This window comes from Streptomyces sp. CB02056 (genome assembly GCF_001905545.1).
In the GTDB taxonomy this organism is placed as follows: domain Bacteria; phylum Actinomycetota; class Actinomycetes; order Streptomycetales; family Streptomycetaceae; genus Kitasatospora.
The window spans coordinates 229,177-286,847 of the sequence record NZ_LIPD01000007.1; the positions used below are offsets into that span (position 1 = coordinate 229,177).

A 57,671-nucleotide genomic window follows, 5' to 3' on the forward strand; every position below is an offset into this window, starting at 1 on the left:
TCGTCCGGTGCTTCGCGGGCTTGGGTACGATGGTCGGCCTTTCGGTTCAGGGGTGCGCCGGGCCGGTGGGCCGCGCGGCGGTCGGCGGCCCCACCGTGGTGTCCGGGCCGGATGGGGCGTCCGGGCCGGGCGGGGCCTCGAAGCGCACCGTGGGCTCGAAGTTGGCGCGGCGCGCCGCGCGGCGGAAGACGGTGAGGACGGCCGGCCCGACGACGAGCACGGCGGTGAAGGTGGTGACGGCGCGGCCGGTGTCCCAGCCGAGCGAGGTGGCCAGGTCGAACAGCAGGTAGCGGTGCCACTGCTCGGTGAAGGGCAGGCCCGGCAGGTAGGCGATCGAGCTGTTCGGGTCGGTGGAGAACGGCCAGAAGGAGAGGTTCAGCAGGAAGCCGAAGAGGTAGCCGGAGAACGCCCCGTACCCGGCCAGCAGCGGCACCTCCCAGCGCCGCCCGGCCCCCGGCAGCAGTCCGGCGAGCATGCCGACGAAGGCGCAGCCGAACATCTGGTACGGCATCCAGGGGCCGACGCCGCCGGTGAGCAGCGCGGAGGCGAACAGCGAGGTGCAGCCGAGGGTGAAGCCGAAGCCGGGGCCGAAGACCCGGCCGGCCAGCACCAGGATGAAGAAGACCGTCTCCACTCCGGCGGTCCCGGCGCCGAGCGGGCGGAGTCCGGCGTTGACGGCGGACAGGACGCCGAGCATGGCGAGGGCCTTGGCGTCGATGCCGCCCGCGGAGATCTCCGCGATGACGACGGCGAGCACCAGGACCAGCAGGGCGCCGAAGATCAGCGGCGGCGCGTAGTTGGAGCCGAACCGCCCTGGCGCGACGACGAACGGCCAGGTGAAGGCCACCAGCCCGATGAGGGCGGCCAGGGCGACGACGACACGGGCCCGGCCGGGGATCCGGACGGCGGTCACCGGGCGGCCTCCACCGCTTCCACGGCCGCCGCGACCTGTTGCACCGTCAGATAGCCGAGCGGGGCGAGGATCTTGGCGGTCTGCGGGGCGAAGGTGGGCGAGGCGACGATGACCTCGGCGGTGGGCCCGTCGGCGACGATCTCGCCCTCGGCCATCACCACGACGCGGTCGGCGGCGGAGGCGACGAACTCGACGTCGTGGGTGGAGACGACGACCGTACGGCCTTCGGCGGCGAGGGCGTCGACGATGCCGGTGAGCGCCTCCTTCGCCTGGTAGTCGAGCCCCCGGGTGGGTTCGTCCAGCAGCACGACCCTTGGTGCGGCGGCGAGTTGGATCGCCAGGACGAGGGCCAGCTTCTGTCCCTCGGAGAGGTCCCGGGGGTGGGTGCCGTCCGGGATCCCGGGGGCCAGGCGGTCGAGGACCTGCCGTGCGGTCGGCCCGCCGGCGCCGTCGGCTTCGAGGTCGCTCTGGGCGAGTTCCTGGGCGACCGTCTCCAGGTACAGCAGGTCGGTGGGGGTCTGCGGGACGAGCCCGACCAGCTGCCGGGCCCGGGCCGCGGGCAGCCGCTTGGGGTCCGCGGCCGGGCCGCCCCCGGCGCCGGTGACCTTCACGCTGCCGCCCTGGCGGGGCCCGGAGCCCTGGAGGGCCCACAGGAGCGAGGACTTGCCGGACCCGTTGCGGCCCATCAGCGCCGTGACCTCGCCCGCCCGCAGCTCCAGCCGGACGTCCCGGACGGCGGCCACCGGCCCGTACCGGACGACCACCCCAGTCGCCTCCAGCACCGGTTCCCCCGCCACCGCTGCCCGGCGCGGCGGGGGAACCGGCAGGTCCGTGAGCCTCTCCCGCAGCGGCGCGGCGGCCCGGCGGGCGTCCCGGACGGACAGCGGCAGCGGCCGCCAGCCGGCCAGTCGGCCGAGGTCGACGACGGGCGGCGCGATCGCGGTGTCCCGGAAGACCTCGGCCGGGGGGCCGTGCACGACCGTCCCGTCGCCGGGCAGGTAGGCGACCCGGTCGGCGTACTGGACGACCCGCTCCAGGCGGTGCTCGGCCAGCAGGACGGTCACGCCGAGGTCGTGGACCAGCCGGGTGATCGCGGCCAGCACCTCCTCGGCGGCGGTCGGGTCGAGCGCGGAGGTCGGCTCGTCCAGCACCAGGACGCGCGGGTGCGCGGTGAGCACCGAGCCGATGGCGACGCGCTGCTGCTGGCCGCCGGAGAGCTCGTACAGGGCCCGGTGGCGCAGGTCGGCCAGGCCGAGCAGGTCCAGGGTCTCCTCGACGCGCTTGCGCATGGTCTCCGACGGGATCGCCAACTGCTCCATGACGTACGCCAGTTCCTCCTCCACCGTGTCGGTGGTGAAGCCGGCCAGCGGGTCCTGCCCGACCACGCCGACCACGTCGGCGAGTTCGCGCGGCGGGTGGTGGGCGGTGTCGCGGCCGTCCACGGTGACCCGGCCGCGCAGGGTGCCGCCGGTGAAGTGCGGCACCAGGCCGTTGACGGCGCCGAGCAGGGTCGACTTGCCGACGCCGGTGCGGCCGACCACCAGGCAGAGCTCGCCCTCCGGGATGTGCAGGTCGACGTCGCGCAGGACGGGCGTGCTCTCGCCGTCGTACACCACGCCGACCCGGTCGAATCGGATCACGTGCTCACCTCGGAGGTCGTGCGGTCGGTGCGGTCGGTGGGGGCGGCGTCGGGACGTGCGGCCGGGCGCGGCCCCGGCCCGGCGGCGGGTCCGGGTGTCCGGCCGGGCGGCGGCGAGACGATACCGGCCGCCCCCGCCAGCAGCAGGGCGAGCACCGGGACGAGCGGCAGAGTCGGCCAAGTCAGCGGGTACAGCGAGGGGTTGAGGTCGGTGGCGTCGTAGCCGACGGTGGCGAACAGCAGCACGGCGGCGGTCACCCCGCAGCCGGCCACGCCCCACTCGGCGGCCCGCCAGCGGTCCGGCCGGTAGGTGGTGCGCCGCACCCGCCGCCCGCCGAGCAGCAGGCCCGCCACGCAGAGCACGGCGCCCGCGAGGAAGGCGGGCAGGCCGAGCGCGGCCGGGGCCGTCCCGTCCAGCAGCCCGTACACCCCGGCGCACAGGCCGCACATGCCGAGCAGCATCAGCGCGCCGGTCAGCCGGCGGGAGCGGCGCGAGGCGGTGCCGGAACGCCCGTAGCCGCGCGAGTCCATCGCGGCCGCGAGGCTGAGCGAACGCTCCAGCGCGTCCTCCAGGACCGGCACCACGATGCTGCGCAGGGCGCGGACGCCCTTGCGCCGCCCGGCACGCAACCGCCGTGCCCGGGCGACGCGTTGGACGCTCTGCACCAGCTGGGGCGCGACGCTGAGCGACACCGTCACGGCGACGCCAAGCTCGTACAGGGCCCCCGGCAGCACCCGCAGCGCCCGCTTGGGGTTCGCCAGGGTGTTCGCGGCGCCGATGCAGCAGATCAGACAGGCCAGCCGCAGCCCGTCGAAGGCCGCCGAGAGCGTGGCCTCCAGCGAGACCGGGCCGCCGATCTCGATGCCCGCGTACCAGGCGGGGGTGGGGATGTGCGGCAGGGAGAAGAGCAGGTGGTCGTGCGGGGTGACACCGGTGGCGAAGACGCACCGGAAGACCACCCGGATCGCCACCACCGTCAGGGCCAGCCACAGGTAGTAGGTGAACCCGCGCGCCCACGGCGCCTCGCTGCGGCGGGCGGTGACCACGAAGCCGAGCACGGCGAGGACGAGCAGGAGCAGCAGCGGGTTGGTGGTACGGCTGGCCGCCGTCGCCAGGGCGAGCGCCCAGGCCCACCAGGCCAGCGGGTGGAGGTTGCGCGGGACGCGCCGGCCCCCCGCGGCCCGCCCGGGGGCGCGCTGCGGGGAGCCGGGTTCGCGTGTGTCGAGCGTGCCCACCGGATCACTCGGCCCGTCGGCGGCGGCGCCGGGCGGCCACCACCGTGGCCACGCCCAGCGCCACGACGAGGACCGAGCCGAGCACGGCGGGGACCATCGACCCGGAGTCGTGCGGGGCGTCGGCCACCGGGTTGGCGTCCACCACCCCGCCGGGCACGGCTGCCGCGGACGTGGGCCCGGCCTCGGCCGCGGCCGTCTGCGGTGTCGACTGGTCGCTCGGGGCATCGGTCGGCGGGGCGGTGGACGGCTCGGCCGGCACCGGCGTGGGGTCGGGCGCGCCCGGCGGGGTGCTGCCGTCCTCGGGGGTGGCGGCGGGGTCCGTCCCCGGGGTCGCGGCGGACGCGGGCGGACGGGCTCCGCCGGGCTGAGGCGCGGCGGGGGCCGGGGCCCGGCCGCCGGTTGAACCAGTGCCGCCGGTTGAGCCGGAGCCGCCGGTCGCACCGGAGCCGCTGCCGCCCGTCGTACCGGATCCGCCCGTCCCGCCGGAACCGCCCGCCGCTCCGCCGGAGCCGCCCGTCGTGCCCTGGCCGGGGTCGGCCGGCTGCCCGCCCGGGCTGGAGTTGTGGGCCCGGACGCTGTCCGGCGAGATCGTCGGACGGCCTTCGGTGCCCTCGACGTTGGTGCCGCCGAAGATCCACAGGTCGACGCTGCCGGGCTTCGGCTGGTAGAGCATCGCGCCGAGCTGGCTGTAGGACCACTCGTTCTGGCCCGGATCGGCGTGCCAGTACGACCAGTACGCGGTGGCCGGGGGCGTCAGGACGCACTTCTCCTGGTCCGGCGTCGGGTACTGCTTGCCGCCCTGGAAGCCGCTGTAGCCGATCCGGCAGATGAAGGCCGGACCGTCGTGGCCGGTGCCGGTGGTCTTCCAGCCGCCCTGGTTGAGCAGGGTGAACCCGGTGGTGGGCGTGGTGCCGCAGGAGCGCAGCAGCGGGCCGCCCCACTTGCCGAAGTCCACGGCGAGTACGGCACCGGAGGTGGTGGTGCACTGCTCGATCGGCAACGGGGTCGCGGCGGCCGGGGTCGTGCCCGCGGCGACGCCGCCGAAGGCGAGGGCGAAGGTCAGCGACGCCGCCCCGGACAGCCGGGCGAGGCGCGTGCCGAGTCCCCGGCTCACCGGTGACGCCCCGGGGCGGCCGCGGTGCGGCGACGGGCGACGAGGACGGCCCCGGCGCCGAGCGCGGTCAGCGCGCCGGCTCCCGCCGTCAGTGCCAGTGCCTGGCTTCCGGTACTGGCCAGGCCGCCTGAACCGGTCCGCACCGGTACGCCCCCTGCCCCGGCGGCACTGTCACCCTTCGGGGTGTCGATGCCGCCGGACGACGGGGTGTCGGTGGCCGGGATCGGCACGGTCGTCGTGGGCGAGCCCGCCGGGGTGCCGGTCGGCGTCCCGGTGGGACTGACCGTCGGGGTGGGCGTTCCCGTCGGGGTACCTGTCGGCGTCCCGGTGGGAGTAGGCGTCGGCGTGCCCGCGAGGTCGCGGGACAGCGTCCCGAAGGAGATGCCGGTGGCACCGCCCAGCACCTGCGTGGACGCGCGGACGTCCGACCCCCGCTGCCCGGCCGCCGCGACGTTGAACCCGCCGTCGCCGTTCTGCTGCCCGGCGAGGAAGTCGAGCGCCTTGGCGATCTGTCCACCGTAGGCGGCCTGGCGCAGCGTCAGGCCCTGGACGGCCAGCGCGGCCGAGTTGGTGGAGTCGCCGGACGCGCCGGGGAAGCCGCCGTCGGGCAGCTGCCGCGCGGCGAGCCAGCCGAGCCCCTGGTCGACCGCCTGGGCGGCCTCGTCCCCGGGGACGAGGGCGAGGGCCATGACGGCCATCGCCGTGCTGTCCACGTCGGAGTCGCCGGTGGCGGGGATCAGGCTCGGCCAGGAGCCGTCCGGGTGCTGGAGGCCCTTCAGGTAGGCGATCGCGGGGGCGACGCTGGTGGACTCCCCGGCCCGGAGCTGGGCCATGACGGCGAGCGCCTGGGAGAAGACGGAGGTGGCGTAGGCGTAGTTGCCCGGGGCGGCGCAGCCGGTGGTCGCGTCGGCCTTGGCACACACCAGTGCGGCGAGGGCGGCGATCAGGTCGTGGCCGCCGAAGTCCCGCGGGTTGCGGCCGACGGCCTCGGCGAGCAGCGCCTCCTTGCCGATGGACCCGCCGCCGGCGTACTCGGTGCCGATCGCGGTCCAGTCGTTGACGGTGCGCTCGCTCGCGTCCTTGCCCTGCTGGTCGAGGAAGTCGACGATCCGGCGCAGCGCGGCGTCGTCGGTGCCGGTCGCGGCGAGGGCGTAGGCCCCGTCGATGGTCAGGCCGAAGTCGGCGAAGGCCGGGAAGCCCTCGTAGTAGTGGCCGTCGATCAGCCGGGACGGGTCGGTGAGGTAGGCGCTCCCCCTGGCCGCGTCGGGCTTCCTCCCCGCGGGCGGGGTCGGCGTGGTGGTGGGGCCGTCCGGGTTGTGCCGGACGGTGGTGAGGTCGGTGCCGGTGAGGGCCAGGAGGGCCTGCTCGGTGGCGACGGCGTCCGGGTCGGTGGTCGACTCGTCGGGGCCGAGGCCGCCGTCCTTGCCCTGGCGGGCGGCGAGCCAGGCGGTGGCGGCGGCCCGGTGGGCGTCCTGGCCGGTGGCCCGGAAGACCTGGGCGGCGATCGCGGTGCTGGTGGTGTCGCCGGGGGCGCCGGGGTACGGGAGGAGGGAGCCGTCGGGCTGCTGGCTCGCCGCGAGCTGGTCGGCGGCCTTCCTGGCGGCCGCTTCGTAGCCGGGGGCGGTCCGCAGGGCGAGGGCGGCGATCGCGGTGGCGGACGGGTCGGACTCGCAGTGGTCACCCGCGACGATCATCGAACCGGCCATGCCGCCGTCGGCGCACTGGAAGGCCGCGAACCGGGCGAGGGCCGGGGCGGGCGGCGTCACGCCGGCGCGCTGCAGGGCGATGACGCCGAGGGACTGGACCCAGGGCGAGGACGCGCCGAGGAAGTCCCCGGCGGCGGTGCACCTGCCGTTCTCCCCCGCCCCCGTGCAGACGTGGTCGGTGAGTACGGCGACCAGGTCGTGGCCGCCGAAGGCGCGCGGGTCGCGGCCGGTGCTCTCGGCGACGAGGGACAGCAGGGCGGCGGCCCTGGTGTCCGGCGCGCCGGTCGGCCCATCAGGGTGCAGGAACGCGTCGGTGTGGGCGTCGAGGAAGGCGACCACCTTGCGCAGCGCCGGGTCCTGCGTCCCCGCCGCCGCGAGCGCGATGGCGGTGAGGGCGGTCCGGGGGTAGTCGGGCCCCGGGGCGGCCCAGTTCTCCATGTGGTCGCCGCCGACGAGTTGGCCGGCCAGCCAGGCCGCGGCGGCCGCCGGGTCGCCCGTGGCGGAGGGGGATCCGGTGGGGCTCGGGGTCGTACTCGGGCTCGCCGTCGCCGACGGGGAGGCGGAGGGCGAGGGGCCGCCGTTCCTGGCGCGGACGGAGTCCGGGGTGAAGTTCGGCGCCCCGCTGGTTCCGCCGACGTCCGTACCGCCGTAGACCCAGGCCTCGACCTCGCCGGGCTTGGGCTTCTGCGTGCCGGCCCCGAACCGGCTGTAGGACCAGGCCTGTTGGCCGGGTTCGGCGATCCAGTACGACCAGTACGCGGTGGCCTGCGGGGTGTTGACGCACGGCTCCTCGGCCGGTGTCGGGTACTGGGCGCCGCTGTTGAAGGTCCCGGTCCCGAGCCGGCAGATGAAGGCCGGTCCGTCGTGCTCGGTGCCGGTCGTGGTGAAGCCGGCGTTGTGCAGCAGGTTCATGCCCGTCGTGGGGTGGGCGTCGCAGCCCCGGACGACGCCGCCGCCCCAGTGGGTGAAGTCGACGGCGACGATCGCGCCCGTCGTCGCCGTGCACCGCTCGATCGGGTCGGCCGAGGCGGTACCCGGGTACCCGAGCAGGACCGTGCCGCAGGCGGCGACGGCGACGGTGCCTGCGACCACCAGCGAGGCGAGGTCCCGGTTCCTGTGACGTGTGCGATTGCTGCTGACCCTCACGACGACTCCCTGGTCGGTCGACACGCGAGGCGACGGCGCAGCCGACGGTCGCCCGCGGGCACGGGGGCCGTCGAAACCGCGTCGTAGTCCGCGACGACGCAAGTGCTCTGTGAACAGACCCCCGGTCCAGGCATTCCGGCTCACCCACCCCCAGGTGGGTCCACGGTTGCGGGTCAGCGCCGGAGTTGGACCGGCTTCCCCTGAATGCCGAGGGCAAAAAATCGGTTCATCAGACCACGCTGACCGACGGGCAGTCAACGGGGCGTCAGGTCGATCACATCACCTCGTCGGGCGACGGACCTGTGCGTAAGCGTCCGCGGTGGCCGAGCGGGGGAACCCGGTGCGAACCCGGGGCTGACGCGCAGCGGTGTGGGGCGGTGACCGTGCCGTCCCGAGCCCGAATGCCCGCCCGGCCACGCACCACGGCGAATGCCGGCCCACGCGATCCGGGCGGCGACCGCTCCGGCAGTCGCGCGCCCCGAGCGGACGCGGGAGTCCCGGGGCAGGGTCGGCGCCCGCCACCCCAAGGAGCCTGTCCCGTGCCCCTCCGCACCTCGTCCCGCGCCGCCTCGGCGACCACCGTCGCGCTGACGGCCGGCGCCCTGCTGCTCTCCGCCGTCCCCGCCCACGCGACGGCCACCCCGGCCCAGATAGCCACCTCCAAGAGCACCGGCGTCACGTACCTGAAGTCCCTCCAGGCCGCCGACGGCAGCTACGTCACCGGCGGCGGACTCTCCAACGAGTGGGCGTTCAGCGCGCTCGCCGCCGCCGGAACGGCCGCCGCCGACGTGACCCCCGGCGGGGACAGCAGCAGGAACGCCCGCCTCGTCTACCGCAACCAGCTCGCCGCCCCCGGCTGGCCCGGCACCTCGCCCGTGGCCACGGACTACGAGCGCGCCGTCCTCAACGCCTACGCGGCCGGCATCGACCCCGCCCGCGTCGGCCCCGGCCGCAACCTCCTCGCCGACCTCACCGCCTACTGGCAGACCGCCGAACCCGGCTACTACGGCCCGTCCGCCAACTTCAACGGCACCGTCTTCGGCCTGCTCGCCCTCGCCGGCGCCAGGACCCAGGCCGGCGCCCAGCGCGCCCCGCAGCCGCTGCTCGACGCCTCCGTCACGGCCGTGCGCGCCAACCAGCACAACGACGGCGGCTGGAACTACAGCAAGGCCGCGGGCGACCCGACGGCACTCGCCCAGGGCAGCGACATCGACATGACGGGTGCCGCCATGGCCTCCCTCTGCACCGCCGGCGTGCCCAACACCGATTCCGCGGTCGTCGCCGCCAAGAACTGCCTCAAGGGCAAGCTCGCCTCCTCCGGCGCCTTCAACGCCATGTTCGGGGTGAACACCGACTCCAACGGCTGGGTCGTGTCCGGCCTCAACGCCTGCGGCATCAACCCCCAGGGCACCGACTTCACCAGCGGCACCGGCAAGACCCCGGTCGACTTCCTGATCTCCCAGCAGTTCAAGCCCGGCGGCGGCTTCAAGTACCTGCCCACCGACACCAGCCCGTCCGCCTACGCCTCCGTCGACGGCCTGCGCGCCGTCGCCGGTGCCGGGTTCACCGCCACCCCGCCCGCCCCGACCACCGCGGGCGAGCCCGCCTGGGCCGCGACCACCGACTTCACCGCCGGCACCGCCGCCCGGCTCCCGCTGGTCGTCGACGACGGCACCGGCGCGCTCAGGGTCTGCGCCGTCACCCTCACCCCGACCGGCACCACCGCGACCCTCGGCGACGTCCTCGACGCGGCCGCCACCGCGACCCCGGGCGGCTGCGTCACCTCGGTCACCCCGTCCACCGGCGGCGGCACCGTCACCGCGCTCAACGGCACGGCCAACGCCGGCTCCTCCACCTGGAAGCTCAGCCTGGACGGCGCCACCGCCACCCCGGCCGCCCGGGCCGCGACCGTCCACCTCGGCGACACCGTCTCGCTGCGCTACGGCGGCTGACCGCACGACGCGACGCAGGACGGGGGCACCGGCGCCCCGGCCCCTTCCGGAGAAGGGGCCGGGGCGCCGGTACCCCCCGCCTGTCAGGGCGCGGTGGTGCCCGGCTGTGCGCCGGCGCCGAAGGACCAGCCCTCGACGTCGCCGGGGGCCGGGTCGTAGCTGCCCGCGCCCAGGGTGCTGTACGACCAGGGGCCGCCGTGCTGGGCGTGCCAGTACGACCAGTAGGCGCTGCCGGTCGGGTTGGTGCAGGTCGTCGGCAGGGCGTTGATGGTGCAGACGAAGCCCGGGTAGCGCGGGTGGAAGGCGTACGAGAATCCGGCGCCGGTGAGCGCGGCCAGGCCGCTGGCCGGGTCGCCGGGCGCGCAGCCGGTCTGGATGCCGCCGCCGACGGCGGTGAAGTCGACCACGACGGTGACGCCGGTGGTGCCGCCGCAGGCGGCCGCCCGCGCCTGCGGGGCCTGGACGGCGCAGACGCCGAGCAGTCCGGCGGTGAGGGCCGCCGCGGCGGCGATCGACCCGAGCGTACGGCGGGCCGGGCGGGCCGGGGTGGGGGTGTCGCTCATCGGTGAACTCCTCGCGGTGTCAACGTGGTTCAGCGCGTGGCCGGGACCGGCGGGCAGGCCTGGGTCGGGGCGTCGGGGGCGGCCCCGGAGGCGGAGAGCGTGGACAGCGGGGTGCCCGCGAGGCCGAGGACGGCCTGCGCGGTGGCCCGGGCGCCGGTGCCCGCGTTGAAGCCGGTCGCGTCGTAGGCGACGGCGCCGCGGACCGCCGGGTCGGCGGAGCAGCCCTGCTGGAGCTTCACCAGCCGGCCCCAGGCCTTGAGGCCGGGGCCGAGGCGTCCGCCGGAGAGCAGCGCCTGGGTGGCCAGGCCGGTGCTGTTGGCGTTGGAGGCGGTCGCCCCGGCGGCCGCGAACCCGCCGTCGGCGTTCTGGTGGGCGGTGAGCCAGCCCAGGCCCGTGTTCGCCTTGGCGGCACGCCCGGTGGCGGCGAGGGCCTGGACGGCGAGCGCGGTGGCGTCGGCGTCGCTGGTGCAGGCGGCCTGGCCGAAGGAGAGCGGGAAGCCGCCGTCCGCGCACTGGCTGTTCGCCAGGAAGTCCACGGCCGCCGCCGGGGCGCCACCGGGCGTGCGGTGCAGGGCGATCACGGCGAGGGACTGGCCGAAGGCGTTGCTGTAGTCGCCCCACTGGGAGCGGTCGGAGAACCGGCCCTCGGCGGTCTGCAGCGACCGCAGGCGGGCCGGCAGGTCGACGCCGCCGAAGGCCGTCGGGTCCCCGCCGCGGACCTCGACGGCGAGCAGCAGCTTGGCGGTCGCGCCCGCGTAGGCCTCGGTGGTGCCGTCGCCGAGGTAGCCGCCGATGATCTCGGGCTTCGCCAGCCAGGCGGTGGCCTTCGCGGCGGCCTCGTCGGAGCCGCGCGAGGCGGCGAAGGCCAGTACGGCGTCGATGGTGAGGCCCTGGTCGGGGTAGGCGGTCCCGTTGAAGACGGACTCGAAGTGGTCGCCGTCGACGAGCTGGCGGGCCAGCCAGCCGCCCGCGGCGGCGTCGGGGCGGACCGTCGGGGACGAGGTCGCGGCGGCGGGCGCGTTCTCGGGCGCGGCGTGGGCGGCGGTGGCCGCCGGGAGCGCGGTGGCGAGCGCCACGGCGGGTATCGCGAGCAGACCGAGGGCGCGGCGGAGCGTGGGCATGGTGGCCTTTCCGGGCCCGTGCGCAGGGGCCCGGAGGACGGCGGCGACAGCCGGGGCGGCCCTCGGGGCTCCGGCCCGCGGACCACGACGGGAGGAGGGACGACACGCCTCCGCCGACGGGTACTCGGGCTCGCCGCCGACCAGGAGCCGGCGGCCTACCGTTGCGGGCCAGCGCCGGATTCGAACCGGACTTCCCCCAGCGGCGGAGTCACAACATGACGGCCCATCATGGCGATACGGAAAAGATCCGGTCAAGGGTTCGAACGTGACATCACGGTGGCCGCCGCCCGACATCGCGACGCGCCCCTCCCGGCCGCCGACGCGACCAGGGCGTCCCGGACGGCAGAATGCCTCCCATGCGGCACATCTTCGTCATCGGCATCGGCGCGGGCGACCCCGACCACCTCACCCTGCAGGCGGTCAAGGCGCTCGCCCGCACGGACGTCTTCTTCATCCTCGACAAGAACGAGGACCGGCAGGACCTGATCCGGCTGCGCCGCCGGATGCTGGCCGAGCACGGCCGGCCCGGCCACCGGGTGGTCGAGGTACCGGACGCGGAGCGGGACCGGACCACCCCCGCGTACGCGGCCGCCGTGGACGACTGGCGCGTCCGCCGGGCCGACCTGGTCGAGCAGTTGCTCTCCGAGCACCTCGGCGAGGGCGAGACGGGCGCGTTCCTGGTCTGGGGGGATACGAGCCTCTACGACAGCGTCATCGCCGTGATGGACGACGTCCTGACCCGCGGCGCCGTCGGCTGCGACTACGAGGTGGTCCCGGGCATCAGCAGCGTCTCCGCGCTCGCCGCCCGCCACCGCACCACGCTGACCCGGGTCGGCCGCCCGGTGCAGATCACCACCGGCCGCCGGCTGGCCGAGGGCTTCCCCGAGGGCGTGGACGACGTCGTGGTGATGCTCGACGGCCGCGCCGCCTTCACCGGGATCGACCCGGACGGGCTGGAGATCCGCTACGGCGCGTACCTCGGCACCCCCGACGAGATCCTCGTCGCCGGGCCGCTGGCCGAAGCCGCCCCGCGGATCAGCGAGTTGCGCGAGTCGGCCCGCGAGCGCAAGGGCTGGATCATGGACACCTACCTGCTGCGGCGCTCCGGGAGCTGACCGGCGGGCGCCGCCCCGGTTCGACCCCCGGCCGACACTCGGACACCGGCCTCGCGCCCGGCCGTCACTCCACCCGGCCGGTGCGCTCCCGGACCGGTGCCGGTGCGCTGTCGGCCAATTCCGGCACCGGGCTGCTGCCTAACGTTCCGTCATGAGATCGAGCAGGACGGCCTTTTGGGCTCGTCCTGCTCGACCGCGCCGCGCCGCCGCCCGCTCCGGGCGGCGGCCCGAACCCATGACTGGAGGCCGTCGAGGTGCCTGCAATGCCGGTCGGCGGGCTGGTCCCCCGCACGGAGAACGTCACCGAACACGCCGCCGACGTCGTCGTCCGCAACGCCCGGATCCACACCGGGGACGCCCGCCGCCCGCAGGCCGGCGCCCTCGCCATCCGGGACGGCCTGATCACGGCCGTCGGGGACGACGCGGACGTCGCCCCGGCCGTCGGCCCGTCCACGGTGGTGGTCGACGCGCTCGGCCGCCGCGTCGTGCCCGGCCTCAACGACGCGCACCTGCACGTGATCCGCGGTGGCCTCAACTACGTCCTGGAGCTGCGCTGGGACGGCGTGCGGTCGCTGCGCCAGGGTCTGGCGATGCTGCGGGAGCAGGCCGCCCGGACGCCCCGGGGGCAGTGGGTGCGGGTGGTCGGCGGCTGGTCGGCGGAGCAGTTCGCCGAGCGGCGGCTGCCGACCCCCGCCGAGCTGAACGAGGCGGCGCCGGACACCCCGGTGTTCGTCCTCCACCTCTACCAGTCGGCGGTCCTCAACCGCGCCGCGCTGCGCGCCGTCGGCTACACCCGCGACACCCCGGACCCGAAGGGCGGCCAGATCGTCCGGGGCCGCGGCGGCGAGCCCAACGGCATGCTGCTGGCCGCCCCGAGCGCCCTGGTCCTCTACTCCACGCTCGCCAAGGCCCCGACGCTGGAGGGCGAGGAGCGCAGGACGTCCACCCGGCACTTCCTGCGCGAGCTGAACCGCTTCGGGCTGACCTCCGCGATCGACGCCGCCGGCGGGTTCCAGAGCTTCCCGGAGAACTACGCCACGGTGACCGAACTCGCCCGCGAGGGGCTGCTCTCGCTCCGCATCGCCTACCACCTGTTCCCGCAGACCCCCGGCCAGGAGCTGGACGACCTCACCCGCTGGGTCGAGACGGTCCGGCCCGGGGACGGCGACGAGTGGCTGCGGCTGAACGGCGCCGGCGAGAACCTCACCTGGGCCGCCGCCGACTTCGAGAACTTCGCCGAGCCGCGCCCCGAACTGAACGCCTACGAAGGGGAGTTCGCCAAGGCCGTGCGCCTGCTCACCGAGCACGGCTGGGGCTTCCGGCTGCACGCGACGTACGACGAGACGATCCGGCGCGACCTCGCGGTGTTCGAGGGGCTCGCCGCCGAGGGGCTCTTCCCCGCCGGGAACCGGTGGCTCTTCGACCACGCCGAGACCGCCTCCCCGGACAGCCTGGACCGGATCGCGGCGCTCGGCGGCTCGCTCTCCATCCAGAACCGGCTGTCCTTCCAGGGCGAGGTGTTCACCCGCCGGTACGGCGCCGCTGCCGCCGCCGAGGCGCCGCCGGTCCGCGCCATGCTGGCGCGCGGACTGACCGTGGCCGCCGGCACGGACGCCACCCGGGTGTCCTCCTACAACCCCTGGGTCGCCCTGCACTGGCTGGTCTCCGGCCGCACGGTCGGCGGCCTGGCGATCCGGCCCCCGGAGAACCGGGTCGACCGGGCGACCGCGCTCGCGATGTACACCACGGCCGGCGCCGCCCTCACCGGCGAGCAGGACGTCAAGGGCGTGCTGCGGACGGGCAGTTACGGGGACCTGGCGGTGCTGTCCGAGGACTACTTCACGGTGCCGGAGCCGGAGATCCCGTCCATCGAGTCCGTGCTGACCGTCGTCGGCGGCCGGATCGTCCACGCCGCGGCCGAGTACGAGGGCATGGACGAGGAGCTGCCGCCGGTCAGCCCCGGCTGGAGCCCGGTCGCCCGCTTCGGCGGCTACCAGGCCGCCCGCCCCGCCCCCGGCGCGGGCGCCCGCCAGGCGGAGCTGCTCGGCGAGGCCGTCGCCGAGTCCGGGCTGCACCACCGCTGGCGGGTCGCGCGCGGCCTGGCCGCCGAGCAGGGCGCGCCGTTCGACCCCTGCTTCCTCCTCTGATCCACCTGCCCCGCCTTCACGCGGACCACCGCGCGAAGGACCTGTCCCACCGCACCGAAGGGAACCCCGTCATGGTCGACCTCACCCAGGTCAGCGCCACCCCCAGCCCCGACCTGCTCACCCCCGACAACGCCGTGGTGCTGTTCGTGGACCACCAGCCGCAGATGTTCTTCGGCACCGGCAGCGGCGACCGCACCGCGATCGTCAACGCCACCGTCGGCCTCGCCAAGGCCGCCCGGGCCTTCGACGTGCCGACCGTCCTGACCACCGTCGCCGCCGAGTCCTTCTCCGGCCCGCTGCTGCCGCAGCTGGCGGCGGTCTTCCCCAAGGCCGAGGTCCTCGACCGCACCTCGATGAACGCCTGGGAGGACGAGGCGGTCGTCGAGGCGGTCAAGGCCACCGGCCGCGGCAAGGTCGTGATAGCCGGGCTGTGGACCGAGGTCTGCCTGGTCCTGCCGGTGCTGTCCATGATCGACCAGGGCTACGAGGTCTACGTCGTCACCGACGCCTCCGGCGGCGTCTCCCCGCAGGCCCACGAGCACGCCGTCCAGCGGATGACCCAGGCCGGTGCGGTGCCCGTCACCTGGGTGCAGGTCCTGCTCGAACTCCAGCGTGACTGGGCCCGGACGGAGACGTACGGCGTGGTCACGGACATCGTCAAGGAGCACGGCGGCGCGTACGGCCTCGGGATCGTCTACGCCCAGGCCTTCCTCGGCGAGCACGCCGCGGGCTGAGCCGGCACCGCACGAGAAGCACAGGAACCAGGGACCAGGGACCAGGAACAGGACACGATGGATACCGGACTGCTGATCCTCCGCGTGGTGGTGGGCCTGCTCATCGCCGGGCACGGAGTACAGAAGGTGAGCCACCGCCTCGGGGGCCACGGCCTCGCCGGCGGGACGGCGGAGTTCCACCACGACGGCTTCCGCGGCGGGACGCCCACCGCGCTCGCCGCGGGCGCCGGGCAGATCGGTTCGGGCCTGTTCCTGGCCCTGGGCGCGCTCACCCCGCCCGCGGCCATGGTCGCCATGGGGGTGATGACGGTCGCGATCACCGTCAAACTGCCGCACGGGCTCTGGGTGCAGGACGACGGCTACGAGTACCCGCTGGTCCTGGTCGTCGTCACCGGGGCGCTCGCCCTCACCGGCCCGGGCCGGTGGTCCGTCGACCACGCCGTCGGCCTGACCGCCTGGCCGCTCTGGATCTCCGTCGCGGCCGTCGTGCTCGGCCCCACCAGCGGACTGCTCACCCGGGCCGTCCTGCACCGCCCGGCCACGCCCGAAGGAGCCACCGCCCTTGCGCGCCCTGCTGACTGACGCCCTGCGGACGCTCGCCCCGCCGCGCACCGACCGGCACGGACCGCTGCCGCCGCTGATGCTGCTGCTGACGGTGGCCACCGGCGTGGTCGACGCGGTGAGCTACCTCGGCCTCGGGCACGTCTTCGTGGCGAACATGACCGGCAACGTGGTCTTCCTCGGGTTCGCCCTCGCGGGCGCCTCCGGTCTGTCGGCCACCGCCTCGCTGGTCTCGCTCGCGGCCTTCCTGACCGGCGCGCTCGCCGGCGGACGGCTCACCGGCCGGTCCGCCGACCACCGCGGGCGCCTGCTGGCTCTGACGGCCGTCGTCCAGACCGCCCTGACCGCCGGCGCCGCCGTCACCGCCGCGCTCGCGGACGGCGCCGGCGCCCGCTACGCCCTGATCGTCCTGCTGGGCCTGGGCATGGGCCTGCAGAACGCGGTGGCCCGGCGGCTCGCCGTACCCGACCTGACCACCACCGTCCTCACCCTCACCCTGACCGGCCTCGCCTCCGACTCGGCCCCGGCCGGGGGCACCGCGCCGCGGCCGGGGCGCCGGATCCTCTCCGCCCTGGCGATGCTGCTCGGCGGCCTCGCGGGCGCGGTACTGGTCCTGCACGGGCGGACCGCCACGGCCCTGGCCCTGGCCGCCCTGCTGCTCCTGGGCACGGCGCTGGCCGCCCACCGGCTCTCGGCGGCCCACGGGCCCGACGCGCCCTGGGCCGCGCCGACGGCCTGACCACCGCACCGACACTCCGAGCACCCGCACCGACCACGACCGGGAGGTCACCCCCGTGCAACGCCCCCTGACCCGACGCCTCACCCGACGCCTGGTCCCGCTGGTGGCGGCGGTCGCCGCGCTGGCGGCCGTCCCCACCGCCGCGCCCGCCCAAGGCACCCCAGCCGCACCGACCGCCGGGCACCGGCAGTTCGCCGTCGGCCCCCAGTACGACTCCACCCACGTCTACGTCGAACCTGGCACCGAGCAGGCCTTCGCGGCCAGTTGGGTGGCCACCTTCGGCGGCAGCACGATCGGGCCGAACGCCACCCAGGTGACCCCCACACCCAGCCGGACGCTCTCCGAACTGGTCGTCTCCCCGGTGGGCACCCTCTCGGTGTTCGACTACACCACGCCCGTCCCGTACCCCTTCGGCACCGAGCGCACCGGCTGGCTGGTCACCGACCTCGACCAGGCGGTCCGCGCCGCCCGCGCCGACGGGGCCGCCGTCACCGTGGCGCCGTTCGCCGACCCGATCGGCCGGGACGCCGTCGTCCAGTTCCCCGGCGGTGTCAACGCCCAGCTGTACGTCCACACCACCCCGCCGTCCTACCCCGGGCTCGCCAGCGTGCCGGAGAACCGGCTCTACCTGTCACCGGACGCGGTGGGCGCCTTCCTGCGCAGCTTCCTCGCCTTCACCGACGGCCGGATCGTCTCCGACGACCGCCGGGCCGACGGCGCCGCGATCGGACTGCCCGGCACCGCCTACCGGCTGCTGCGCCTCACCTCCGGCTTCGGCACCACGACGGTCGCCGTGACGGACGGCCACCTGCCGTACCCCTTCGGCCGGGAGCTCACCGGCTACGGCGTGGCGGACCTCGGCGCCACCCTGGAGCGGGCGAAGGCCGCCGGCACGTCGGTGCTGTCCGGCCCGGTCCGGGCGGACGGCCGGGACAGCGCGATGGTGCGGTTCCCCGGCGGCTACATCGCGGAGCTGCACGGCGACCGGTGACCCGGCCCGGGGGCGGTCACACCGCGATGCCGTACCCCTCCGGGCGGGCCGCGCCTCCCTGGGCGAGGCCCGCCCGGGCGCACGCCTGCCACTCGCGCGGCGAGACCCCGTAGGCGGCCCGGAAGGCCCGGCTGAAGTGACTGGCGCTCACGAAGCCCCACCGCCCGGCGACCGCCGCCACGGTCGCCGGGCCACCCGTCGGACCGGTCGCCGGACGGGCCGCCGGACGGGTCGCCGTACGGGCGAGGTCCCGGCGGCACGCGTCCAGCCGCTGGCGCCGGATCCAGCGGGTCACCGTCACCCCCTCGAAGCCGAACAGCTTGTGCAGGTACCGCACGGACACGTGGTGGGCCTCGGCGATCCGCTCCGGCGAGAGCTCCGGGTCCCCCAGGTGCCGCAGGATGTGGTCCTTCACCCGGGCCAGGGTGGCCAGGGCCGCCTCGGGCGCCTCCGGTACGGACCGGCCGCGGCGTTCGTGCGCGAGCACCGCGAGCAGGTCGAGCGCCGTGGTGGCGAGCCAGGCGGCCGCCGGCGGCTCCATGCTCCCGGCCGAGCGGGAGAGGCAGTCCAGGTAGGCGCCCACCAGGCGGGCTGTGTCGTCCTCGCGGGTGTCGAAGGCCGTCGCCGTGAGCACCCGCAGGTCCTCCTCGGTGACCCCGACGGCCGAGCGCGGCCAGTGGAAGGCCGTGAAGAGGAACGGCTCCGGCAGCTCCTTGCTGAACGGCCGCCCGGCGTCGGAGATCGCGAAGGTGCCCGGGCGCAGCTCCACCTGGCGGCCGTCCTGGAGCAGCCGGGCGGTGCCGCGGTGCTGGAGCGCCAGGGTGAGGTGGTCCTCACCACCGCGGGCGATCAGCCGGGCGCTGCGTTCGACCCGCTGCGGGCCGGCCTGGACCAGGGAGACCTGGGCAGCGCCCAACCGGTGGCTGGTGATCGTCGCGGGCGCGGGCGCGTCCTCGCGCAGGACGACGTCGAGCGGGATGAAGGTACGGGAGACCGCCTCGTGCCAGTACTCGGCGCGGTCGGCGGCCGGCACCCCGGCGGTGTCGAGGACGGCGGACGGGACGACGGACATCTGTGCTCCTGTTCGGTCTGCGGGCCCGACCGCGCCGGATTGTGCCTCGGCGGCGGTGGCCCAAGTCGTGCTGGTTCTACGGCTCGTCAGCAGGCCCCGTCGGTCCGGAGCGGGCGCCAGTCGCGCGGCGAGACCCCGTACGCGGCGCGGAAGGCCCGGCTGAAGTGCGCCGGGTTGACGAAGCCCCAGCGCTGGGCGACCACCGACACGGTCGGGGCGGTCCGGCCGCGGCGGCCCAGTTCGCGGGCGCAGGCCTCCAGGCGGCGCTGCCGGACGAGCCGGCTCACCGTCACTCCCTCGTGCTCGAACAGCCGGTGCAGGTACCGCACCGAGATCCGGTGGGCGTGCGCGATCCGCTCGGGCGTCAGCTCCGGGTCGCCCAGCCGCTGGTCGATGTACTCCCGCACCCGCCGGACCAGGTGCTCGTTCGGCCCGCCGAGGCCACCTGGACCCGAGCCGTCCGCCGCCAGCTGGACGACCAGCGCGCTCACCAGGTCGGCGACCCGCCCGGCCAGCTGGTCCCCGACCGGGCCGGGGTAGGAGTGCGCGGAGGCGGCCAGGGTGCCGAGGAAGGGCCCCAGCACCGGCCCGCAGCCGTCCGCCGGACCGACGGCCGTACCCGCCGCGTGCCGCAGGTCGCGCTCCGACACGCCCAGCAGCCTGCACGGCAGCTGGAACAGGTGGGTACGGAAGCGCCCCGGGTACTCGACGGCGAACGGCCGCCCGGCGTCGTACAGGACGAGCCCGCCCGGCGGCACCTCCGCGCGGCGCCCGTCCTGCTCCAGCACGGCCCGGCCGGACTCCTGCACCCCGACCCCGACCCGCGGCTCGGTGCGCGGGGCCGGGGCGATCAGGTCGGCGCTACGGGAGAACCGGGCGGTGTCCCCGTCCAGGGTGAAGATCCGCACGTAGCCGAGCCGGTGCGACACCGGGAGCCCGTCGAACGGCCGCCCGGTGAGCGGGTGCGCCCCCACCGGCACCGGCGCCGCCGCACCGCCCCGGAACGCGGCCCTCCCCTCGTCCACGACCGCCCCGGCCGTCCCCCGCACACCCATCTGACCGTCCTCCCGTCGAAGCCCTGCGCGACTCAGCCTGGACTTCGACGGCAACGGCCCGTTAGGTCATCTGACTGCCTGGTTCGACAGCGGTCGGAGGAAGCGCCGTCCCGGCCGGTCGACCGCCGTCGAGGGCATGGGCGAGCGCGGCCCGAGAAGTGATGCCGAGCTTCGGGAAGATCCGGTACAGGTGGGCCCCGACGGTGCGGGGCGACAGCTGGAGCTCCCGGCCGATCTCCTTGTTCGTCAGGCCGGTCGCGGCCAGCCGGGCGATGCGCAGCTCGTGGCCGGTCAGGCCGGACGGTCCGGCGGCAGGCCCGGCCGGCGGCAGGGCCGCGGAGTCCCCGGCGGCCCGCAGTTCCTCCTCGCACCACCGGGCCCAGGGCTCCGCCCGGAGGCGGCGGAACACGTGGTGGGCCGCGCGCAGCGGCTCCCGGGCCCCGGGGCGGTGGCGCCGGCGCAGCCACCCGCCGTGGGCGAGCCGCAGCCGGGCGAGGTCGAACGCCCACCGCTCGGCGCCCGGCACGGCGTACGCGGCGCGGTAGGCGGCGTCGGCCTCGTCGTCGGCGGCGGCCAGGGCGGTGGCGGCCGCGAAGAGGAAGGCGTGGCGGCCGGAGATCTCCGCCGAGCGGGCCGCGCGTCCGGCCGCGAGGTGCTGCCGGGCCTCCTCGTGCCGGCCGGTGTGCACGGCGGCCGTCACCAGGTCGAGGACCAGCGTGTGGTGCCAGGGCCGGCCGCCGGGCAGGTGTCCGGGCGGGGTGAGCTCGCAGAAGTGGGCGTACGCCTCCTCGTAGCGCCGGTGGGCGAGCGCGGCCAGGCCGCGCAGGTGGCTCAGGCGGTCCAGGACGTACCGCATCCGGGCGCGGGTGGCGGTCGGCCGGACGGCCTGTTCGATCTCCCGCAGGCCGTCCTCGTCGCCCCGGCCGGCCAGGAAGTGGGCGTGGTACAGGCGGAACACCAGGGCGTTGGTGCGGTAGCCGAGCTCCTCCGCGATCCCGGCCTCGCGCAGGCAGACGGCCGCCCGGTCCCACTGTCCGAGCAGGAAGTCCTGGTGGCACCTGGCCTTGGCGACCGAGCCCTGGGTGGCGTAGCCGTGCAGCCCGGTGAAGCGGCGCCACAGGTCGCCCTCGGGGCAGTCGAGCGCCGAGGCGGTCCAGAGCAGGAGCCAGGCGGCACCGGCCTCCTGCTCCTCGCTGAGGTCCGCGGCCGCCGCCCGGAGCGCGGCGGCCGTGTCCGGGCCCGGGTCGGTCCAGGCGCGCAGGCAGAGCCTGCCCGCCTCGGAGACGTTCTCCCGGTGCCGCTCCAGGGCCTGCCAGGCCCAGGGGTCGTCCGTGTAGCTGGCGGCCAGGAGGAGTTTGAAGTAGGCCTGTTCGACCAGCCCGCCGAAGGATTCGGCGCCCGGCGCGGTCAGCGCGTCGAGGGCCGCGGGCAGCAGGGCGGAGGAGGACTCGAAGTCGACGTGGTGGCTCTGGTCGACGTAGACCACCGCGTACGCGAACAGCGGGGCGGCGTCCTCGGGCACGGTGCTGGCCTTCAGGTCCTCCACCAGGGCCGCGGTGTGCCGCAGTTGCCCGCCGTGGGCGGACATCACCGCGGCCCAGGTGAGCCGGCGAGCGCGCTCGCAGGAGCTGGGGCTGAGGGTGGCGGCGCGTTCGAGCAGCAGCGCGCCCTCCGCGTCGCCGCCGCGCCGGGCGAGGCCGCGGCCGGCCTCCTGGAGGCGGTGCGCGAGGTCCTCGTCGGGCAGCAGCGCGGCGGCGGCCTCGTGGACCAGCCGCCGGGGGTCGCCCGGCGCGAGCGCGTCGGACAGCGCGCGGTGCGCCTCGCGGCGCGCGGTGTCGGAGGCCGCGGAGACGACGGCGGTGCGCACCAACGGGTGCCGGAACACCAGTTGCCCGGCCGGGTCGAGCCGGGCCAGTCCGTCGGCCTCGATCCGCTCCAGGATCTCCCGCGCGTTCTCGTCCGCGACCGCGCTCAGCCACTCGCCGCTGCCGAAGTCCGGGCTGGCGGCCAGGGCGCCGAGCAGCAGCAGACGGCCGGCCTCCGGCGGCACCGCGCCCAGCCGTTCGGTGAACATCCGCTCCAGCTTCCGCCCCAGCGGCAGCCGCTCCGGCAGTGGCGCGGCCCCGCGCTGCTGGGCGGCCGCGAGCTGGCGCGGCAGCTCCACCAGCGCCAGCGCGTTCCCGGCCGCCTCCGCCAGCACCCGGTCCCTGGCGGGCGCGGCGAGTTCGGGGTAGCGGGAGCCCAGCAGCAGGGCCGCGTCCGTCCGGGGCAGCGCCCGCACGTCGACGGCCTCGGCGGACCAGAGCCGGGCGGCCGGCCCGTCCGGGCGGGTGGCGCCGACGATCACCACCCGCTGCTCGGCGCAGCGCCGGTGGAGGAAGGCGTAGACGGTCGCGCTCGACGAGTCGATCCAGTGCAGGTCGTCGAGGAGGAGCAGCGTCGGGGCGGCCCGCGCCGCCTCCTCCAGCAGGGCCAGCGCGGCGGCACCGACGGCGAGGCCGCTCGGGGCGCCGGGACGGACGCCGAACGCGCTCTCCAGGGCCTCCCGCTGGTGGGCGGACAGCGCGGTGGAGCGCTGGAGCGGCGCCCAGAAGGCCTGGTGGAGGGCGCCGAACGCGAGGTCCGTCTCCGCCTCGGAGCCGACCGCGCGCAGGACGGTGAACCCGCGCTCGCGCGCCGCGCGTTCCACCCAGGCCAGCAGTGTGCTCTTGCCGACCCCCGCCTCACCGCGCAGCAGCACCGTGGACCCGCTCGCACCGTCCACGGCCTGGACCAGCGCCGCCGTCAGCAGCTCCGTCTCCCGCTGCCGGCCGACCAGGTCCGGAACCCGCCCGCCGTCCACCACTCTCGTCCCCCTCGGGTTCTCACCGCCCACTCCCCGGGCACCCAAGGCTACAATCCGTCAACCCGCCCTGGCACTACGGCGGGTACTGCTCCGGGCGCGCAGCGTGCCCGGCCCCGGCTCTCGCCGCCGGCCCGCTGGTTCCCTCCCGGGCCATCCCCCGTGCACGGACGCGCAACCGCCCCGGCTCCCGCCGCCGTAGCGTCATGCGGCGCACCGGCCCGGCGGTCCGCCGCGACCGCCTCACCTTCCGCGGCCACGCCGACCTCACCGCGTCCTTCCGGAACTGACCGCCCCCACACCAGACGAAGGCCGACACACCCATGACCGAGCCCCGCGACGGGCAGCCACCCAGCGCCCCGGACGACCTGTGGTGCCCCTTCCCCTCCCTGACGAACCCCCACGCCGAGCAGGCCGACCGGCAGAGCCTGGACTGGCTGGCGCGCCACCGGCTGCTGGACGGGCGCCACCGGCAGTCCGACCGGATCGGCCGCCAGCGCAGCGGCCACCTGGCCGCACGGACCAACCCCGAGGTCTCCGCCGGGATGCTGCGCCTGTTGTCCGACTGGTACGTCTGGCTCTTCGCCTTCGACGACGGGTACTGCGAGGACCGCGAACGCGGCGCCGCCCCCGGGCCGTTGGCCCGTACGACCGCGCTCCTCTCCCGGGTGGTCGACCCCGAGCCGCCCGGCGACGAGCTGCCCGGACCGGCCGGCGCCTACGCGACGGCCCTGCGGGAGATCCGGGACCGGGTCGCCGCGCAGGCCTCGCCGTCCCAGCTGTTCCGGTGGGAGTGCACGGTCCGCGACTACCTCTCCGCCCAGGTGTGGGAGGCCGCCAACCGGGAGGCGGGCACCGTACCGGGCCTGGCCGAGTACGTGGCCATGCGCCGGCACGCCGGGGCGACGTACACCTGCCTCGCCCTGGTCGACCTCGCGGCCGGCGACGAAGTGCCGGCCGCGGAGGCGGACGGACCGTCGCTGCGCAGGCTCAGGGACCTCACGGCGAACCTGGTGAGCTGGGACAACGACCTGTACTCCCACGCCAAGGAGGCCGCCGGCGGCCAGGGCCGCCACAACCTGGTCGAGGTCCTCGCCCGCCACCACCGCTGCTCCCCGGCCGAGGCCCGACGGTCGGCCGTCGCCATGCGCGACGCCGAGATGCGCGCGTTCGTCGAGCTGAGCCGGACCGTCCGCACGGACGGCAGCGAGGCGGCCTCCGCGTACGCCCGCAGCCTCGGGCTGTGGCTGCGCGGGCACATCGACTGGTCGCGCGGCAGCTCCCGGTTCGACGTGCCGTCCCCCGCGGCGAGGCACTGATGCGCGAGGACGCCGCCCCGCCCGGCAGCGCGCCGCGCGCGCCCGGCCACCTGCCCCTGCTCGGCCACCTGCTCCCGCTGCTGACCCGCCCCGTGCCGTTCCTCCAGTCGCTCGCCGACCACGGCCCGGTGGTGCGGATCCACCTGTGGCGCAGGCCCGTTCACGTCCTCACCGACCCCGGGCTGGTCCACCGGCTGCTCGTCCAGGACGCCGCGAGGACCGAGAAGGGCTTCGTCTTCGACCAGGCCCGCGGCCTGCTGGGCAACGGCCTGTTCATCTCCGAGGGCGCCTTCCACCTCCGCCAGCGGCGCCTGGTGCAACCGGCCTTCCACCGCGACGGCATCCGCCGGTACGCCGCCCTGGCCGCGCGGCTGGCAGCGGCGGCGGTGTCCCGCTGGGAGACCGGGCGGCCCGCGCCGATCGAGCCGCGGATGCACGGACTCGCCCGGGACATCGTGGTCGAGGCACTGTTCGCCACCCGCCTGAGCGCCGCCCAGAAGGCCCGGATCGACCGGGCCGTGCCCGTCGTCCTCACCGGCTTCGTCCAGCGGGCGCTCTACCCGTCGCCGCTGCTGGAGAAGCTGCCCGTACCGGCCAACCGGCGCTTCGACGCGGCGGTCCGCGACCTGCGCACCGTCGTGGACGAGATCGTCGATCAGGCCGCCGCCCCGCAGCAGGGCCCGGACGGCACCCTGCTGTCCCTGCTGCTGACCACCCGCGACGAGGAGACCGGCCTCGCCATGCCACCGGCCCAGGTCAGGGACGAGGCGGTCTCGCTGCTCCTGGCCGGCACCGAGACGACCGCCACCACGCTCGCCTGGCTCTTCCACGAACTCGCCCGGCACCAGGACCTCCAGGACGAGCTGAGCGAGGAGGTGCGCGCCGTCGCCCCCGACGGTGCCGTGTCCCCGGACGACCTGCCGCTCCTGGAGCGCACGGGGCACGCCATCAGCGAGACCCTCCGCCTCCACACCCCCAACTGGATCCTGATGCGCCGGGCGGTGGAGCCCCTCCGGTACGGCGGCGTCGTCCTGCCCCCGGGGGCGGAGATCCTCTTCAGCCCGACCGCGCTGCACCGCTCCCCGCGGCTCCACCCCGACCCGTCGCGGTTCGACCCCGACCGCTGGCGCCGCCCCGAAGGCCACGCCCCACCCAGGCTGTTCATCCCCTTCGGCGCGGGCCGGCACAAGTGCGTCGGCGAGTCCTTCGCCTGGACCGAGATGCTCGTCGTCACCGCGGCCGTCCTCGCCCGCCTGCGCCTCAGCCCGGCCACGGCCACCCCCCTCCGGGAGAGCGCCACCGCCGCCACCGTCCGCCCACGCGGCCCGCTGCTCGTCGCCGAACCCCGGTGATCTGCCGGCGGCCGGCGCGTGCGCGCAGGGGCAGGCCCCGGTGCCCGGGTACGACGACCGGCCGGCGGACGTGGCGGCGGTGGCCGTACTGCCGTGAACCCGTCATTCCTGCGGATACCGGGGGATAACCCCACCCACGACCGGGTGGGTAGCGGCATCGTCGCAGGTGGTCCGCTCCGGAGAGGGTTGGGGCAGCGGCGTGACCCGCCGGCTTCCTCGACAAGCAACCGGAGTTGATGCATGCGCAATCAGGCGCAGCAGACCGTCCACCCGTCCCGCCCCAGGAAGGTCCTGGTGGCCGCGATGGCCGTCGGTGCCCTGACGACGGGGGTACTGACCCCCACCACGGCCTTCGCGGCACCGAAGCCGGACACCGTCCAGCAGGGCCTCGACGCACTGGTGCGGGACGACGGCATCGTCGGCACGCTGGCGAACGTCGAGAAGGGGCACGGCCGAGCCCGCAACTACACCGCCGGGGTGGGTGACCTGGCCACCGGGGCGAAGGTCCCGGTCGACGGTCAGGTGCGGATGGGCAGCAACACCAAGACGTTCACGGCGGTGGTCGTGCTGCAACTGGTCGGAGAGGGGAAGATCGGCCTCGACGCACCCGTCGAGACCTACCTGCCGGGCCTCGTCCGCGGGGACGGCATCGACGGGCGGAACATCACCGTCCGTCAGCTCCTCCAGCACACCAGCGGGCTCCCGGAGTACCTGCGGGGTGATGCCTCGTTCCACTACTACGAGCCGCGCGACCTCCTCGACAACGCACTGCGGTTCAAGGCCGACTTCGCCCCTGGCGACCGGTTCAACTACAGCAACACGAACTACCTCGTGGCCGGCCTGATCGTCCAACGGGTCACCGGCCGCCCGCTCGCGGCGGAGATCGACCGCCGCATCGTCAAGCCCGTCGGCCTGCGCCACACCTACTTCCCCACCCCCGGCGACACGACCATCCGCGAGCCCCACCCCAAGGGCTACTACCGCGACACCCCCGACGCACCCCAGCAGGACGTCACCGAGACCGACCCCTCCTTCGGCTGGGCCGCCGGTCAGATGATCTCCACCAACTCCGACCTCAACCACTTCTTCTCCGCACTCCTCCACGGCGGCCTCCTCCCACCCGCCCAGCTCGCCGAGATGAAGAAGACCGTCCCCGCCGAGGCCGTCGGCCCCGGCGCCGCCTACGGACTCGGCCTCGTGAGCAGGCCCCTGCCCTGCGGCGGCCTCTACTGGGGCCACGGCGGCAGCTTCCCCGGCTACGAGACCCGCGGCGGCGTCACCGAGGACGGCAGCACCGCGGCCAACATCGCCGTGACCTCCCGCCCGACCGACAAGGCCGCCCTGAGGCACGTCGAGAACGTCGTCGAAGCAGCCCTCTGCCGCTGAGGCCGCTCAGGCCGCTCAGGCCGCTGCGCCCGGACAACACCGGCGTACGCACCAATGGTTCCGCGGTTCCGGCCTCCGGCCCGGGGCGGGGTACTCCCCCGCTCCGGGCCGGAGACCAACTACCGGACGCCCCTTGGCTAGCGGCCCGGGGTGCCGCTCCGGGACTGGCGACGCTCCCGGCGGCGTTGCTCCTTCTTGGCCCGGTCCTCGGCGAGGATCCGGCCGCGCGAGATCCAGCCCGCGAGCCCCGTGATCGCGAGCAGCAGCATGCCGAGCCACGGAGCGATCCGGAACGCGAGCCAGGTGACGAGGAGCATCGCAGCCAGCACGACCAGCCCCATGGCCAGCAGGAGCAGCGTGAGCGCCACACCACTGAACAGCCGCTTGGCGCGGTTCTTCGGACCGCTGCGGTTCAGCGCCTCGGAAACGCTGTAGCCCTGCCCCTGATCGTTGCTCATCCGCCCTCCCAAGCGCGCACCCCCAAGGCTAAGTAACCACCGGCGACAGGGCAATGGATCAGCTGGCGAGGAGGTCGGCAGGCAACGGATGCCGGAGGGACGAGGCGCGCCGTACGTACGCGCGCGGCGGGCGGGGGCCGGTCAGCGGGCGAGGACGTGGCCGTCATCCGGTCGGTGGTCGCGGGAGCGGCGCAGGTCGGCGCTGGCATAGGTGCGCTGCAGCCAGCGGTCCGCCCCGTCGTAGCGGGGCCGGAAGGCGGTACGGCCGTGGACGGTGACGCGGTTGTCGATGACGACCAGGTCGCCGGGGGTCAGACGCAGGGTACGGGCGGTCGCCTCGCAGGCCCGGCCGAACGCGGCCAGCGCGGCGGCGGCCCGAGGGGTGAGCGGAGCGGTGACGAGTTGGGCCATGCGGATGTCGGGGTCCTCGGCCGCACCGGACAGCACCGGCCGGGGTTCGGCTCCGGCCCCGCTCGCGGCGTCGGGGCCGAAGGAGGGCGGCGGCGTGGTGCGGAACTCCGGTGCGGACAGGGCCTCCCGGTCGGCCGGGGTGAGGAGGGGCAGTGCCTGGCGGATGCCGGCGACGCGCATCCCGGCGGTCCGGTCGTGGTCGGCGCGCAGGCACAGGAAGACCACGTAGTCCGGCGGGTGGGGGTGGAAGCCGTTCTCGGTGTGGAAGGACAGCGGCACCGATCCGGCGTTGCCGTGGAAGGCCTCCTGCCCGGGCACGGGCACGACGTCCTGCACCAGGGCCCCCGACTTCTCTGCCAGGTAGGCGAGCGGCTCGCCGAGCCCGCAGGCCACCATGGTGAGCAGCGCGGCCGGGACGGTCGCCTGCCGCTGGACCGAGCCGGGTACGGCCGGGGTCGGGGGCAGGGCCGCCCGGTCGACGGGCAGGCCGCCGATCACCAGGGTGCCGCGCGGGCCGGAGTGCCGGCGGAACCGGCGCACCGCCCGGCGCAGCGGTAGCGGGAGTTCGTCCCAGGCGTCCCGGGCCCGTGCCACCCACGCGGGGCTGTCGACCTGGTCGCCCCCGTCGGCGGACAGGGTCCGGGCCAGGCGCTCGCACGTGTCGGCGTCGGCCGGGCCCAGGTTCCAGTCCGCGGCGACGGCGGTGTTGTCGGTGGTGCCGGGCATCGGGTCTCCTGCCGGGGGTGTGGACGGGCGGACGCGCGGACTCACGAGTGGCGCAGGCCGGCCACGGCGTCGGCGACGTAGTGGTCCCCGAATCGGATCAGGGGGGCGTACTGGGCCGCGCGGCGGTGGCGCATCTGTCGTAGTTCGGCGACGGCGTTGTCGGGGCCCTCGGGCCGCTGGGCGATGGAACGGCGCAGCCGGACCATCGAGTACGCGAGGGTGACGTGCCGTTCGGCGTCCACGATGTCGGCTTCCAGGAGGGCGTCCCGCGCCTCGGCCAACTCGGGGTCGCGGTCCGCCAGTTGCTCGTAGGATTCGGGGACCAGCGTCAGCAGGTCCTTCATCGCCGCCCGGAAGAGCTTGTACCCGCGGTGCTGGCGCCCGCTGAGCGGGATGTCCGTCGACGGCGGCGCCATGGTCCGGCGGATCGCCGCCATGTAGTAGTCGGCCGGGATCGTACTGGCGTGGTTCATGGCCGCGGGGAAGCCGCGCACGTACTCCGTCGCGTCCGCCAGCCGCCCCAGCGCGGCATCGCCGTCACCGTCGCGCAGGTGGCGGGTGGCGTCGGCCACGGCGACCGCGGCGCAGACGTTGAACAGCACGTGGACCTGGTGCCCGATGAGCCAGCGCGCGCTCCACGCGCGCTCCAACGACGGCCCCGCACCGGGATCCGGGACGGCCGGCGCCGGAACGGGCCCGGATTCGGTGCCCGGCGCGACTCCGGTGAGGTCGAGCACCGACCGCCGCATCCCGGCCAGCTCCAGCGCCAGGTCGGCACCCGACAGCGGAGCCTCGCAGAGGTCCTCCAGGCCGCGGTGGATCACCAACAGGCCGTGCAGGGCGGCCTGCTGGTCCGACAGCTCCACCTCGCGGACCCGGAAGTACGACTGACTGGTCGACTCCGCCGGCACGTCCTCACCCGCCAGGGCCGGAGCCAGCGCCGCCAGCGCGGCCACCACCTCGCCCGCTGCCGCGGCGGCCTGCCAAAGCGCGGCGGTCCGCTCGACCGGTCCGGCATGGGTGGCCACCCCGGCCAGCACGCGCGCGGCCCGCCCCGCCTCGGCGGCGACCCGCGGCCCCAGCACCGGGTCGGGCCGCCCGCCCCGGGGCTCACGGAAGACGGCGACAGGAGGATGACCGGCGACCGGCGACAAGCCCATGGTTGGGATAGCTTGCCAGGAACACGCCACACGAAACCCTGATGCTTACGTCGATTCGCCTTCCGCGCACCGACGTTGGAAGCCCGGCCGGCGAGTAGCGACGGGCCTGACCCGTACCCCGAACCAACTGTCCGACGCGACGCGGCGCTCCTGCACCCACCCCGCGGAGGTCGCCGACGCCATCGCCGGGCCGAACCTCCGCGGCGACGGCGCCACGGTCGTCCGCTCCCGCCGCCTGGTCGCACCGTCCGCCCCCAGCGGCCCGGTGACCTGCGGTTTCCTCACCGGAACGGGGCAAGCGCCGGCGGGTCACCCCGCATGCGGGGCGGTGGCACCTCTGTTTGACTGAGGACGGATGATCCCCGCCTCGAGAGGGAGCACGCCCATGCCCGTGGCCACCGGAAGAGGCCCGGCCACCCTCGCCGCCGTGGCCGCCGCACTCCTGACCGCGCTCCTGCCGGTCCCGGCGTCCCCAGCGGCCGCCGCCGCACCGGCCGACGGGGCCGGCCGACCGGAGCACGCACGGACCCGGGCCTCGATGGAGCGGGCGGTACGGGACGGTGCGCCCGGGGTCCTCGTCACCGTGTCCGAGGGCGAAGGCCGATGGGTGGGAACGGCAGGGGTGGCGGACCGCAGGACGGGACGCCCGCCCCGTCCGGCGGACCACTTCCGGGTGGGCAGCATCACCAAGACGTTCACGGCCGTGCTCGTGCTCCAGCTGGAGGCGGAGGGGCGGCTCGGCATCGACGACACCGTGGAGAAGTGGCTGCCGGGCCTGGTCCGGGGCCACGGCCACGACGGCCGCCGCATCACCGTCCGGCAGCTGCTGAACCACACCAGCGGCGTGTACAACTACCTCAACGACCCCGCCCTGCACCAGATCGGGCCGATCTGGCTCGAGCACCTGCACGACACCTGGACTCCCGAGGAACTCCTGGCCGTCGCGATGTCGAAGCCACCCACGGCCACCCCCGGCGAGAGGTTCGTGTACTCCAACACCAACTACCTCCTGGCCGCGATGATCGTGGAGCGGATCACCGGCAGCTCCTACGAGCACGAGCTGCGCCGTCGCATCATCGACCCGCTCCACCTGCGGGGCACCGACTCGCCCGGAACCCGCGAGTCGCTGCCCCGTCCGTCCGGCCGGGACTACTCCACCGCCCAGGTCCAGTTGCCCCCACCGGGCGTCGACGTCACGGAGTTCAACCCCTCGGCGATCCGTGCCAGTGGCGAGATCATCAGCACGGCCGACGACCTCGACCACTTCTACCGCGCCCTGCTCACCGGCCGGCTGCTGCCCCAGGCGCAGCTGCGGGAGATGACCACCACCGTGCCCGCCGGCATCGACGACCAGGGCCTCGGCATCGCCCGCATGACCACCTCCTGCGGGGTCGAGCTCTGGGGGTACCGCGGCGGCGGCTACGGATTCGAGGCCCTCGCGGTCTCCACCCGCGACACCCGCCACCGGATGACCGTCTACTTCAACACCGACAGCCTCGCGCTCCAGGGCGCGGCGGCCCGGGACCTCGCCGACGCGGAGTTCTGCCAGCACTCATGACCCGGGGCCAGACGCGTACGCCTGGCGGTCACCCCCGCAGGCCGTGGTGCGCCGCCCCCGGTGAGGGGCGGCGCACCGGCCGGGCTGTCAGCGGTGGCGGAACTCCGGCGGGCGCTTCTCGGCGAAGGCCGCCATGCCCTCCTTCTGGTCCGCCGTCGCGAACGTCGCGTGGAACAGCCGCCGTTCGAAGCGGACGCCCTCGGCGAGGGTCGTCTCGTACGAGCGGTTGACGCTCTCCTTGAGCATGATCGCGGCCGGGGCGGACATCGCCGCGATCGTCTCGGCGGTGGCCAGCGCCTCGGACAGCAGCTGGTCGGCGGGGACGATCCGGGAGACCAGCCCGGCCCGCTCGGCCTCCTCGGCGCCCATCATCCGACCGGTCAGGCACAGCTCCATGGCCTTCGCCTTGCCGACCGCCCTGGTCAGCCGCTGCGAGCCCCCGATACCCGGGATCACGCCGAGCTTGATCTCCGGCTGCCCGAACTTCGCGGTGTCCGCCGCCAGCAGGACGTCGCACAGCATGGCCAACTCGCAGCCGCCGCCCAGCGCGTAGCCCGCGACGGCCGCGACGACGGGCTTGCGCAGGGCGCCGAAGCGGTCCCAGGCGGCGAACCAGTCGCCGAGGTAGGCGTCGACGAAGTCGAGCGACTGCATCTCCTTGATGTCGGCGCCGGCCGCGAAGGCCTTCTCCGAGCCGGTGACCACCAGGCAGCCGATCTCCTGGTCCCGGTCGAACTCCGTTGCGGCCGCGACGACTTCGTTCATCAGCCGGGTGTTGAGCGCGTTGAGCGCCTTGGGCCGGTCGAGTGTGATCAGCCCCACCCGGCCCTTGCGCTCGACCCGGATCGTCCCGTACGTCATGCGGCGCCCTCCCGGAGGGTGGTGATGATGGCGGAGAAGTCCAGCCCGGCGCCCTCGTCCTGGGCGAAGGCGGCGTACAACTCGGCGGCCCTTCGGCCCAGTTCGGCCGGTACGGCGGAGGCGGTGGCGGCGTCGGCGGCCAGTCCGAGGTCCTTGGCCATCAGGGTGGCCGCGAATCCGGCCGCGTAGTCGCGGTTGGCGGGGCTGGCCGGGACGGGGCCGGGGACGGGACAGTTGGCGGTGAGCGCCCAGCACTGGCCGGAGGCGGTGGAGGCCACGTCGAACAGGGCCTGGTGGCTGAGCCCGAGGCTCTCCCCGAGGACGAAGGCCTCGCTGACCGCGATCATGGAGACGCCGAGGATCATGTTGTTGCAGATCTTCGCCGCCTGGCCGGCGCCGGACCCTCCGCAGTGGACGACCCGCCGGCCCATCGCCGCCAGCAGCGGCTCGACGTCGGCGAAGTCGGCGGCGTCCGCGCCGACCATGAAGGTCAGGCCGGCCGCCTCGGCGCCGGCCACACCGCCGGAGACCGGTGCGTCGACGGCCCGGTGCCCGGCGACCCGGGCGAGGTCGGCGGCCACCCGGGCGTCCCCGACCGCGATGGTGGAGCAGTCCACGAACAGCGCGCCGCTCGGCGCCGCTGCCGTCAACTCACCGTAGGCGTCCAGGACATGGCGTCCGGCCGGGAGCATGGTGACGACCGTCCCGGCCGCCGCCACCGCCTGCGCCGCCGAGGCGGCCACGGCGACGCCGTTCCCGGCGGCGCGCTCCCGGGCGTCCGGGGCCAGGTCGTAGCCGGTCACCCGGTGTCCGGCCCTGACCAGGTTGGCGGCCATCGGGCCGCCCATGTTGCCGAGTCCGATGAATCCGATCGTCTGGGTCACCAGCGCTCCAGGGGTGTGGTGGCGGCGAGGCCGAGTTCACGGTCGCCGAGCGGGGCGAAGTAGCGGTCCACGGCGGCGGGTTCGACGGCGCTCAGCGTCGCCGGGCTCCACCGCGGGGTGCGGTCCTTGTCGATCACCTGGGCCCGGATGCCCTCGGCGAGGTCCGGCGTGGCGAGCGCCGCGCAGGAGGTGCGGTACTCCTGGTCGAGGACGGCCTCCAGCGGGCCGAGTGCCCGGGCCCGGCGCAGGGCCGCGAGCGTCGCCTTCACCGCGGTCGGGGAGTTGGCGGCGATCCGGTCGGCGGCCTTCTTGGCCTCGGGTTCGCCGCTCTCCCGCAGCCGGTCGAGGATCTCCTCCACGGTGCCGGCCGCGTAGCAGTGGTCGATCCATCCGCGCTGCGCGTCCAGCACGCCGGCCGGCGCGGGCCCGATGTTCCGTTCCAGGGCGTCGTGGACGGGCAGTTCGGCCAGGTCGTCCAGCAGGGCGGGCAGCCGCTCGGCGGGCACGAAGTGGTCGGCGAGCCCGCACAGCAACGCGTCCCCGGCGCCGACGGCCCCTGCGGTCAGGGCGAGGTGGGTGCCCGACTCCCCCGGCGCGAGGGCGAGCAGGTAGGTGCCGCCGACGTCGGGGACGAAGCCGATGCCGGCCTCCGGCAGGGCGACCCGGGTGGTCTCCGTGACGATCCGGACGCTGCCGTGGGCGGAGACGCCGACCCCGCCGCCCATCACGATGCCGTTCATCACGGCGACGTAGGGCTTCGGGTAGCGGGCGATCCGGGCGTTGAGCCGGTACTCGTCGCGCCAGAACTCCTCGACGGCGCCCGGGTCGCCGCCGGTGGCGGCGCGGTGGATGGCGACGATGTCGCCGCCCGCGCAGAAGGCCCGCTCGCCGGCGCCGGTGATCACGACGGTCTCCACGTCGCCGTCCCGCTCCCACGCGTCCAGTGCGGCGGAGATCCTCCGCACCATGCCGTGGGTGAGGGCGTTCAGGGCCGCCGGGCGGTTGAGGACGATCAGTCCCGCCCGGCCCTCGCGCTGGACGAGCACCTCGTCCGTACCCATCACGCGGCCCCGGTCAGGCCGCGGGCGACGATGACGCGCATGATCTCGTTGGTCCCTTCCAGGATCTGGTGCACCCGCAGGTCGCGGACGATCTTCTCGATGCCGTACTCGGCCAGGTAGCCGTAGCCGCCGTGGAGTTGGAGCGCCTGGTTGGCCACCTCGAAGCCGGTGTCGGTGGCGTGGCGCTTGGCCATCGCGCACAGCTCCGGCGCCCGGGGGTCGCCCCGGTCCAGCGCGGCGGCGGCCCGCCAGAGCAGCGATCTGGCGGCCTCCAGCTCGGTGGCCATGTCGGCGAGCCGGAACCGCAGCGCCTGGGCGTGCAGCAGCGCGGCCCCGAACGCCTCCCGGTCGGCCAGGTGCCGGGTGGCCCGCTCCAGGGCGTCCTGCGCGCCGCCGACGGAGCAGGCGGCGATGCCGAGCCGGCCGCCGTTCAGTCCGTTCATGGCGATCCGGAAGCCCTCGCCCTCCCCGCCGAGCAGGCGGTCGGCGGGGAGCCGGACGCCGTCCAGCAGCACCTGCCGGGTCGGCTGGGCGTTCCAGCCCATCTTCTTCTCGTTCGCTCCGAAGGAGACGCCGGGGTCGTCCCGCTCCACCAGGAACGCGGAGACGCCCCGGGCCCCCGGGCCGCCGGTTCGGGCCATCACCACGTACACCTGCGAGGTGCCGGCGCCCGAGACGAACTGCTTGACGCCGTCCAGGACCCAGTGGTCCCCGTGCCGGCGGGCCCGGGTGGCCAGCGCGGCGGCGTCCGAGCCCGCGCCCGGCTCGGTGAGGCAGTAGCTGCCGAGCAGTTCCGTCGAGCAGAGCCCGGGCAGCAGCCGGGCGCGCTGGGCGGGACTGCCGTAGCGGTCGATCATCCAGGCGACCATGTTGTGGATCGACAGGTAGCCGGCGATGGACGGGCAGCCGGTCGCCAGTGCCTCGAAGACGAGCACGCCGTCCTGGCGGCCGAGCTCCGAGCCGCCCGACTCCTCCCGCACGTAGACGCCGCCGAGGCCCAGGTCGGCGGCCTTGCGCAGGACGTCGACCGGGAAGTGCTTGGCCTGGTCCCACGCGACGGCGTGCGGGGCGAGGTGCTCGCGGGCGAAGTCCCGGGTGGTCGCGACGATGGCGAGCTGGTCGTCGGTCAGATGGGTGTGCACGGCGCGCCTCAGCCCATCGTCGGGATGGTGAAGCTCGCGCCCTCCTTGGCCCCGGAGGGCCAGCGCGAGGTGACGGTGCGGGTGCGGGTGTAGAAGCGGATCGAGTCCGGCCCGTGCTGGTTGAGGTCGCCGAACGCGGAGCGCTTCCAGCCGCCGAAGGTGTGGTAGGCGATCGGCACCGGGATCGGCACGTTGACCCCGACCATGCCGGTGTTCACCCGCCGGGCGAAGTCCCGGGCGGTGTCGCCGTCCCGGGTGTAGATGGCCACCCCGTTGCCGAACTCGTGCTCGCTGGGCAGCCGCAGCGCCTCCTCGTAGTCGGCGGCACGCACCACGGTGAGCACCGGCCCGAAGATCTCCTCCCGGTAGATCCGCATGCCGGGCGTGACCCGGTCGAACAGCGAGGCACCGAGGAAGTAGCCGTCCTCGTGCCCCGCCAGCCGGAAGTCCCGTCCGTCGACGACGAGTTCGGCGCCCTCCTCGACCCCGAGGTCCAGGTAGCCGCGCACCCGCGCCAGCGCGTCGGCGCCGACCAGCGGTCCGAAGTCCGCCGCCGGGTCGTCCGAGCGCCCGACCTTGAGCGCGCCGATCCGCTCGACCAGCTTCGCCACCAGGGCGTCCGCCGTCGCCTCCCCCACCGGGACGGCCACCGAGATGGCCATGCAGCGCTCCCCGGCCGAGCCGTACCCGGCCCCGATCAGCGCGTCCGCCGCCTGGTCGAGGTCGGCGTCCGGCATCACGATCAGGTGGTTCTTGGCACCGCCGAAGCACTGCGCCCGCTTCCCGTGCGCGGCGGCGGTGGCGTACACGTACTGGGCGACCGGCGTGGAGCCGACGAAGCCGAGCGCCTGGACGCGCGGGTCCTCCAGCAGGGTGTCCACGGCCTCCTTGTCGCCGTTGACGACGTTGAGCACGCCCGGCGGCAGCCCGGCCTCCAGGAACAGCTCGGCCAGCCGCAGCGGCACCGAGGGGTCGCGCTCCGAGGGCTTGAGCACGAAGGCGTTTCCGCAGGCCAGCGCGGGCGCGGCCTTCCAGAGCGGGATCATCGCCGGGAAGTTGAACGGCGTGATGCCCGCGACCACGCCGAGCGGCTGGCGCATCGAGTACACGTCGATGCCCGTCCCGGCGTTGTCGCTGAACTCGCCCTTCAGCAGGTGCGGGATGCCGGCGGCGAACTCCACGACCTCCAGGCCGCGTTGGATGTCGCCGTGGGCGTCGGCCACGGTCTTGCCGTGCTCGGCGGAGAGCAGCCGGGCCAGCTCGTCCTTCTCCTGCTCGACGAGCTGGAGGAACCGCAGCAGGACGCGGGCCCGCCGCTGCGGGTTCCAGGCGGCCCACGCGGGCTGGGCCTGCGCGGCGTCGGCGATCACCGCCTCGACCTCGGCGCGGCTCGCCAGGGGCACCCGGGCCTGCACCCGGCCGGTGTTGGGGTCGTACACGTCGCCGAAGCGGCCGGAGGTGCCGGCGGTGGGCTTGCCGGCGATGAAGTGGGTCAGTTCTCGGACCATCGGTTCCTACTCTCGACAGGGGTGGGGAGAGGAGGAATGGAGGCCGCCACCGGTCGGCGGGCGCACGGTGGTGCGCCCCTCGGCACGGGCGTACGGCGGTGTGACGGTACGTCAGGAAGCGGGCGTCCCGGCGGTCGTCGGCACGGGACAGCCGGGCGCGGTGGAACGGGAGCAGCCCGGAGTCATGTGTGTCGTCTCCATCCTCGTGGAAAACACGAACCACCCGCGGCCGGTATCCTGACTCCCGGATCACCGCACGCCCTCAGGCCTTCCCGGCTGGCTGCCAGTGGCCGTCATCTGCGAGGACGGACTCCCCGGTCACAGTGGCGGGACCGTGCCGGACTCACACCGGCTTCCCTGACACCGCGGACCTGCCGTCGACCATATAGTTGGACGTCCTAGTAAGTCCAGGGGTACGCGCCCGCGCCGCGCCGCCGGAGGGCCGCTCACCCCCGTCCACCTGCCCGGACACGCCGGGAGCCGGCCCCGAGGGACCGGCTCCGAGGGCCGGCTCCGAGGGCCGGCTCCGATGACCGCCGCTCAGCGGCCGGTGGTGACGACCATGCGGAAGCGGGCCCGGTTGGCGGCCATCTTCTCCACCGCCGCCGCGGTCCGCTCCAGCGGCACCTCCTCGACCCAGGCCCGCACCCCCGTCTGCGCCGCGAAGCGCAGCGTGTCCTGGGTGTCGACCGCGATGCCCGAGGAGTGCGCGTAGACCTTCCGGTCGCCCTGGATCAACTGCAGGGCGCTCAGCTGCAGCGGCTCCGCCGGGAGTCCGACCATGACGAGCTCGCCCCGACGGGTGATCCCGTCGATCGTCGCCACCACGGCGGGCGCGTTGGTGACGGTGGACAGGACCACCTTCGCACCTCCCAACTGCCGTAGGGCCTCGGCGACATCGCCCGCGGTGCTGTCGATGTAGTGGGCGGCGCCGAGCCGGAGCGCGAGCGGCCCCTTCTCCTCGCCGCGGGCGATGGCGACGGTGCGGAAGCCCATCTTCTCGGCGAACTGGACGCCCAGGTGGCCGAGTCCGCCGATCCCCAGGATGGCGACGGTGTCCCCGGGCCGTGCGGCGGAGCGGCGCAGGGCGTTGAAGACCGTCACCCCCGCGCAGGCCAGTGGCGCCGCCTCGACCGCGGTGAGCTCGTTCGGGACCGCCGCCAGGGCCACGGCCGGGACGACGACGGAGTCGGCGAACCCGCCCGGATAGGCGACGCCGGGGATCTCGACCCGCGCGCAGTGCAGGCCGTCGCCCGCCCGGCACGCGTCGCAGTGCCCGCAGCTGCCGCCGTACCAGCCGACCGCGACCCGGTCGCCGACCCGCCAGCCCTCCACACCCTCGCCGAGGGCGTCGACGCGGCCGGCGATCTCGTGCCCCGGGGTGATCGGGAAGGTGCTGCCGGGCAGCAGGCCGCCGGCGATGAGCAGGTCGGAGTGGCAGACCCCGCACGCCTCCACGGTGATCCGCACGGCTCCCGGACCGGGTTCCCGCGGGGGGACCTCGACCAGCTCGGGGGCCGCACCCGGCCCCGCGACCTGGACGGCGCGCAGCGCGGCGGCCGAGCCGCTGGGGGAGGTGGTCATGAGCGATCCCTTCGCCGGGTGATGTGCCCCGGAGCCCCAGGTGACCGCACCGCTCGTCCTGTTCCGGGCGCGCCTTTCGACACGGATCGAAATGTCTCGAAAGAACTCGGAAGTAAAAGGTGGAGATAGGAATCGAACCCATCTGAACGGCCCTGCAAGCCGCCGCCTAGCCACTCGGCCACTCCACCCCGACAACGATGGAAACATTACACGCACATGAACACGGACCCTGACCAGAATTCCCCGGGAACGGCGATGTTTCACCCCATGGGGCTCTTAGTGCGTCTAGTGTTATTTCTTTCGACATGGCGCCGGTAGGGTCCGACGAGCCAGCGCGTAAAAGACCGGGTGCGCTAGCCTGTGCCGATATCTCCGACCCGATGGGATTTCACTGATGGCCGTTGAGGAATCACGGTTCACCCATACCGCGGAGCCGCTCTGCGGAACCGCCGCGAACCGGTGCCAGTACAAGAACCTGCCCCTGCGCGACCTTCCCCCACTCGGCGTCGTGCGCCGCGCCAGGATCGCCCGCGAGGGCCTGCGCGAGCGCCGCGCCGACATTCCGGCGCCCGGCCGGCCCTCCCGGTTCGCCGAGGGGGACTGGGTCCGGGTGAAGGACGAGGCCGCGGTGCGCGCCACCCTCGACGACAAGGACCGCCACCGCGGCCTGTGGTTCACCGGCAGCCAGTGGTCGTTCTGCGGCGGCGTCTACCAGGTCGAGCGCATCGTGCGCCGCATGATCGACGACCACTACCGGGTGCGGCGCCTGTCGGGCACCGTCGCCCTGGCCGGCGCGACCTGCCACGGCGCCGACGGCACCCAGGGCTGCGGGCTGGACTGCGCCCTGCTGTTCCGCGACGAATGGCTGGAGCCCGCGCCCGCGCCGGTCCCCGCCCCCCGGCCCGTCGCCCTGTGGGCGACCGTACGCGGCCTCGCGGAGATCCGCGCGACCCTCGACCCCGACGGGCGCCTGCACGGCGTCCCCTTCCAGCCGGGGATGGAACACCACACCGGCACCCGTCACAGCGCCCTCGAACTGCGCCACCGGTCCCTCGCCTGGTGGCAACACCCCACCGGGGGGCGCTGGTTCATCCTCGACGGCCTGCGCTGCGGTGGCGAGCCGCTCGCCACCGGCTGCGACCGGCGGTGCGCCCTGCTCTGGCACGAGTCCTGGCTGCACCTGGAGCCGGCCGCCACCGCCCCCTGAGCGACCGTCAGCGCAGCCAGCGGTCGCGCACCAGCTTCGCGGTCAGGTGCAGCGGCCCGTCCCGGTCGCCGACGTAACATCGGGGAAGCGCGAACTCCCCGCCGTGGACACCGGGGCTGACCGCGCACCCGTACCCGTACCCGGTGTGCGCCACCGCCTCCACGGCGGCGTCGTCGAGCGAACCGTACGGGTAGCAGAACCCCTCGACCGACCGGCCCGTGAGGTCCTCCAGCACGTGGCGGCTGTCGGCGACCTGGGCCGCCAGATCCCGCGCCCCCAGGCCCGCCAGCCGCCGGTGCGTCAGCCCGTGCGAGCCGATCTCCACCCCCTCGGCGGCGGCCTCGCGGACCTGGGCCGCCGTCATCAGCGGCTTGCGCGGGCCCTGCTCGTCCCAGTCGTTGTACCCGCCGAGCCGGCCGGCCACCACGTAGACCGTCGCCGTGAAGTCGTACTCCGCCAGTGCGGGCAGGGCCTCCTCCACGAAGTCGCGGTATCCGTCGTCGAAGCTGAGCCCCACCTTTCCCGCGGCGGTTCCGTTCCGGTGGGAACGCATCAGCTCGCCCACCGACACCCCGCGCAGTCCGCGCGCGGACAGCCAGCGCAGCTGGCGGCGGAATCGCGCGGGGTCGACGGTGATCAGATAGGGGTCCTCGGTCGCCGACGTCACCGAGTGGTACATCAACGTCCACGGGAGACGCGCCGCATCCAGGTCGGGCGCGCTTTCCGAACTATTGCGTGGTCGAACGAGTCGCATGTTCCGCTCCTGCCGTCCAGTGGCCCCGTCCGTTCAGGTGGCCCTCGGAGAAATTGCATTCTGGCAGCGTCGGGCCCGGCTTCCATTCGCGCCAGGCGACTCCGTACCATTTCACCCGGTTGCCGGAGCGGAATTCGGCGGGGCCCGCCCGGGCCGGGCCGGGGCGGCGGACGGTCAGCGGTGGTTGACGATGACGTAGATGCCCCAGCCGATCGCCGCGAGCACCAGCGCGAAAATGAGTCCGGCCAGGGTGGAGCCGACCGGGCCGGCGGTGGGCCGGACGGCCGCCGCCTCGTCGGCCGGGCCGGACGGGTCCGACGGACCGGACGGACCGGACGGGTTGAGCAGGCGCAGGCCGAGGGCGAACAGCGCGGGCAGACCGGCACCGGTGACCAGGCCCACCACGACGATCTTCCACACCGCGTCCAGGTTGACCCAGGAGTTCACGACCTCACCTCGTCCTTGACGGGCTCCGGGGCCACCGAACCGGTCCAGGCGGCGTTGACGTTCTCCGGCGTCACGGCCGGGTAGCGGGAGGCGGCGAAGAAGGCGACCGACGCCAGCACCAGCACGGTGAAGATCACCGCCACCCCGGTCGTCCCGCCGATCCCGTTCGCGGTCCAGTAGGCCACCGCGCCGACCCCCGCCGCGGCCGGCAGGGTGAGCAGCCAGGCCGCCACCATCCGGCGGGCGAGCTGCCAGCGCACCACGGCACCGCTCCGCCCGATCCCCGAGCCCAGGATCGACCCGGTGGCCACGTGGGTGGTGGAGAGCGAGTAGCCGAAGTCGGTGGAGCAGAGGATCACCGCGGCCGAGGCCGACTCGGCGGCCATCCCCTGCGGCGGCTCGATCTCCACCAGCCCCTTGCCCAGCGCGCGGATCACCCGCCAGCCGCCGATGTAGGTGCCCAGGGCGATCGCGAGCGCGCAGGAGACGATCACCCAGTCGGGCGCCTTCGCTCCGGCCTGAAGGGTGCCGTTGGCGATCAGGGCCAGGGTGATGGCGCCCATGGTCTTCTGCGCGTCGTTGGTGCCGTGGGCGAGCGAGACCATGGAGGCCGAGCCGATCTGGCCGAGCCGGAACCCGCGTCCGCGCGGGCCCTCGGGCACGTCCCGGGTGAGGCGGTAGACCAGGAGGGTGCCGACCACCGCCACCCCGCCGGCGATGAACGGCGACAGCGCCGCGGGCACGATCACCTTGGAGACCAGCCCCTGCCACTTGACGGCCCCGACCCCGGCCGCCGCCACCGTCGCCCCGACCACCCCGCCGATCAACGCGTGCGAGGAGCTGGAGGGGATCCCGAGGAACCAGGTGGCCAGGTTCCACAGGATGCTGCCGGTCAGGCCGGCGCACACCACCGTCAGGGTCACCTCCCCGCTGGCGACCAGGCCGTTGGCGATGGTCGCCGCCACGGCGGTCGACAGGAACGCGCCGACCAGGTTGAGCACCGCCGAGACGGCGACCGCGACGCGCGGCGGGAGGGCGCCGGTCACGATCGAGGTCGCCATCGCGTTGCCGGTGTCGTGGAAGCCGTTGGTGAAGTCGAAGCCCAGCGCCGTGACGACCATCAGCGCCAGGACCGCGTCGTTGCCGGTCACGGACCCGAACCTAGCCCGCGTACCGGGACACGCCCGGTTCGGCGACGACCCGGCGCGCCGCGCGGCGAAGGGCCGCCATCCGGTCGGATCAACATACGGTCACACCCCCCTCGCCTGCCGGACGGACGGCTCCAGGTGCCCGATCGCGTCGACGGCCTCCCCACAACCCACTCCCCCGGCGGCGGACCGTACGGATTCCCGACCTCCGAACGGCGGGCCGTCAGCCCGAGGCCGCCACCCGCCCGATCGGGTCGCATTCACCGGCAGCGCGGGACACCGACGGGTCGGGTACGGAAGGCTCAGGGCCTTCGAGCCCCAGGCACGCAGCACGGACACGGCCGGCCGGGGCGGCCCGAGACCGGATTGGTGGCATGACCGTTCAGGACATCCCGGACCCCCCGAGCACCGGGACCGCCCGGCGCGGCGAGTTCGCCGAACTGTACCGGCGCGTGGCGCAGGCCGGTCTGCTGCGTCGGCGCCCGCTGTACTACGCGTGCCGGAGCGCGGCACTGCTGGCCGCGCTGGCGGGGCTGCTGGCCGGGTTCACGGCGCTCGGCGCGAACTGGTGGCAGCTCGGCCTGGCGCCGCTGTTCGCCCTCGTGCTGGGCCAGTTGGCGCTGCTCGGCCACGACGTCGCGCACCGCGCGGTGTTCGCCGACCGCCGGACGACCGACCTGGTGGGCATCCTGCTGGGGAACCTGGTGGTCGGCATAAGCTACGGCTGGTGGGTCGACGACCACAACCGGCACCACGCCCACCCGAACCGCGAGGGCCAGGACCCGGCCGCCGACTCCCTCCTCTTCGCCCGGACCACCCAACAGGCCGAGCGGACACGGGGGTTGCGGCGGTTCGTGGCACGGCACCAGGCGGCACTGTTCTTCCCGCTGCTGTCCCTCCAGGCACTCGGCCTGCTCGTCGCCACCGGCCTGACCCTCACCCGCGGCACCGTCAGGCACCCGGCACTGGAACGCGCCCTCGCCGTACTGCACTACGCCGTCGCGGCGGCCCTGACCGTCCTCGTGCTCTCCCCGCTCCAGGCGCTCGCCTTCACCGCGCTGTTCGGGGCACTGTTCGGCGTCTACCTGGGCTGCATCTTCGCCCCCAACCACAAGGGCATGCCGATGACCGGCCCCGGCGCCGAGCGCACCGACTACCTCCGGCGGCAGGTGCTGCCCTCCCGCAACCTGCGGGCCGGCCGGTTCGTCCACTTCCTCTTCGGCGGCCTCGGCCTCCAGATCGAGCACCACCTCTTCCCGGCCATGCCGGTGGCGGCGCTGCGCCCGGCCTCGCGCATCGTGCGCGCCTACTGCGCGGAGATCGGCGTGCCGTACGCCGAGGCGGGTCTGACCGCCTGTTTCCGGGAGATCCTGCGGGACCTGCGCATGGTCGGCCGGTCCGTCCCGGCCCGTCCGGAGGCCGCGGCCGCGACGAAGAGCACGGCACCCGCGGAGGCCGCCCGGTGAGCGGGGTCCTGCCCCGGCCGGCGGCGCCCGCCGCGGCCGGTCCGGTCCCCGGCGGCGAGCGGCTGCGGGTGGTGATCGTCGCCGAGTCCTTCGCCCCGCAGGTCAACGGCGTGGCCCACAGCGTGCTCCGGACCGCCGAGCACCTCCTGGCCCGGGGGCACGTCCCGCTGGTGGTGGCCCCCGCGGCCCAGCGCCGCACGAGCGGGAACGCCAGCGGGAGCGGAAGCGGGAGCGAGCCGTACGAGTCGGCGTACGGCTACCGGGTGGTCCGCGTCCCGTCCGTCCCGCTGCCCGGCTACCCGGAGGTGCGGGTCGCCCTCCCCGGGCGCCGGGTGGCCGACGCCGTCGAGCAGCACCGCCCCCATGTGGTGCACCTGGCGGGCCCGTTCGCCCTCGGGGCGGCCGGAGCGGCGGCGGCCGGGCGCGCGGGCGTCCCCGTCGTCGCCGTCTACCAGACCGACCTCGCCGCCTACGCCCGGACCTACCTGCCGTTCGCCGGGGCCGCCGGGGCCCGGCTGGCCTGGCACCGGCTGCGGCTCATCCACACGGCGGCCGCGCGGACCTTGGCGCCGTCCCGGGCCTCGCTCGACGCCCTGACGGCCCACGGGGTCCCCCGGGTCCACCTGTGGCCGCGCGGCGTCGACTGCGTGCGCTTCCACCCCGGCCACCGGGACGAGGCCCTGCGCCGGCGCCTCGGCCGGCCCGGCGAGGTGCTGGTCGGCTACGTCGGGCGGCTGGCGCCGGAGAAGCAGGTCGAGCGGCTGGCCGAGGTGTCCCGGCTCCCGGGCGTACGGCTGGTGGTGGTCGGTGACGGCCCCAGCCGCGCCCGGCTGGGCGCCGCGCTGCCGGACGCGCTCTTCCTGGGCCGCCGTACCGGGCACGAACTCGCCCGGCTCTACGCCTCGTTCGACGTCTTCGCGCACACCGGACCGTTCGAGACCTTCGGCCAGACCCTCCAGGAGGCGATGGCCAGCGGGCTGCCCGTGATCGCCCCCGCCGTCGGCGGACCGCTCGACCTGGTCCAGCCCGGACGCACCGGCTTCCTCGTCCCGCCCGGCGCGGGCACCGGGTTCCGGGAGGCGGTGGAACGGCTCGCCCGGGACGCGGAACTCCGCCGGGCGTTCGGCCGGGCGGGCCGGGCCGCGGTCGTGGAACGCAGCTGGGAGGCGGTCGGCGACCGGCTCGTCGACCACTACCGGCTCGCGCTGGCGGAGTCCTCCGCCGCAGGGCGCGGGTGAGACCGAGGAACGGACCCGTCATGCACCAGCCGCTCTCCGCCGCGTACGTACCCGGCGCCCACCCGGACGCCGACACCGCCGTGTTCCTGCACGGGCTCGGCGGCTGGACCCACAACTGGGCCGCCCTGATCGAGCGCCTCCGGTCGTCGGTCCACTGCCTGGCCCTCGACCTCCCGGGCTTCGGCCGCTCCACGCCCCCGCCCGACGGCCTCGTCACCGTCGGGCGCCAGGCCGCGGCCGTCGCCCGCCACCTCGTCCGCACCGGGCACCGCCGCGTCCACCTGGTCGGCAACTCGCTCGGCGGCCTGACCGCCCTCCATCTCGCCGCCCACCGCCCGGAGCTGGTCGCCACCCTGACCCTCGTCTCCCCGGTCCTGCCCGCCCTCCCACCGCCGCAGGCCCTGCGGATCTCCCTGCTGGGCCTGCCGGGCGCCGCCCGCCTGTACGCCCGACTGCTGTCCACCCGGGGCCCCGACCGGCAGCTCGACGACCTCTACCGCCTGATCTACGCCGACCCGTCCCGCGTCAACGCCGAACAGCGGGCGACCGAAGTGCGCGAACGCCTGCGCCGCGCCGAACTCCCGTACAACCAGCAGATGTTGGTGGAGGGCGTGCGCGCCGTCGTCCGGGCCCACCTCCGGCTGCCGGGCGAGCCCTCGCCCTGGCACCAGGCCCGCCGGGTCACCGCCCCCACCCTGCTCGTCTTCGGCCGCGAGGACCGCCTCGTCCCCTTCCGTACGGCGGCCCGGTCCTACACGGCCTTCCGGGACGCCCGGCTCCTCACCCTGCCCGGCGTCGGCCACGTCGCCATGCAGGAACACCCCGACGCCGTGGCCGCGGCCTTCCGCGCCCTGCTCCCGGAGGCCCGCCGCACGCCCGGCGGGTGAGCCTCGCTATTGGTCTACTCCAATCTGTCCTGAATACGTCGTCACAGCAGGCGCCGGTCTGCCGTTCACTGTTCCTCCCAGGCGGCCGGGCTCGCTGCCGCACGACCCGTCGACCTGGGAGGTGCGAATGCGAAGGGCCTCGCCCCATCCGAAAGTTGGGGTTTCCGCCGGGCCCGGAGTCGGACGTCTTCCGGCCGAATGTCCGCTCCCCCGCGACGCAAGCTGATCTGAAGGGTAGTCAAAAGGTCACCCCCACAGTGAACTTGGAGACCCCATGGCCATTCGCGCGTCCTGTCGCCCCCTGGTCCTCACCCTGCTCCTGTCCCTGGCCGCGGCCGGATGCGGCGGCTCCGGCTCGGGCAGCGGTTCCGGGGCCGGCGGCAAGCTGACGGTGTGGCTGGCCGTGGACGCCCAGGAGAACTGGCCACAACTGGTCCAGTCCACCAACGACCGCTTCGCCAAGGCCCACCCCGGGGTCCGGGTCGACGTCCAGTACCAGCAGTGGACGACGAAGAACCAGAAGCTGGACGCCGTCCTCGCCGGGAAGAACGTGCCCGACGTGGTGGAGATGGGCAACAGCGAGACCACCAACTACATCGTCAACGGCGCCTTCGCCACCCTCGACCCGGCCCGCTTCGACCAGTCGGACGCCTGGCTGCCGGCGCTCGCCGACGCCTGCCGCGACAACGGCAAGGTCTACTGCGTGCCCTACTACGTCGGGGCCCGGGTCGGTGTCTACCGCACCGACTACTTCACCCAGGCCGGTGTGCCGGGCGCCCCGAAGACGTACCCCGAACTCCTCTCCGCGTTCGACCGGCTGAAGAGCACCTTCGGCACCCAGGACCCGAACTTCTCCGCCCTCTACATGCCCGGCCGCTACTGGTACGCGGCCATGGCCTTCCTGAAGGACGCGGGCGGCGAGATCGCGGTGAAGGACGGCAACCGCTGGAAGGCCTCGCTGTCCTCGCCCAACTCCGTCGCCGGGCTCACCGAGTGGAAGCGGCTGATCGACGCCTACTACGTCGGCGACCGCGCCAAGGACAACGGCGACCAGCCGGCCGTCGTCGGCCAGGGCCGTGTGGGCGTCTTCTACGGCAACACCTGGGAGGCCGGCGCCGCCGCCGACGAGCGCTCCGGCGGGGACCCGAAGCTGAAGGACAAGTTCGCCACCTTCCCCTTCCCCGGCCCGTCCGGCAAACTCCTGCCGCCCTTCCTCGGCGGCTCCACCCTGGCCGTGCCGGCCAAGTCGACGCGCAAGGACCTGGCCGCCGACTGGATCAGGCTGTTCACCGACCGGGAGTCCCAGAAGACGCTGATCGCCGCGAACACCCTGCCCAACAACACCACCCAGCTGACCGAGGTCGCCGCCGGCGGCATCAACGGCCCCGCCGCCCAGGCCGCGGCGACCGGGGGCTGGATGACCCCGTTCGCGCCCGGCTGGACGTCGGTGGAGAAGTCCAACGTCCTGCCCGAGATGCTGGAGCGGATCGCCAACGGCAAGGCGTCGGTGCAGGACGCCGCGCGGGAGGCGGACCGGCGGATCGACGAAGTGATCAATGAGCGCTGACCGGGGCCAGCGGCGGCGTCCGCTGCTGCCGTACCTGCTGATCGGCCCGACCGTCCTCGCGCTCGTCCTGGTGCTCGGCTACCCGCTCGTGGACATGGTCGTCCTCTCCTTCCAGGACATGACCCGCGAGCAGCTGTTCGGCGGCACCTCGCCGCCGTGGGCCGGACTGGACCAGTTCCGCAGGATCCTCGGGGACGGGTTCTTCTGGACGGTGGTCGCCCGTACGGTGCTCTTCACCGCGGTGTGCGTCGCCCTCACCGTGCTCTGCGGGCTGTTCACCGCCCGGCTGATGCACCGGGTCTCCCCGTGGGTGCGCGCCGTCATCGCCGGGGTGCTGGTCACCGTGTGGGCCATGCCCGTCATGGTCGCCTCGTCGGTCTTCCGCTGGCTCTTCGACGCCGACTACGGCGTGGTGAACTGGCTGCTCTCGAACCTGCCCGGGGTCGACCTGGCCCGCCACAACTGGTTCACCAACCCCTGGCAGGGGTTCACCGTCATCGTCGCCGTCGTGGTGTGGGGCTCGCTGCCGTTCGCCGCGATCACCCTGCGGGCCGCGCTGGCCCAGGTCCCGCCCGAGCTGGAGGAGTCCGCGGTCCTCGACGGGGCCCGGCCCCTCCAGGTCTTCCGGCACGTCACCCTTCCGGTGATCAGACCGGTCCTCGTCATGGTGACCACGCTGTCGGCCATCTGGGACTTCGGCGTCTTCAACCAGATCTGGCTCATGCGCGGCGGCCAGCCCGAGCGGGAGTACTACCTGCTGGGCGTCTACTCCTTCATCGAGTCCTTCGCCGTGAACCGGTACAGCACCGGGGCCGCGATCGCGCTCGTGACCGTCGTCCTGCTGCTCGCCGGATCGGTCGTCCACCTGCGTCAGATGCTCAGGACGGGAGAGATCGAATGAGGCGACGGCGGTCGCTGGGCCACGACCTGCTCGGACTGCTCGTCGCCGCGGTGATCGGCTTCCCCGTCTACTGGATGGTGCTCACCGCGTTCCGGCCGGCCACCGAGATCCTGAGCCTGCCACCGAAGTTCTGGCCGGGCCGCCCCACGCTCGACAACTTCGCCCGGGCGCTGGGCACCGAGACCTTCTGGGCCAACGTCCGCTCCAGCGTCGTCATCGGCATCGGCACCGTCCTGGTGTCGCTGGTCGTCGGCGCGCTCGCCGCCTTTGCCCTCGCCCGCTTCCGCTTCGCGGGCCGCAAGGCCTTCGTCGTGGTGATCCTCATCGTCCAGATGGTCCCGCTGACGGCGCTGATCATCCCGGTCTACCTGCTGCTGAACGACGTCGGGATGACGGACAGCCTCACCGGCGTGGTCCTCACCTACCTGGTGTTCACGCTGCCGTTCACGGTCTGGATGCTGCGCGGCTTCATCGCCGGGGTCCCCGTGGAACTCGAGGAGGCGGCCATGGTCGACGGCTGCGGCCGGCTCGGCGCCTTCCGCCGGGTGGTGCTCCCGCTGCTCGCACCCGGCATCGTCGCCACCTCCGTCTTCGCCCTCGTCCAGGCGTGGAACGAGTACGTCCTCGTCTACATCCTGCTGTCGACTCCGGAGAAGCAGACCGTCAGCATCTGGCTGGTCTCCTTCCAGACCAGCTTCGGGACCGACTACGGCGGTCTCATGGCCGGTGCCACCCTGACCGCCCTGCCCGTCGTGGTCTTCTTCCTCCTCGTCCAGCGCAGGATCGCCTCCGGCCTCGCCGTCGGCGCGGTCAAGGGCTGAGCCCGTCCGCACGAGAAGCCGGCCGCCGGACGGCACCACCTCCCGCCCGGCGGCCGGACACGCGAAGGGACTGCTCGCCGCCGTCCGGCCTCCCGCGCGCTACCGCACCGAGTTGAGCCGGCCCTTCCCCAACGGGTGCCAGGTGACCAGGGTGTTCATCTGCTCCGGCGTGTAGCACTCGGTGGTGATGTCGACCTTGGAGCCCTTCGGAACCGGAACGAAGATGTACTTCCAGGTGCGCTTGTCGACGCCGGGGTCCGTGGAGGACTGGACGCTGGTGGTGTACTTCGGGGCCCCCTGCGTCGGTTCGACCCTGACGATGAGGGTGGCCGGGGACTGGTCGGCCTCCGTGTAGATCCAGCCGCTGATGATGCCGTCGGTCTCCGCCGTGCAGGTCCTCCGGGTGGCCACGGGCCCGCTCAGGACGACCTGCGGCGGGTTGATCCACTGGGCGGTCCCGGTCACCCGGAGGTCATGGGCGTGGAGGTCGGGCTCGGTCACGGTGACAGTGGTCGTGAGGCGGTGCTCGACCGGCGTGGAGCCCTGGGCGGCGTGCAGGGTGAGGATGAACTCGGTGTCCTCGTAGAGCGCTGGCGAGACCCAGGAGAGGGCGTCGTCGACGCTGAAGGGCGCGACCGTGCCGTACTCCAGGGTGTACGAGGCCTGGCCCTCGGTGGGCGCGGTGGCCTTCCACTCCAGGGTGGCCGGGGTGCCCCGGGGCACGGCCACGGCGACGGGCCGGAAGTCCGTGAAGGTCAGTCCCGGCAGCACCTTTGTCACGCTCAGCGAGGTCGCGGCGGGCGGGCTCGCGGTGTCCTCCTCGACCCCGATCGCGCAGGTGCCGACGACGTCGTCGACCGCGATGTGGGTCAGGGTGAAGACCAGCGCGCTCTCCGCACCGGGGCTGATCTGCTTGGCCTTCGGCCTGGTCGGGGCCGCCTCGAAGCGCCCCTTCCCGGGTTCCGGCTGCCGGAGCCGCCAGTTCTTGGGAGCCGTCAGCTGCACGCTGTCGGGGTTCCCGGTGAGGGCGTCGGCACCGGAGCCGACGGGCAGGGTGAAGGCGATCAGCCCGCAGCTGACGACCTCGTCGGTGTCGTTGGTGACGGTGATCGTCAGTTGGCCGTCCTGCCCCTTCACCTGGAGCGGGTCCGGGGTGGGCGTCAGGGTGTACGTGAGGAGGGGAACTGGGGTGCCCGCGAGGCGTTCCCGCGGCTGGGGGTTCGTCACATCTCACCGCTCGTCGTGGGGTGGAAAGGGGTGGTGGGCCCCGGGTGGTGCCCCGGTGGCCGCCGTCCGGGCGTCAGGACTTCCACGGCGGCACCAGGGCGAACCCGCCCTCTCCCACGGTGGCCTGCACCGGCAGCGGCTCGCCCAGGGGGCCGGCGTACTCTCCGGGGACGAACCCCGTGCTGGCCGCTTGGATCCCGCCGACATGGGCCACGTAGAACGAGGCGCCATTGGGGTGGACCGCCACGTCGTACCCGCCGATGGCGAGGGTCTTCCACGTGGCACCGCTGTCCAGGGACACCAGCGTCTCCTCGGGGTTGGTGACGCACACGACCGTGCCGTCGTCGGAGACCGAGACGGAAGTCGGGGCGTGCGACGAGGGGATCGCGGACACCGTGAACTCCCCGTCGTCCGTGACGCCCACCAGGTACCCGACAGTCGGAACGTGGCCGTGTGCCCCGTCGGCTGTCACGGCGGCGGACGTGGTGAAGACCAACAGCGGTTGGTCGCCGTTCAGGGCCGCCCAGTCGAGCTTTCCCCCTTGGGAGATGTCGCACGACGCGATGATCTGCCCGTACCAGTCGCCCTTGGAAACGGCGATGAACCAGGCGCGCGACGCGGTGAACCAGCACTGCACGAGGGTCATGTCACCGGCGGTGAAGTCGACGTCCACCTTGACCGAGGACTTCTTGCCCGGGCCGGACGCCGAATTCACCATGCACATGATGGCGGTCGGGTACCCCTGGAGCGAGTCGGCGTCGATGACGAGGACGTGCTCCTCGTCGGCGTACCGTACGGCCCGGGCGTCTCCGAACCACTCCTGCCAGGTGTTCGGGGCCGGGTCCTCGAACCCCGTACTGATGGACTTGCTGAGCCCTACCCCGTCGGTGACGACGAAGTGGTCGCGGGCCTGGTTGAACGCGAACCTGTAGTCGTGGGCGTTGTAGTCGTCGTGCGGGACCTCGGTCCCGGCGTCCACGTCGACCTCTGCCACGGTCGTGTCGGTGCCCACGTACATCGTCCCGTGGGCGATGAGCTCGATCCCGTGCCAGGGGCCGTCGGACGTCGCCTTCACGGCACCGAGGACGCCCGTACTCGGCGTCCACGGCTGGTACTTGTTGGCAACGAAGAGGTACCCCTGGTCCGCTCCGGGGTGGTGCATGGCCGAGGTGATCCCCTGGGCGAAGGCCGGGTCGATGCCGGGCCACAGGTCGCCGATGGGGCCGTCCTGGTCGTCCACCACCTCCTCGTCGACCAGGTCGTAGTGGACGCACCGGTCGCCCTTGAAGAACCAGGCGCTGGTGTCGCCCGCCGGCAGGATCGCGTCGACCCCTCCCAGGTAGGCATCGGGCAGGTACGCGAAGGCCTCGCCCTGCTTGGAGATGGGGAAGGGCCCGAGGACGACCGCCTTCTTCTTGTAGTCGTAGTGGATCACCTGGTCACCGTGGAAGAAGTACGCCTCCGAGGTGGAGCCGGGGATCGCCATGGCCACGGGATGGGCCTGGTACTCCTCGGGGAGCGCGCTGAAGGCGTCCGGGAGTACGCCGATGCGCTGGCCGTGGTCGGCGGTCCAGTCGTACACGAGGTTGCCGCGCTTGCTGAAGAAGTAGCTGGTGGCGGGCGCCTCCTTCGCGAAGGGGACGCTGAGGACGCCGATGACGTAGGGGGACGGCTTGTTCTGCATGTCGGTGCTCCTGTCCGTGATCGCGCGGCCGGTCAGCCCGCGAGGGCGCCGGTGCCGAGCGGCACCCAGACCAGCTGGCCGCTGTAGACGGCGTCGCAGGCCGCGGTGGCCTGGATATGCGCTCCGGCGGGGACGGGCGTGAACACCCGCCCGTCCTGGTTCTTGTCCCCTCCGGCCGGGTCGGTGGACTGCACGGAGATGCTCGGCAGCGGCGCGTCCGCCCCGGGCGCCGTGATGGCGATCTGGAGCGTCGCCGGGCTGCCGGAGTCGGTGGTCTTGATGTAGCCGTGCAGGAAGCCGTCGGTGGGGGCGGTCCTGGTCAGGGGCAGGTCCTTGACCGCGTCGAACTGCTGGACCGCGCCGAGCAGGCTCGTCGTGCCGTTGACGGAGAGGTTCCCGACCTCCATGTCCGGATTGGTCACGGTGACCGCCGTGGTGAGGGTGTGCTGCACCACGTCCCCGCCGGAGGTGGACGACTGCTGGATGAGGAACGCGGTGGTGGTGTCCAGGGGCGGGGACGTCCACCGCCCGTTGCCGTTCGCGTCGATGTCGCCGTTCACCTCCACCGACTGGTTGTCGCCGTAGTAGAGGACGTAGTCGGCGGCCGGCGGGGGCGTGCACGTCCAGCTGAGCACCACGGTCCCGTCGTGGCCGACCGCGGCGTGGTCGGGGGTGAAGTCGCTCAGGACGAGGTCGGCGGTCAGCTTGCGGACCGGTCGGGCCTGGACGGCCGTTCGCGGCGCTTCCCCGTCGCCGCGGGCGAGTTCGGTGATCCGGAGGCGCGCCGTACCGGCCTGTTCGCCGACGGCGATGCCGGAGATCTCGAAGGTGTGCCGCTCCCCCGGTGCGAGCGGCTCGGTGGGGGTCGCGGTGAAGGACGCGGAGTCCTTCGCCGAGTCGTCGGAGCGCAGCCGCCAGCGGGACTCGTCGACGGCCCGGAACTCCGCGTCGTGCGTGGTGGCGCAGTCGGAGGGCGCGCTGCCCACCGGCAGGGTGAAGGTGACGGAGTCACAGGTGACCGGCGTGGCCCGCCGGTTGGCGACCGTGATCCGGAGGGCACCGCGTCCGCCGGCCGGAAGGGGCGTCGGGTGGAGCGTGTAGGTCAGGAGCGTGGGGAGGGCAGGGCTCATGGGGTTCCTCGGGTGAGTCGGAGTGGCGTGCACGTGGAGGCTCCCGCTCAAGGGGTCGCCGAGGGCCCGCCGGTGTCCACGAGGCCCTGGGAGAGCTGCAGGTAGCCGCTCCGGACGGCCGGTGTGGGGTGGGGCAGGTGCGCGGCCGGATCGGCGGCCGTGAGCGGATAGGTGATCCAGGAGGGCACCGTCGCCCCGGCGGCGGCCTCCGGCTGGGCCCAGCTCCAGCTGCCGCGCCAGGCGGCGGGGCGGGGCACGACCAGGGTGTCGGTCCCGTCGGCGCCGGTGCGGGTGGCGGCCGGCAGGGCGGTCATCCGGAAGGCGACCCGCATCCGGGTCAGGGCTGTCCGGACGATGTCGTCCGGAAGCCGGAGGGTGACCACGGGGAGGATGTCCGTGAGGGCGTGGACGGCCAGCCAGGGGTCCGCGATGAGGACCACATGGGTGGAGTTGTCGTCACTGTCGGGCTCGGTGAACGGCCGTGCGGGCAGCCTGAGTTCGTCTCCGGCGACCGGGGTGAGGTACGGGTCGGGGTCGGCCGGCGCGCCGTGGGTGTGGAAGAGGCCGTAGTCGTCCTGGGTAAAGAAGCCGACGAGTCCGTCGGTGGGGAGGTCCGGGTCACCGAGGCGGATGTTCCACCGGTAGTCGGGGTAGTCCGCTGCCGCGGGTCGCAGGACCTGGTCCCAGTCCGCGGAGGTCAGCGGCGGGCCGTCGAGGTCGAACCGCAGCCGGGAGCGGATCAGGGCCAGCGGGCGTCCGGCGAGGTCCGCCAGGGAGTTCTCGGGCTGGAGGCCCGCCGCGGGGGTCAGCGCGCCGAGGGTGTCGTCGAGGACGTCGAGCATCGCGGTGAACGACGCGGGCCCCCGGTCGCGGAGCGTGCGCAGGAAGCCCGCGAGCTCGGGGTGGGCCGCGGCGAAGGCGTCGGCGTCGAGGTCGGGAAGCGGCGATCCGGGCAGCGGTTGCCAGCTGACCTGCGGGCTGTGGTCGGGGGCGAGGGTGAGCCGGAGCTCACCGAGCCCTTCGCCCAGGTCGCTGTAGGCGAGCAGGGAACGGTCGGCCCGGTTGAGGTGGGTGGCGAGCAGCCATCCGCAGACGGCGGGGTCGGGCCGGTCGGGGGCGAAGGTGAGGCGGGCGGGTTGCAGCAGGCGCGGCGGGAGTTCCGCGACGCAGTAGGCCGGCGGGTCGCCGTCCGGGCTCGCGATCCTGCCCTGGTCGGGGGTGACGCTCCACGCCCGGAAGGGGCGCAGCTGCTCGTACTGCTGCTCCGTGGTGGTGACGACGTCGCAGGCGCGGCCGAAGGTGTCGACCAGCTTGACGTTGGTGAGGTGCAGCTGGCCGGCGCGGACGGGCTGGAAGCGGGGCTCGCTCCCGTCCGGAGGGCCGGGGTTGGGGACCGGGGTGTGCGGCACGCCCGTCAGGACGTCCAGCGGGGCCTCGGGCGGCAGGCTGACGGTGGTGTGCCGGTGCAGGAACCAGTCGTTGAGGCCGTCGAGGGTCTGGGAGACCAGGTCCAGGTCGGCGGCGCCGTCGCGCAGCCGGTGCAGTGCCTCGACGGGGGCGTCGGGGTGGCGCTCGGCGTGGTGGGCCAGGCGGGCGGCGGCGTTGAAGGCGGGCAGGGCGGTGAGGATGCTGCGCCCCTGGACGACGTCGTACGCGGGGGCGGCGTTGGTGCCCTGCCAGCGGTAGCGGGTGCCGTCGAAGGCCCAGTTGTCGGTGTCGTCGGTGCGGAAGGGCAGGGGGTAGATCCGCACCTCCCACAGGAGGTACAGCGGTGTCCAGGGCTGGTTCCACGGCTTGGTGTACTCGGCGGCGGTTCCGGTGATCAGCCGGTCGGGCGCGGCGAGGTCCTCGGCGAGGGCGGTGGCGTGCGTGCCGGGGTCGGTCGCGGGTGTGACGGCGGCGCGGGCGAGCAGGGCGGACTCCGCCAGCACCCGGGTGAGGGTGTCGGCTTCGGGGAGGCCGGTCAGGTCGGGTGCGGGTGGCGCGGCGGGGGCCGGGACGGACTGGCCGGCGATGCTCAGCGCGGTGACCAGCTGGTCGGGGGTGCGGCACGGCAGCGGGGTGTCGCGGGTGACGTGGCGCTGGTTGCCGGTGTTGCGCAGCACGATGGAGGGGTCGGGCACCTGGTAGTAGGGGGCGGGAGCGACGCGCTTGAGCGTGCAGCCGTCCGGGAGGCCGTGGTCTGCGGCGTACGCCCCGATGGCGTCCTGGAGCTCCTGCGCGGTGGCGCCGGTGGGCACGCGCGGAAGGGCGGCGATCCGCTCCAGCAGGGCGGCGACCTGTCCGGCGAGGCCGTCCGTCCGCGCGGGGTCGAGCTCCGGGGCGCAGGCCGCCGCGAAGCCGTCGGGCTGTTCGTCGGCGGGCAGGCCGCGCAGCCACCACAGGCCGTACAGGCGCCGTTGGAGCGCGATCAGTTCGCGGACCGCGGTGTCGAGGGCGAGCTGGTCCTCGTTGAGCTTGCCCAGCCAGGCCTCCGGCCGGGCCCGGTCCTCCTCGGGCAGCGCGGCGGTGCCGGTGATCTCCCAGGTGTAGCCGGGCGGGCTGGGGCCGAACCAGGCGGCGTGGGCGGCCTGGTCGAAGGCGGCCTGGCTGATGTCGAGGGTGTCCAGCAGTCCGTACTGCAGGGCCGTCCAGAGCTGGTGGTCCACCGGGTCGCCGGTGGTGGGGAGGGCGCTCGTGGCGTCGGCCGCGGTGTGGCCGAGGGCGACGTCCACGGTGTAGTCCGTGGGCCGCCCGGACGGCGGGCGGGTGGCGTTCGGCCTGTTGTCCCAGGCCAGTCCCGGGACGTGGCCGACGTACAGGGAGCGGCTCACCGCCTCCGGGGCGTCGGCCAGGCTCCAGCCCAGTTCGGCGAGGCGCGCGGCGAGGTCGGTCCCGGTCGCGGTGACGACGTCCTTGGCCGGGTCGGAGTACCAGCCGACCACGGCGTAACTCAGGTCCGCCGTCGGCCCGGTGAGGTCGCCGAGGGTGTCACGGAAGGAGAGGACGTTCTCGTTGTAGGGCTGGTACGTCGAGAAGGTGGGAAGCCCGCAGCCTACGGCGGTGAGGAACATCTCCCGTCCCGTGGGCTCCGCCCAGGGGCCGTCGGCCAGGTTCACGGAGCGGCCGATCCACACCGGTGCGGGGGTGGCGGAGGACGGGTCGAGGTACGGGGAGGTGCCGTCTCCTGTCCCGCCGTCGTTGAAGTCGCTGTCGACGATCCAGCCGGTGACGGCGGGGTCGGCGTCGGGCTGCCCGGTGGGCCGGGCGTAGCGGACGACCAGCCACCGGTTGGGCACCAGGGGGAAGGTGATGTCCGCGGCGCCGGGTTCGGCGTAGCCGGAGCGCAGGGCCTCGGGCAGCTGCCACTGGAGGTAGACGCCGGTGTCCAGGTCGTCGACGGTGTCGAAGGGCGCCGGCTCGGGGTCGTGGTGGTTGTCGAGGTTGTTGTAGAAGTCCGGCTGCCAGCGCTGGAAGGGTTCGGTGGTGCGGATGTCGTCGTTGACGAGGAGGGCCTCGACTTCGACGGGGACGAGCAGGGGGCGGGTCACGGCTGGCGCTCCTCGGAGTGGCGGAAGGCGATGCGGTACGGGGTGTTGAGGAGTTCGAGGGCGTAGTCGGCGGGTGTCAGGCTCCCGGTGAGTTCGCCGAGTTCGGTGAGGCTGGCGGCCAGCGCGGGGGCGAGGGCGGTCGTCGCGTCGCCGTCGGCGATGTTGAGGACGCCCGCGCCGCCGCTCCGGAGGAACCGGCTGACGTTCGCGAACTCACCGGCCGGGATGGACGCGCCCGGCTGCCCCTTCCGGCCGGTGAGGTAGCGCAGGCCGATCCGGTCGTCGGCGTCGATGCCGTAGGAGAGGCCGTGGTGGGGCTCGGCGATGACGATGTCGTCGGGCACCTCGTCGAACAGGCACAGCAGGAGGTCCGGCGCGGGGTTGGCCCGGTACACGGGGGCGAAGGACGACCCGTCCCCGGTGCTGCCCTCGACGGTGAGGCCGGGCATGTCCCGGACGAGGCGGGAGCGGAGCAGGAAGCCGGCCTTCGGCGCGTCCTCGGCCCGGTTCGCCGCGGTCAGCCGGGCGTGGACGACCGTGTGCAGGTGGGCGTCCAGGCTGGTGACGACTCCGGTGCTGAGGACTCCGTCGGCGAGCGCCCGCAGCCACAGGGGGTCGACGTGGAAGAAGCGGATGCTCTCCGCGGGCAGCATCCGGGCGTCCGCGACGAGCGCGTCGAAGGGCAGCGCGGCCAGCAGGCTCAGCGGGTCCGTCAGGGGGGCCAGCGGAGCGGTGTGCTCGGCCACGAGGTCCCCGAGCAGGGCCCGGACGTCGTCCCGGCCGAGGAGTGCGTGGACGTCGTCCCGGCCGGGGAGGGCGGCCGACGGACGGACCGGCGGCGGGGCGGTCACGGGCCGGTCGTTCCCGCCCGGACCGGCGAGCCCGCGCAGGGCGTGCTCGCCCCAGTCGGCCGCCAGCAGCTCGTGGAACCGCTGCCGCGCCGGGTGGCCGTCCCACAGGGTCCGGGCCCGCCCCGGCTCGGGTACGCCGTGGACGGCGACCCTGCGCAGGAACCGGGTGGTGGCCGCCCGCAGTTCGCGGCGCGTCCGGGAGACGGTGGCGGCGGTGTCCGCGTCGGCCAGCGCCAGGGTCTGTCCCAGGGTCCAGGCACTGGCGTAGCCGACGTCGAAGACCCCGTACTCGCGCAGGTAGACGAGGGCCTGGTCCGCGCTGGTGAGCGGTGCGGGGATCGCGTCGACGGGCTGGGCCGGCACCGGGGTGAACGGCCCGCGGTACCAGGCGTAGGTCCGCTCGCCGGTGGGCGTGTGGCTGGTGACGGGCACGTAGCCGTGGGTCAGCCGGTCGGCCGCCTCCTGCTCGACGGCGCTGCGGACGGCCGCGCTGTTCTGCCGGGGCAGCCGCAACGCCAGGGCGGCGGGGTCGTCCTTGCCGGGAGCGGCGATGTTCGTCATCAGGTCGTAGAAGAGCGTGTCGTCGTCGGGGGTGCCCGGATCGTGCCGGAACGACCAGGACCACAGCGAGACCATCCGCAGGGTCGCCTGGCTCGGCGGCGTACCGTCGAGGCAGGCCCGGAACCCTTCGAGGGAGACCAGGTGGGCGGTGTAGCCGCCGGCGGTGCGGGGGAAGCGGTTGCCGACCACCACGCTG

General features: G+C 74.4%; 46 protein-coding genes, 1 tRNA gene and 3 riboswitches (2 of these 50 only partly in view). Of the genes, 18 read left to right on the top strand and 29 right to left on the bottom strand.

The genetic code is table 11. The features are described 5' to 3' along the window. The 6 genes in view from AMK13_RS19915 to AMK13_RS19940 are tightly spaced (at most 45 nt apart) and all read right to left on the bottom strand, a layout consistent with a single transcriptional unit that may run on beyond the window. Position 1: a 1-nt sliver of a hypothetical protein gene (locus AMK13_RS19915; protein ID WP_074003462.1), read on the bottom strand. 290 nt of this gene lie to the left of the window's left edge; just 1 of its 291 coding nucleotides falls inside the window; the start codon is cut by the window's left edge — 1 of its three bases falls inside, at position 1; the stop codon falls past the left edge of the window. A 45-nt stretch (positions 2-46) separates the two neighbouring features. Continuing rightward, positions 47-913, bottom strand: a complete 867-nt coding sequence (locus AMK13_RS19920; RefSeq protein WP_074003463.1) for an ECF transporter S component — start codon at positions 911-913, stop codon at positions 47-49. Next, positions 910-2,553, bottom strand: a complete 1,644-nt coding sequence (locus tag AMK13_RS19925; protein ID WP_074003464.1) for an ABC transporter ATP-binding protein — start codon at positions 2,551-2,553, stop codon at positions 910-912. Before AMK13_RS19925 ends, AMK13_RS19920 begins: the two co-directional genes overlap by 4 nt. Next, complete coding sequence (locus tag AMK13_RS19930; RefSeq protein WP_074003465.1) at positions 2,550-3,788, bottom strand: CbiQ family ECF transporter T component; 1,239 nt, start codon at positions 3,786-3,788, stop codon at positions 2,550-2,552. Before AMK13_RS19930 ends, AMK13_RS19925 begins: the two co-directional genes overlap by 4 nt. 4 nt (positions 3,789-3,792) lie before the next feature. Continuing rightward, complete coding sequence (locus tag AMK13_RS19935; protein ID WP_198959394.1) at positions 3,793-4,902, bottom strand: hypothetical protein; 1,110 nt, start codon at positions 4,900-4,902, stop codon at positions 3,793-3,795. Next, a complete protein-coding gene (locus AMK13_RS19940) occupies positions 4,899-7,754 on the bottom strand; it encodes a prenyltransferase/squalene oxidase repeat-containing protein (protein ID WP_074003466.1) in 2,856 nt (951 codons plus the stop codon). The genes AMK13_RS19935 and AMK13_RS19940 overlap by 4 nt, the downstream gene beginning before the upstream one ends. A 330-nt stretch (positions 7,755-8,084) precedes the next feature. Continuing rightward, a riboswitch (cobalamin riboswitch) is annotated at positions 8,085-8,161 on the top strand. Positions 8,162-8,293: 132 nt separating this feature from the next. Here AMK13_RS19940 and AMK13_RS19945 point away from each other — a divergent pair. Next, positions 8,294-9,706, top strand: a complete 1,413-nt coding sequence (locus AMK13_RS19945) for a hypothetical protein (RefSeq protein WP_074003467.1) — start codon at positions 8,294-8,296, stop codon at positions 9,704-9,706. An 83-nt stretch (positions 9,707-9,789) separates the two neighbouring features. On the opposite strand, the gene AMK13_RS19950 is transcribed toward AMK13_RS19945, so the two are convergent. Continuing rightward, complete coding sequence (locus AMK13_RS19950; protein ID WP_074003468.1) at positions 9,790-10,269, bottom strand: hypothetical protein; 480 nt, start codon at positions 10,267-10,269, stop codon at positions 9,790-9,792. Positions 10,270-10,298: 29 nt separating this feature from the next. Continuing rightward, positions 10,299-11,390, bottom strand: coding sequence for a prenyltransferase/squalene oxidase repeat-containing protein (locus AMK13_RS19955; protein ID WP_074003469.1), 1,092 nt, complete (start codon positions 11,388-11,390; stop codon positions 10,299-10,301). Between the two features lie 98 nt (positions 11,391-11,488). Continuing rightward, positions 11,489-11,609: riboswitch (cobalamin riboswitch) on the bottom strand. Positions 11,610-11,746: 137 nt separating this feature from the next. Here AMK13_RS19955 and cobF point away from each other — a divergent pair. The 6 genes from cobF to AMK13_RS19985 all read left to right on the top strand — a co-directional run bounded on the left by cobF (position 11,747) and on the right by AMK13_RS19985 (position 17,677). Further along, on the top strand, positions 11,747-12,505 hold the full coding sequence (gene cobF / locus AMK13_RS19960; RefSeq protein WP_074003470.1) for a precorrin-6A synthase (deacetylating): 759 nt from the start codon (positions 11,747-11,749) through the stop codon (positions 12,503-12,505). Positions 12,506-12,768: 263 nt separating this feature from the next. Then, positions 12,769-14,652, top strand: coding sequence for an amidohydrolase (locus tag AMK13_RS19965; RefSeq protein WP_074003471.1), 1,884 nt, complete (start codon positions 12,769-12,771; stop codon positions 14,650-14,652). Positions 14,653-14,723: 71 nt separating this feature from the next. Next, positions 14,724-15,386, top strand: coding sequence for a hydrolase (locus tag AMK13_RS19970; RefSeq protein WP_049653335.1), 663 nt, complete (start codon positions 14,724-14,726; stop codon positions 15,384-15,386). Positions 15,387-15,443: 57 nt separating this feature from the next. After that, entirely contained in the window at positions 15,444-15,968 is a 525-nt protein-coding gene (locus AMK13_RS19975) for a DoxX family protein (protein ID WP_074003802.1), read from the top strand. Then, complete coding sequence (locus AMK13_RS19980; RefSeq protein WP_074003472.1) at positions 15,949-16,686, top strand: YoaK family protein; 738 nt, start codon at positions 15,949-15,951, stop codon at positions 16,684-16,686. The genes AMK13_RS19975 and AMK13_RS19980 overlap by 20 nt, the downstream gene beginning before the upstream one ends. A gap of 55 nt (positions 16,687-16,741) precedes the next feature. Further along, positions 16,742-17,677 carry a VOC family protein gene (locus AMK13_RS19985; protein WP_241852961.1) on the top strand — a complete coding sequence of 312 codons (936 nt, stop codon included), beginning with the start codon at positions 16,742-16,744 and terminating at the stop codon, positions 17,675-17,677. Between the two features lie 16 nt (positions 17,678-17,693). Here AMK13_RS19985 and AMK13_RS19990 read toward each other — a convergent pair whose 3' ends face one another. From AMK13_RS19990 to AMK13_RS20000, 3 genes are all read right to left on the bottom strand, one after another. Continuing rightward, positions 17,694-18,749 (bottom strand): helix-turn-helix domain-containing protein, encoded by a 1,056-nt coding sequence (locus tag AMK13_RS19990; RefSeq protein ID WP_074003473.1) that lies wholly within the window; start codon positions 18,747-18,749, stop codon positions 17,694-17,696. 86 nt (positions 18,750-18,835) lie between these two features. Beyond that, positions 18,836-19,804, bottom strand: coding sequence for a helix-turn-helix domain-containing protein (locus AMK13_RS19995; protein ID WP_074003474.1), 969 nt, complete (start codon positions 19,802-19,804; stop codon positions 18,836-18,838). A gap of 61 nt (positions 19,805-19,865) precedes the next feature. Further along, on the bottom strand, positions 19,866-22,649 hold the full coding sequence (locus tag AMK13_RS20000) for a BREX system ATP-binding domain-containing protein (RefSeq protein ID WP_241852962.1): 2,784 nt from the start codon (positions 22,647-22,649) through the stop codon (positions 19,866-19,868). 320 nt (positions 22,650-22,969) lie between these two features. Between AMK13_RS20000 and AMK13_RS20005 the strand changes: the two genes are divergently transcribed. The 3 genes from AMK13_RS20005 (at position 22,970) to AMK13_RS20015 (ending at position 26,703) form a co-directional block, all read left to right on the top strand. Continuing rightward, positions 22,970-23,965: a terpene synthase family protein gene (locus AMK13_RS20005; RefSeq protein ID WP_074003476.1), complete on the top strand. Its 996-nt coding sequence runs from the start codon at positions 22,970-22,972 to the stop codon at positions 23,963-23,965. Beyond that, positions 23,965-25,317, top strand: coding sequence for a cytochrome P450 (locus AMK13_RS20010; RefSeq protein ID WP_074003477.1), 1,353 nt, complete (start codon positions 23,965-23,967; stop codon positions 25,315-25,317). The genes AMK13_RS20005 and AMK13_RS20010 overlap by 1 nt, the downstream gene beginning before the upstream one ends. 240 nt (positions 25,318-25,557) lie before the next feature. Beyond that, on the top strand, positions 25,558-26,703 hold the full coding sequence (locus tag AMK13_RS20015) for a serine hydrolase domain-containing protein (RefSeq protein WP_074003478.1): 1,146 nt from the start codon (positions 25,558-25,560) through the stop codon (positions 26,701-26,703). A gap of 137 nt (positions 26,704-26,840) precedes the next feature. Here AMK13_RS20015 and AMK13_RS20020 read toward each other — a convergent pair whose 3' ends face one another. The 3 genes from AMK13_RS20020 to AMK13_RS20030 form a co-directional block, all read right to left on the bottom strand. After that, the gene (locus AMK13_RS20020; RefSeq protein ID WP_074003479.1) at positions 26,841-27,161 is read right to left on the bottom strand and encodes a hypothetical protein; all 321 of its coding nucleotides are present in this window, start codon (positions 27,159-27,161) and stop codon (positions 26,841-26,843) included. Positions 27,162-27,302: 141 nt separating this feature from the next. Further along, complete coding sequence (locus tag AMK13_RS20025; RefSeq protein WP_074003480.1) at positions 27,303-28,298, bottom strand: clavaminate synthase family protein; 996 nt, start codon at positions 28,296-28,298, stop codon at positions 27,303-27,305. A gap of 41 nt (positions 28,299-28,339) precedes the next feature. Further along, positions 28,340-29,458: a hypothetical protein gene (locus tag AMK13_RS20030; RefSeq protein WP_074003481.1), complete on the bottom strand. Its 1,119-nt coding sequence runs from the start codon at positions 29,456-29,458 to the stop codon at positions 28,340-28,342. A 385-nt stretch (positions 29,459-29,843) separates the two neighbouring features. On the opposite strand from AMK13_RS20030, the gene AMK13_RS20035 reads away from it, so the two are divergent. After that, positions 29,844-31,016, top strand: coding sequence for a serine hydrolase domain-containing protein (locus AMK13_RS20035; RefSeq protein ID WP_074003482.1), 1,173 nt, complete (start codon positions 29,844-29,846; stop codon positions 31,014-31,016). An 87-nt stretch (positions 31,017-31,103) separates the two neighbouring features. On the opposite strand, the gene AMK13_RS20040 is transcribed toward AMK13_RS20035, so the two are convergent. From AMK13_RS20040 to AMK13_RS20070, 7 genes are all read right to left on the bottom strand, one after another. Then, complete coding sequence (locus AMK13_RS20040) at positions 31,104-31,877, bottom strand: enoyl-CoA hydratase (RefSeq protein ID WP_074003483.1); 774 nt, start codon at positions 31,875-31,877, stop codon at positions 31,104-31,106. Then, positions 31,874-32,761 carry a 3-hydroxyisobutyrate dehydrogenase gene (gene mmsB, locus AMK13_RS20045; protein ID WP_074003484.1) on the bottom strand — a complete coding sequence of 296 codons (888 nt, stop codon included), beginning with the start codon at positions 32,759-32,761 and terminating at the stop codon, positions 31,874-31,876. The genes AMK13_RS20040 and mmsB overlap by 4 nt, the downstream gene beginning before the upstream one ends. Beyond that, a complete protein-coding gene (locus AMK13_RS20050) occupies positions 32,758-33,822 on the bottom strand; it encodes an enoyl-CoA hydratase/isomerase family protein (protein WP_074003485.1) in 1,065 nt (354 codons plus the stop codon). Before AMK13_RS20050 ends, mmsB begins: the two co-directional genes overlap by 4 nt. Then, a complete protein-coding gene (locus AMK13_RS20055; protein ID WP_074003486.1) occupies positions 33,822-34,964 on the bottom strand; it encodes an acyl-CoA dehydrogenase family protein in 1,143 nt (380 codons plus the stop codon). Before AMK13_RS20055 ends, AMK13_RS20050 begins: the two co-directional genes overlap by 1 nt. An 8-nt stretch (positions 34,965-34,972) precedes the next feature. Beyond that, positions 34,973-36,472, bottom strand: coding sequence for a CoA-acylating methylmalonate-semialdehyde dehydrogenase (locus AMK13_RS20060; protein WP_074003487.1), 1,500 nt, complete (start codon positions 36,470-36,472; stop codon positions 34,973-34,975). A gap of 210 nt (positions 36,473-36,682) precedes the next feature. Beyond that, positions 36,683-36,866: riboswitch (cobalamin riboswitch) on the bottom strand. 146 nt (positions 36,867-37,012) lie between these two features. Beyond that, positions 37,013-38,056: an alcohol dehydrogenase catalytic domain-containing protein gene (locus tag AMK13_RS20065; RefSeq protein ID WP_074003488.1), complete on the bottom strand. Its 1,044-nt coding sequence runs from the start codon at positions 38,054-38,056 to the stop codon at positions 37,013-37,015. A 117-nt stretch (positions 38,057-38,173) separates the two neighbouring features. After that, positions 38,174-38,244: transfer RNA gene (locus tag AMK13_RS20070), tRNA-Cys, on the bottom strand. A gap of 206 nt (positions 38,245-38,450) precedes the next feature. On the opposite strand from AMK13_RS20070, the gene AMK13_RS20075 reads away from it, so the two are divergent. Then, a complete protein-coding gene (locus AMK13_RS20075; protein ID WP_074003489.1) occupies positions 38,451-39,263 on the top strand; it encodes a hypothetical protein in 813 nt (270 codons plus the stop codon). 7 nt (positions 39,264-39,270) lie between these two features. Here the strand turns inward: AMK13_RS20075 and AMK13_RS20080 are convergent, their stop codons facing one another. From AMK13_RS20080 to AMK13_RS20090, 3 genes are all read right to left on the bottom strand, one after another. Then, complete coding sequence (locus AMK13_RS20080) at positions 39,271-39,930, bottom strand: polysaccharide deacetylase family protein (protein ID WP_198959395.1); 660 nt, start codon at positions 39,928-39,930, stop codon at positions 39,271-39,273. A 261-nt stretch (positions 39,931-40,191) separates the two neighbouring features. Then, positions 40,192-40,464 (bottom strand): hypothetical protein, encoded by a 273-nt coding sequence (locus tag AMK13_RS20085; RefSeq protein ID WP_074003491.1) that lies wholly within the window; start codon positions 40,462-40,464, stop codon positions 40,192-40,194. Further along, complete coding sequence (locus AMK13_RS20090; protein WP_241852963.1) at positions 40,461-41,615, bottom strand: inorganic phosphate transporter; 1,155 nt, start codon at positions 41,613-41,615, stop codon at positions 40,461-40,463. Before AMK13_RS20090 ends, AMK13_RS20085 begins: the two co-directional genes overlap by 4 nt. A 371-nt stretch (positions 41,616-41,986) precedes the next feature. Between AMK13_RS20090 and AMK13_RS20095 the strand changes: the two genes are divergently transcribed. From AMK13_RS20095 to AMK13_RS20120, 6 genes are all read left to right on the top strand, one after another. Further along, complete coding sequence (locus AMK13_RS20095; RefSeq protein ID WP_074003492.1) at positions 41,987-43,078, top strand: fatty acid desaturase family protein; 1,092 nt, start codon at positions 41,987-41,989, stop codon at positions 43,076-43,078. A 62-nt stretch (positions 43,079-43,140) separates the two neighbouring features. After that, complete coding sequence (locus tag AMK13_RS20100; RefSeq protein ID WP_074003805.1) at positions 43,141-44,316, top strand: glycosyltransferase family 4 protein; 1,176 nt, start codon at positions 43,141-43,143, stop codon at positions 44,314-44,316. 20 nt (positions 44,317-44,336) lie between these two features. Then, positions 44,337-45,203, top strand: a complete 867-nt coding sequence (locus tag AMK13_RS20105; protein ID WP_074003493.1) for an alpha/beta fold hydrolase — start codon at positions 44,337-44,339, stop codon at positions 45,201-45,203. Positions 45,204-45,477: 274 nt separating this feature from the next. Next, on the top strand, positions 45,478-46,770 hold the full coding sequence (locus AMK13_RS20110) for an extracellular solute-binding protein (protein WP_074003494.1): 1,293 nt from the start codon (positions 45,478-45,480) through the stop codon (positions 46,768-46,770). Next, complete coding sequence (locus tag AMK13_RS20115) at positions 46,760-47,671, top strand: carbohydrate ABC transporter permease (RefSeq protein WP_074003495.1); 912 nt, start codon at positions 46,760-46,762, stop codon at positions 47,669-47,671. Before AMK13_RS20110 ends, AMK13_RS20115 begins: the two co-directional genes overlap by 11 nt. Beyond that, a complete protein-coding gene (locus AMK13_RS20120; RefSeq protein ID WP_053112138.1) occupies positions 47,668-48,492 on the top strand; it encodes a carbohydrate ABC transporter permease in 825 nt (274 codons plus the stop codon). The genes AMK13_RS20115 and AMK13_RS20120 overlap by 4 nt, the downstream gene beginning before the upstream one ends. 99 nt (positions 48,493-48,591) lie before the next feature. Here the strand turns inward: AMK13_RS20120 and AMK13_RS20125 are convergent, their stop codons facing one another. The 5 genes from AMK13_RS20125 to AMK13_RS20145 all read right to left on the bottom strand — a co-directional run. Further along, the gene (locus AMK13_RS20125) at positions 48,592-49,719 is read right to left on the bottom strand and encodes a hypothetical protein (RefSeq protein ID WP_074003496.1); all 1,128 of its coding nucleotides are present in this window, start codon (positions 49,717-49,719) and stop codon (positions 48,592-48,594) included. A gap of 73 nt (positions 49,720-49,792) precedes the next feature. Continuing rightward, entirely contained in the window at positions 49,793-51,403 is a 1,611-nt protein-coding gene (locus tag AMK13_RS20130; RefSeq protein ID WP_074003497.1) for a hypothetical protein, read from the bottom strand. Positions 51,404-51,435: 32 nt separating this feature from the next. Next, positions 51,436-52,533, bottom strand: coding sequence for a hypothetical protein (locus AMK13_RS20135; protein WP_074003498.1), 1,098 nt, complete (start codon positions 52,531-52,533; stop codon positions 51,436-51,438). Positions 52,534-52,580: 47 nt separating this feature from the next. Continuing rightward, positions 52,581-56,063, bottom strand: coding sequence for a hypothetical protein (locus AMK13_RS43585; RefSeq protein ID WP_074003499.1), 3,483 nt, complete (start codon positions 56,061-56,063; stop codon positions 52,581-52,583). After that, on the bottom strand, positions 56,060-57,671 hold the 3' portion of the coding sequence (locus tag AMK13_RS20145; protein WP_074003500.1) for a hypothetical protein. 668 nt of this gene lie beyond the right edge of the window; 1,612 of the gene's 2,280 nt are visible here — the last part of the coding sequence; its start codon lies off the right edge, out of view; it ends in the stop codon at positions 56,060-56,062. The genes AMK13_RS43585 and AMK13_RS20145 overlap by 4 nt, the downstream gene beginning before the upstream one ends.

Bases quoted from the DNA above. Each gene is read 5' to 3' on its own strand.
- AMK13_RS20010 (WP_074003477.1), top strand. From the start codon at position 23,965: ATGCGCGAGGACGCCGCCCCGCCCGGCAGCGCGCCGCGCGCGCCCGGC.
- AMK13_RS20115 (WP_074003495.1), top strand. From the start codon at position 46,760: ATGAGCGCTGACCGGGGCCAGCGGCGGCGTCCGCTGCTGCCGTACCTG.
- AMK13_RS19975 (WP_074003802.1), top strand. From the start codon at position 15,444: ATGGATACCGGACTGCTGATCCTCCGCGTGGTGGTGGGCCTGCTCATC.
- AMK13_RS20060 (WP_074003487.1), bottom strand. From the start codon at position 36,472: ATGGTCCGAGAACTGACCCACTTCATCGCCGGCAAGCCCACCGCCGGC.
- AMK13_RS19990 (WP_074003473.1), bottom strand. From the start codon at position 18,749: ATGTCCGTCGTCCCGTCCGCCGTCCTCGACACCGCCGGGGTGCCGGCC.
- AMK13_RS19965 (WP_074003471.1), top strand. From the start codon at position 12,769: ATGCCGGTCGGCGGGCTGGTCCCCCGCACGGAGAACGTCACCGAACAC.
- AMK13_RS20065 (WP_074003488.1), bottom strand. From the start codon at position 38,056: ATGACCACCTCCCCCAGCGGCTCGGCCGCCGCGCTGCGCGCCGTCCAG.
- AMK13_RS20005 (WP_074003476.1), top strand. From the start codon at position 22,970: ATGACCGAGCCCCGCGACGGGCAGCCACCCAGCGCCCCGGACGACCTG.
- AMK13_RS20135 (WP_074003498.1), bottom strand. From the start codon at position 52,533: ATGAGCCCTGCCCTCCCCACGCTCCTGACCTACACGCTCCACCCGACG.
- AMK13_RS20105 (WP_074003493.1), top strand. From the start codon at position 44,337: ATGCACCAGCCGCTCTCCGCCGCGTACGTACCCGGCGCCCACCCGGAC.
- AMK13_RS20130 (WP_074003497.1), bottom strand. From the start codon at position 51,403: ATGCAGAACAAGCCGTCCCCCTACGTCATCGGCGTCCTCAGCGTCCCC.
- AMK13_RS19970 (WP_049653335.1), top strand. From the start codon at position 14,724: ATGGTCGACCTCACCCAGGTCAGCGCCACCCCCAGCCCCGACCTGCTC.
- AMK13_RS20025 (WP_074003480.1), bottom strand. From the start codon at position 28,298: ATGCCCGGCACCACCGACAACACCGCCGTCGCCGCGGACTGGAACCTG.
- AMK13_RS20120 (WP_053112138.1), top strand. From the start codon at position 47,668: ATGAGGCGACGGCGGTCGCTGGGCCACGACCTGCTCGGACTGCTCGTC.
- AMK13_RS20020 (WP_074003479.1), bottom strand. From the start codon at position 27,161: ATGAGCAACGATCAGGGGCAGGGCTACAGCGTTTCCGAGGCGCTGAAC.
- AMK13_RS20110 (WP_074003494.1), top strand. From the start codon at position 45,478: ATGGCCATTCGCGCGTCCTGTCGCCCCCTGGTCCTCACCCTGCTCCTG.
- AMK13_RS20040 (WP_074003483.1), bottom strand. From the start codon at position 31,877: ATGACGTACGGGACGATCCGGGTCGAGCGCAAGGGCCGGGTGGGGCTG.
- AMK13_RS20015 (WP_074003478.1), top strand. From the start codon at position 25,558: ATGCGCAATCAGGCGCAGCAGACCGTCCACCCGTCCCGCCCCAGGAAG.
- AMK13_RS19995 (WP_074003474.1), bottom strand. From the start codon at position 19,804: ATGGGTGTGCGGGGGACGGCCGGGGCGGTCGTGGACGAGGGGAGGGCC.
- AMK13_RS20050 (WP_074003485.1), bottom strand. From the start codon at position 33,822: ATGGGTACGGACGAGGTGCTCGTCCAGCGCGAGGGCCGGGCGGGACTG.
- AMK13_RS20035 (WP_074003482.1), top strand. From the start codon at position 29,844: ATGCCCGTGGCCACCGGAAGAGGCCCGGCCACCCTCGCCGCCGTGGCC.
- AMK13_RS20095 (WP_074003492.1), top strand. From the start codon at position 41,987: ATGACCGTTCAGGACATCCCGGACCCCCCGAGCACCGGGACCGCCCGG.
- cobF (WP_074003470.1), top strand. From the start codon at position 11,747: ATGCGGCACATCTTCGTCATCGGCATCGGCGCGGGCGACCCCGACCAC.
- AMK13_RS20030 (WP_074003481.1), bottom strand. From the start codon at position 29,458: ATGGGCTTGTCGCCGGTCGCCGGTCATCCTCCTGTCGCCGTCTTCCGT.
- AMK13_RS19955 (WP_074003469.1), bottom strand. From the start codon at position 11,390: ATGCCCACGCTCCGCCGCGCCCTCGGTCTGCTCGCGATACCCGCCGTG.
- AMK13_RS20075 (WP_074003489.1), top strand. From the start codon at position 38,451: ATGGCCGTTGAGGAATCACGGTTCACCCATACCGCGGAGCCGCTCTGC.
- AMK13_RS19950 (WP_074003468.1), bottom strand. From the start codon at position 10,269: ATGAGCGACACCCCCACCCCGGCCCGCCCGGCCCGCCGTACGCTCGGG.